Source organism: Cohnella sp. GCM10012308 (assembly GCF_042649185.1).
GTDB lineage: Bacteria > Bacillota > Bacilli > Paenibacillales > Paenibacillaceae > Cohnella.
In genome coordinates, this window is sequence record NZ_JBHRYU010000039.1 from 1 (window position 1) to 57,671 (window position 57,671).

Consider the following 57,671-nt stretch of genomic DNA (forward strand, 5'->3'; position numbering starts at 1 on the left):
TGCTTCCTTAACAATTCTAAGCCGTGTTTCTTCCTTTAACCTTTTTCCCATCCCGCTCATCTCCCTTATCCCTAGTTTAAAACATTGTAGGGAGGGACTCCAATTTGATTAGGGGGCCTAGGAGAATATGCAGGCAAATGCAAAGCGGAAGCCGAAAATCAGGGGGATGGAGGAAATTACCTGCACATTCGCAGGTATTTTGTGCTGAAGGGGCGACATTGGCGTAAAAAGATGTATATTTGCAGGTAATGCGTTGAAAGGAAGAACATAGGCGATCGGCCACCCTTTTGAGCGGCTATCGGATGGGGGATCTTCCATGTTTAGGACGCATCAGCCGTTTTAACGACGGGTTCGTCCACTTCGCCGCGCAGCAGCGCGATCTCGTGCTTGTAAGGCGGGTTGACGTACTTTTTTGCCCCGATCGACGGCGTCTCGAGCAGCATGGGGAGGCCCTGGAGCTGGGGATGATGGACGACATAGCGGAGGGCATCGATCCCTATGAATCCATGTCCGATATTCTCATGCCTGTCCTTGCGCGAGCCGCGCTCATGCTTGGAATCGTTGATATGCAGCACTTGAAGCCGATCCAGCCCGACGATGCGGTCGAATGCATCCAAGACGCCGTCAAAGTCGGCAGCGACATCATAGCCGGCGTCATGGATATGGCAAGTGTCGAGGCAGACGGACAAGCGCTCGTTGTGCGCGACGCCATCGATGATCCGGGCCAGCTCCTCGAAGCTTCTGCCGCACTCGGTACCTTTGCCGGCCATCGTCTCGAGCGACACGTGGACGTCGCGTTCTTCGGACAACACTTCATTAAGACCTTCGACGATACGGGCGATGCCCGCTTCCGCGCCGGCGCCGACGTGCGAGCCGGGGTGCAGGACAAGCTGGCGGCTGCCGAGCGCTTCGGTACGCACTAATTCTTCGTGCAGCAGCTCGATGCCGAATTCGAACGTTCGCGGCGAGATCGTGTTGGCCAGATTGATGATAAACGGTGCGTGAACGACGATGTTCGAGATGCCGTGCTCCCGCATATGGGCCTTGCCGAGCTCGATATTCAGCGCTTCGATCGGCTTGCGCCGGGAGTTATGGGGAGCGCCAGTATAGATCAAGAACGTATTCGCGCCGTACGAGGCCGCTTCCTCGCTGGCTTGCAGCAGCATGCGGCTGCCGGACATCGATACGTGCGAGCCAAGTAATAAGGACATGCCTGCGATACGCCTCCTTGGAAGTACGAATACTAAAAATAAGTTATGTTAACCTTTATCATAAAACGCCGGGACCTCCCGGTCCAATGTCAAATCATTCAAAAACGCAGCCCTCCTTGAAAAGGAGGGCTGCGCGTCGGTCAAGCATAGATTTAGCTGCAAGCGCAATTGAGCACCGGCTTGCGGGCGGCGGTCGTCTCGTCAAGACGGCGAACGACGGTGTTGTAGGGCGCGTTCAGAACGAGCTCCGGGTTTGTGCGGGCTTCCTCGGCGATTCGGATCATCGTATCGATAAAGCCGTCGAGCGTCTCCTTGCTCTCGGTCTCGGTCGGCTCGATCATGATGCATTCCTCGACATTAAGCGGGAAGTAGATCGTCGGCGGATGGTAGCCGAAGTCGAGCAGGCGTTTGGCGACGTCGAGCGTGCGTACGCCGAATGGCTTCAAGCCACGGCCCGACATGACGAACTCGTGCTTGCACACGCCCGGATACGGAATCTCGTAGTGCGGCGCTAGTCGTGCCATCATGTAGTTGGCGTTGAGAACGGCGCACTCGGAGACGCGGCGCAAGCCTTCCGGTCCATAGGTCCGGATATACGTGTATGCGCGAACGAGGATGCCGAAGTTGCCGTAATACGCTTTGACGCGACCAATCGATTCGGGGAGATCGTAGTCAAAGTAGTACGTGCCGTCTTTGCGGCGGGCGACGATCGGCTTCGGCAGGAAGGGGATGAGCCTGCTCTTCACCCCTACGGGGCCTGCGCCAGGTCCGCCGCCTCCGTGCGGCGTGCTCATCGTCTTATGCAGGTTCAGGTGCACGACATCAAAGCCCATGTCGCCCGGGCGGGTGATGCCCATAATCGCGTTGGAGTTCGCGCCGTCGTAATAGAGCAGGCCGCCCGCCTCATGTATGATCGCGGCGATCTCGACGATCTGCTCTTCGAACAAGCCGAGCGTGCTTGGGTTGGTCAGCATAAGCGCCGCGGTGTCGCTGCCGACCGCCGCGCGCAGCGCCGCCAGGTCGACCATGCCGCGCTCGTCGGACTTGATCGTGACCGTCTCGAACCCGGCGACCGTCGCGCTCGCCGGGTTCGTGCCGTGCGAGGAATCGGGCACGATAACCTTGGTGCGACGCTCGCCGCGGCTCTCGTGATAGGCGCGGATCATCATCAGGCCGGTCCATTCCCCGTGTGCGCCGGCGGCCGGCTGGAGCGTCACTTGGTCCATGCCGGTGAGGACGGCGAGGTCGTTTTGCAGCGTGTATAGCAGCTCCAGCGCGCCCTGGATGCTTTCCTCCGGCTGGTAGGGGTGGATCTTCGCAAAGCCTGCGAGGCGAGCCGTATCTTCGTTGATTTTAGGATTATACTTCATCGTGCAGGAGCCGAGCGGGTAAAAGCCGTTGTCGACGCCGAAGTTACGGCGGGACAGCTCCGTATAGTGGCGGATCACGTCGACTTCGTACACTTCGGGCAGCGCGGCCGGCGTCTCGCGCAGCATGGAGGCCGGTATCAGCTCGGCAGCCGGAACCTCGGGCACGTCGCAAGGCGGCAGCGAATAAGCGACGCGTCCGGCTTTGCTCAGCTCAAAGATCAATGCTTTTTCCGTTGGCACTTTATCTGGTCCTGCATTCATCGATGCGGTCATATGGCCACCTCCTCCAGTTTGCTCACGAAGCCCTCGATTTCTTGACGCGTGCGTTTTTCGGTAACGGCGACCAGCATGTGGCCTGCCAGCTCCGGATACGCAACGCCCAGGTCGTAACCGCCGAGAAAGCCTGCTTCCAGCAGTCTCAGATTCGTCTCTTTAACCGAAACGCCAGCCGGCAGCTTCACGACAAATTCATTGAAGAACGGGCTGCCGAACGGCAGCGTAAAACCGCGCTTCGTCAGCTCGCCGGCCGCATAATGCGCCTTCTGCAGGTTCAGATGCGCAGCGTCCAGCAGTCCTTGCTTGCCCATCGTCGACAGATAAATGGAAGCGCACAGGGCGAGCAGCGCCTGGTTGGAGCAGATGTTGGACGTCGCCTTCTCGCGGCGGATATGCTGCTCGCGGGCTTGCAGCGTCAGCACGAAGCCGCGCTTGCCGTCGATGTCGGTCGTCTGGCCGACGATGCGGCCCGGCATCCGGCGCATGAGCGGCTCGGCGACGGCGAAGAAGCCGCAGGTCGGACCGCCGAGCGATTGCGAGATGCCGAGCGGCTGCGCGTCGCCGACGCAGATATCGGCGCCGAGCTTGCCCGGCGTCTCGAGCAGGCCGAGCGCCAGCGGATTGGCGCTCACGACGAACAGTCCCTTGACGCCGTGGGCGATCGGCTCGATCGCGGCCAGATCCTCGATCGCGCCAAAGAAGTTCGGCGACTGGACGAGCACGGCGGCCGTGTCGGCCGTGACGGCTAGGCGCAGCGCGTCCAGATCGGTGACGCCGTCCGCGCAGCCGACTTCGGCAATGTCCAGATTGAGCCCACGGGCCATCGTACGGAGCGCTTCGCGCGCTTCGGGATGCACGGCGCGGGAGACGATCAATTGCTTGCGCTTGGTGGCGCCGGCGGCGAGCGCGCCCGCTTCGGAGAGGGCGGTAACGCCGTCGTACATGCTCGCATTGGCGACCTTCATGCCGGTCAGCTCGCAAATGTAAGATTGAAATTCGAAGATGGCTTGCAGCTCGCCTTGGCTGATTTCCGGCTGATAGGGGGTATAAGCGGTATAAAATTCGGATCGGGAGATCATGTGATTAATAACGACGGGGAGATGATGGTCGTAAATGCCGGCGCCGAGAAAGCTCTTGTAACGGTCGGTATCGGCATTGCGCCCGGCCAGTTCCTTCATATGCTCCAGCAGCGAGAACTCGTCGAGCGCGCCGGACATCGGCAGCGTGCCGCGGTAACGGACGGCCTCCGGAATGTCGCGGAAGAGCCCCTCTATGGAGGGGACGCCTATCGTCTCCAGCATATCGGCCTGGTCCTGCTCGGTCATCGGGATGTATCGATGGAGATTAGGCATGCGGTTCATCGCTCCTTAGGCATTCTCTTGTAAAAAGGGGTTTTAATCACTTCGGCTTTCAGCCGTTTGCAGCGAATCTCGACTTCGACCTCGGTGCCGATCGCGGCGTAAGCAGCGTCGACCAAGGCAAGGCCCAGGCTGCGCTTCAGCGTCGGAGACTGCGTCCCCGTCGTTACTTCCCCGATCCGTTCGTCTCCCGCGAATACGGGGTAGTGAGAGCGGGGGATGCCTCTGTCGATCAGCTCGATGCCGACCAACTTGCGAGGCAAGCCTTTTTCCTTCTGTCTAACCAGCGCGTCCTTGCCGATAAAGTCTTCCTTGTCCAGCTTGACGAAGAAGCCGACGCCCGCCTCCAGCGGGGTGATCGTGTCGGACAGCTCTTGCCCGTACAGCGGCAGGCGCGCTTCGAAGCGGAGCGTGTCGCGGGCGCCGAGACCGGCAGGCAACAGTCCGAGCGGTTCACCCGCCGCCATCAGCGCATGCCAGACGTCGCCTGCGTGCGCGGCAGGGACGTAGATCTCGAATCCGTCCTCGCCGGTATACCCCGTACGGGAGATCAGGGCGCTTGCGCCGGCGAGCGGCGTATCCTTTTTAAAGTGGAAGGAAGAGAGCGCCAAAACGTCCGGCGTCGCACCGGCAATCTGGAGAATATCGGCTGCGCGAGGGCCCTGAAGGGCGAGGAGGGCATAGCGGTCCGAAGCGTCTTCGAGCGACGCGTCCCCCGGCAGATGAGCTTGCATCCACGAAAAATCCTTGTCGATGTTGGAGGCGTTGACGACGGCCATGTAGCGGTCCGCCGAGATCCGGTAGACGAGCAGGTCGTCCACGACGCCGCCGTCCGGGTCGCACATCAGCGTGTACTGCGCCTGACCGTCCGTCAGCTTCGAGACATCGTTGGTCGTCACTCGCTGCAGGAAACGCTCCGCGCCGTCGCCCGTCACGATGAACTCTCCCATATGGGAGACATCGAACAGACCGGCGTGCAGGCGTACCGCGTCATGCTCCTTTTGAATGCCCGAGAACTGCACGGGAAGGTCCCAGCCGCCAAAATCGATGCAACGGACGCCGGGAAGCCCGGCATAGATCGGGTAGAGCGGGGTTCTTTTCAATTCGGACATGGTTGTTTCTCGCCTCCTTGATTGAAGCCATGGTCGGTATTTTAAAGCCTCAGTCGGTAACGCCGGACGCAAAAAAGGACAGCCGCAAAAAGAAAGCGCGCCCCCAGCCGAAGCTGCCTGCGTCCTCTTTTCGCTCTGTCCTTTGTACCTGAGAGTTACCTTAGGTCCGTTCTCGGAACCAAGTTTCCCCGTGGGTGATCCCGCGTCATGCTGCGGAATGCTCTCCAGAGTCGCGTCCGGCAAAGGTCCTTTTGCCTGAGAGATTCTCCTCGCTGAGAGGGTTACTCCTTCGGCGCCGCCTCCGAGTTCACGATGGGCGATCTCTCCCGTTGCCTTCATCCGCATTATGCTTTTGTCGTTACAGTCTATTCATACATGAGTCTGGGAGGAAGTGTCAACGGTAAAATGCATGTTATACTGAGGAAATCGAAAAATTCAGGGAGGGTCTCGACATGAACGGCAGCATGACTTTGGCGGATGCATTTAAAAACAGCAAGTATCCGGTCGTCGGCCACGGCAAACGGAACGTCCAGGTGTTGCTGGAGGCATTCGAAGGAACGGACGGGAACGCGAGCAGCGATATGTACGGAAAAGGAGAAACGATCGAGCGCTTTCAGACGAAAATGGCCGCTTATCTGGGCAAGCCCGAGTCGGTGTTTTTCCCTAGCGGAACGATGGCGCAGCAGATTGCGCTGCGGATTCACTGCGACGAAACGGGGAAGCGGAAGGTCGCCTATCATCCGCTCAGTCATCTGGAGCTTCACGAAGAGGACGGCTTGAAGGAGCTGCATCGGATCGAGACCGTGCTGTTGGCCGATCACGATCGGCTTATTCGTCCGGCGGACGTCCGACAGCTCGCAGACGACGTCGCATGCCTGTTGCTCGAACTGCCTCAGCGGGAGATCGGCGGCCAGCTGCCTCCTTATGCGGAGCTTGAGGAAATTTCCGCCTACTGCCGCAGCCGCGGCATCCGAATGCATCTGGACGGCGCGCGCCTGTTCGAAATATTGCCTTACTACGGGAAGTCTGCTGCCGAGCTCTGCACGTTGTTCGACAGCGTCTACGTATCTTTTTACAAAGGGCTTGGAGGCATTGCCGGTGCGATCTTGGCAGGAAATGCGGCGCTCGCCGAACGATCGAAGATATGGAAGCGGCGGCACGGCGGCGATCTGATCAGCTTGTATCCATACATTATCAGCTCGGATTATTACTTTGACCTGCGAATCGGCAAAATGGAACAGTATTACAAGGAAGCGATGGCGCTGGCCGAATTGTACAACGATTGCGGGGATGCGATACGTACCGTACCGTCGGTGCCGGTGTCCAATATGTTCCACGTCCATGCGGATCTGCCGAAGGAAGCGCTGGAATCGGTTCTGAGCAGCGTTTGCGAGACGACCGGCGTCGGTTTGTCCACTTGGGTCAAGGGGCTGGATGACGGCGGCAGCGCTTATGAGGTCAGCATCGGCGACCGCTACGCCGACATCCCGGCGGAGCGATTGCGCGAAGCGTTCGCGCTGCTGCGGGAAAAGCTTCAGGAGGGTGGGTATCGGGCTCAATGACAACGCGCATCCTAACCTCAGGAATGCGTTCGTCTCAAGAGCGGAGGAGACCGATATGCGCGACAATGAATCCGAAGCGCTTCAAGCTTTGGAGCGCCATGCGACGCCGTTTCCCGGAGCCGCATATGCGGAAGCGCTCGTGGACCGGGCCGGCGAAGCCAAATTCGTATTGATCGGCGAAGCTTCGCACGGTACGTCCGAGTTCTATGCCGAGCGGGCGGAGCTGTCCAAGCGCCTGATCGTGGAAAAAGGCTTTAAGTTCATTGCAGTCGAGGGCGATTGGCCTTCCTGTTATGTGCTGAACCGTTACGTAAAAGGCGACGACGCAGCCGGCACGATCGCTGCCGAAGCGCTGCGGGATTTCGCGCGTTGGCCGACCTGGATGTGGGCGAATCGCGAGATCGCGGCGTTTGCCGACTGGCTTCGCGTCTACAACGACGGCAAGGCCGAAGAGGACAAGGTGGGTTTTTACGGCATTGATCTATACAGCTTATGGGAGTCGATGGACGAGATTCTCAAGTACCTCGGGGAAAAGGACGACGCGGACCTGGAGGCGGCCAAGCGCGCCTTTGAATGCTTCGAGCCCCACGGTCGGGAGGAGCAGCAGTATGGCATCGCGGCTAACTTTTATGGCGAGGGCTGTGAGGCGGAAGTCGTCGCGCTGCTGCGCAAACTGCAGGACGGATGGCGCGAGGCGCGCGCGGGAGACCGCGAGGATGCGCTTGCAGCGGAGCTTAATGCTTTGGCCATGAAAGGCGCGGAGGACTATTACCGGACGATGATTCGCCATGACGCGGAATCCTGGAACGTGCGCGACCGGCACATGGTCGCGGCTCTCGAGCGGCTGATGGCTTTTTACGGGCCGGCGGCGCGGTCCATCGTCTGGGCGCACAATACGCATATCGGCGACGCGCGCGCGACCGACATAGCCGAGGAAGGCATGGTGAACGTCGGGCAACTGCTGCGCGAGTCTTATGGCGCAGAGGTCTATGCTGTCGGCTTCGGTACTTATGAAGGCACCGTGATCGCGGGGCGCGGATGGGGGCGGCCATTCGAGGCGATGAAGGTTCCGCCCGCGCAGCCCGGAAGCCTCGAGGAGCTGCTTCACCGCATCGAGCCTGCCGACAAGCTGCTCATGCTCGACGATGCCGAGCGGATCCTGCTCGAGCGGCCGCTTGATCACCGTGCGATCGGCGTCGTTTATCATCCGGAACACGAGCGCGGCAATTACGTGCCTACGATGCTGGCGGAACGATACGACGCGTTCATATTCATGGACCGGACTTCCGCGCTGGCGCCGCTTGCCGTCGAACCGGCCTTTTCCTAATTCCGCAAGGCGAGCTGCCTGGCGGAGGGGGATAGGCGAAACGAGAAGGAACTGCATGTGCCGAACCGGCTGGCTGCGGGAGCTATTAGCGAGAAAGCGCGGTTCAAATATCGGGACTATTGCTGCAGGACCTGGGCGGCGGACATTTGTGGACGGGTAAGCGCGCTTTCGGCATGGCGTGGCGTGGCGAAGATTTATCGGATGTGTTGCGCCCCAAAACTGCATTTATGCAGGTATTTTTTGCCGACCATCGGTGCCAGATAAAATACCTGCGGATATGCAGGTAAATGCAACGCACAAGCCGGAAATCGCGCTGATGGAGATAAAAAGATGCATATTCGCATCTTTTATACTCAAAAGGTTCTACATGGACGAAAAAGGATGTATATTTGCAGGCATTATGTTATGAACGTTGCGGCTGATGAGCGGCCTTCCATCGGGATGGATCGCCGGATGAGCCGGCAAGCGGAATAGCCGGTCGGCGATAGGCGTTCCGCGCGAATTGATTTTCCGGATGTCCGCCAAAATCAAAAAGAACCGTCAGGGACTAACTCACCTGGCGGTTTGTTTACGTGCAAGAAAGTGACTCTGTCACTAACGTCAATGAACGGGTTCGACCATCACTTCCATGCCCGCTTCGGTCATCTCCCGCAGGTGCTGCCCGGTTATCCGGCTGTCGGTGATCACCAGATCGATCTCGCCGGGCTCCGCGAATTGGACAAACGAATTTTTGCCGATCTTGGCGCTGTCGCACAGCAGCACGACCTGCGTCGCGATTCGGATCATCGTTCGTTTGACCTCGGCTTGGTTCATGTCCGGCGTCGTGCAGCCTTTGCGGACGCTGAAGGCATTGGTGCCGAGGAACACCTTGTCCACGTTCAGCTCGGAGAGCAGCTTGACCGCAAACGGACCGACCGTGCAGTGGAAATGGCGGCGCAGCATGCCGCCGATGACGACGACGGACACGTTGTCGAGACGTTCCAGCATCGAGGCGATCTCGATATCGTTGACGATGACTGTCAAATTCTTTTTATCCTGCAAATGATTGCACATCTCTCTGGTCGTCAGACCTGCATCCAAAATGATAATATCGCCGTCCTCCACCAGCTCGGCGGCCTTTCTGGCGATCGCTTCCTTGAGGCTCAAGTCTTTGACCGTCTTGCCCTTGTTGTCCAGCTCGAAGCCGACCGGCGCGGCATCGCTTGGAATCGCGCCGCCATGCGTGCGCTTGATCAAGCCTCTCGCTTCGAGATCCCGCAGATCTCCCCGGATCGTAGCCGGCGACATTTTAAAGAAGGCGACAAGGTCGGGCACGAGCACCTTCCCGCGCTCCTGAACCATTCTGACAATGGCCGCCTGCCGCTCCTCGGCGAACATGACGTCCGAATTTCCCTCGCTCATGGCCATCTTCCTTTAAGGTTGAATGAATATCGCAAATTAAATCATCCGATCGCAAAAATGATCAATCTAGCACATGCTTCAAGTGAATTATACTATATAACAGCAAATGATTGTTGTTTGTTGGCGAAATAAGAAAAAGTGAAATAAAACGAAAGAAACATCTAATTATTAAAAGCGGGTGAAAAAGGCTCATGCAGCAAAGAGAGATCGGCGTATGCATCATTGGAGCGGGCAGAGCGGGCATGATTCACGCCGCCAACTTCCGGAAAAACGTGCCGTTGGCAAGACTCGTCGCCGTCGTCGACCCGAACCAGGAAACGGCCGCATCGGCTGCGAAGGAGCTTGGAATCGACCGGTACTATACGGACTACAAGCAAGCGCTCGAGGACGCGGAGATCGACGCCGTCGTCGTCGTGACGCCGACGATCTATCACCGCGATATCGTCGTGGCGTCCGCGCTGGCAGGCAAGCATGTGTTGTGCGAAAAGCCAATGGCGATCAATGAGCGCGAATGCGACGAAATGATCGCGGCTTGCGAGGCGGCCGGCGTCACGCTGCAGGTCGCGTTCATGAGACGCTTCGACGAGAGCTTCGTCGAGGCCAAGCGCGCGATCGACGAAGGCGCGATCGGCGAAGTCGTGCTCGTCAAGTCGCTGACGCGCGGACCGAGCCAGCCGATGCCCTGGATGTACGATCTGGCCAAGAGCAACGGCCCGCTCGCCGAGGTCAACAGTCACGACATCGACACGATCCGTTGGTTCTCGGGCTCGGAGGTGTCCGAGGTGTATGCGATCGGAGGCAACTACCGCAACCGGCATGTCTCGGCCGACTTCCCGGACTTTTACGACAATGTCTCGCTCACCGCCCGCTTCGCGAACGGCGCGCAGGCCAGCATCGACGGCGCGGTCGCCGTCCGCTACGGATACGACAGCCGGGTGGAGATTCTCGGCACCGAAGGCGTCATCTTTCTTGGCCAGACGCATGAGAAGACGACGATCATAGCGGGTCCGGACCGGCTGCTCCGCCGGCCGTTCATGAACAGCTGGCGATCGCTTTTCAAGGAAGCCTATCTCGCCGAGGATACCGACTTCATCGCCGCGATATTGGAAGGCAGGCCGCCGCGCGTGACGGGACATGACGGCAAGATGGCCGTGCGCGTCGTCGAGGCCGGCAACGCGTCGATCAAGACCGGCGCGCCGGTCAAGCTCTAGGGAGGAGAAGCGAATATGTTAGCGGCCAGATTGTACGGACCCGGAGATATCCGGCTGGACGAGGTGCCAATGCCGGACATCTCCGAACGGGAAATTCTCGTCAAGGTGAGAAGCGCGGGCATCTGCGGCACGGATATGCGGATGATCAAAAACGGCTTTGCGGGCATTACGGCGGAATCGCCGCGGACGCTCGGCCACGAGCTGAGCGGCGAGATCGTCGAGGTAGGCTCGCATACGACCGGCTACCAGGTCGGAATGCGCGTCGGCATTGCGCCCAACATGGGCTGCGGCATTTGCGCGGAATGCATCCGCGGCAACCAGCATTTGTGCGCAAGCTACGAGGCGCTTGGCGTCCAGATGGACGGCGGCTTCGCCGAGTACGTGCGCGTGCCGGAGCAGGCGCTCCGCTTCGGCAACGTCGTCGAGCTGCCGGCGCAGGTGACGTTCGACCATGCGGCCGTCAACGAGCCGTTGTCGTGCGTTTACAACGGGATCGAGCAGTGCCCGATCCGCGCCGGAGACGACGTGCTGATCATCGGCGCCGGTCCGATCGGCATCATGTATGCGCAGCTGGCCAAAATGTCGGGCGCAGGCAGGGTTTTCCTGAGCAACCGATCGACGGGCCGGCTGGAGCTGGCGCGCCGGATCGATCCTTCTTTCATCGCGCTGCCGGCGGACGGATTGAAGGAAAGCTTGCTTGCGCAGACCGGCGGCCGGGGCGCGGACGTCATCGTGACGGCCAATCCGTCGCCCGAAGCGCAGCAGCTCGCGGTCGAGCTGGCGGCGATGGGCGGCCGGATCAACTTTTTCGGCGGCCTGCCCAAGGATAGCGTGCCCGTCGCGCTGGACACGAACGTCATCCATTACAAGCAGCTGCTGGTAACGGGCAGCACGAAGGCGAACAACGCGCATTTCCGCAAGACGCTGCAGTTTATCGCGAGCGGCATTCTGGATGTCGGCAAGCTCGTATCCGCGCGCTATGCGATCGGCCGCTTCGACGAGGCGCTCCGCCACGCCGGCAGCTCGCAGGGCATCAAGACGGTCATCGCGTTTGATTAGAGGGGAGACGGAGTTAAATGCCATCCGACAATAGCCGCTCGAACTGCGCGATCGCCGTGGACCTGGGCACGCAGGGGACCAAAGCCGCGCTCGTCGCGGCAGACGGCCAGATTCTTGGCAGCGCGTTCGTGCCCTCGAACCTGATTCGTCCCGCGCCCGGGCAGGTCGAGCAGGACCCGGACGAGATGTTCGGCTCGGTCGTCACCGCCATCCGTTCGACGATGGATCGAACGGGCGTCTCGCCGACGCGCGTGGCGGCAGTCGGCATCGGCGGCCAGATGGCGGGCATGCTCGGCATCGACGATGACTGGCATGCCGTGACGCCCTACGACTCCTGGCTCGACAGCCGCTGCGAAGCCGCGATGCCGCTCATCCGGGACTGGGGCGAGGAAGCTTTTATCGGCATCACGGGCAGTCCTGTTACTTATGCGCACGGACCCAAGATATTGTGGTGGAGACGGAAGCGGCCGGAGGTTTACCGGGACATCGCCAAGTTCCTCGTGCCAAGCGCCTACGTCGCCGGCAGGCTCGCGGGCTTGCGCGCGCACGAGGCCTTTATCGACCATACGCATCTTCACTTCACCGGCTTCGCCGACGTACAGCGGATGGCCTGGTCGGATGAACTGCTGTCGGCGTTCGGCATCGACGGCGACAAGATGCCCGCCATCGTCCGGCCGTGGGACATCGTCGGCGGCCTGACCGAATCGCATGCTGCCGCGGCGGGGCTGCTGCCGGGCACGCCGATCGCGGCGGGCCTTGGCGATACCGCCGCGGCGACGCTCGGCGCGGGCATCGCGCGGCCGGGCCTGCTGTTCGACGTGGCGGGCACCGCGTCGGTGCTGTCCTGCTGCACGGCCGAGTACCGGCCGGATACCGCGGGCAAGACGCTGATCTATGCCCGCTCGGCGCTGCCCGATCTGTGGACGCCGCTTGCTTATATCAATGGCGGCGGTCAATGCCTTGCCTGGTTCAAGCGTATGACCGGCTTGGACTACGACGAACTGAATGCGCTGGCCGAGTCGGTGGAGCCGGGCTGCGGCGGCCTGACGTTTGTTCCGCATTTCGGCGGACGCGTCTGCCCCAACACGCCCGCGCTTCGCGGCAGCTGGACCGGCCTGGCCTGGTCTCACGAGCAAGGCGCGTTGTTCCGGGCGATCCTCGAGTCGGTCGCCTACGAGTATAAGCATTATCTCGGGACGCTCGAGCGTCTCGTCGGCCAAGCGGCGTATGAAGCCGTCCATGTCGCCGGCGGCGGCGCGCGCAGCGCGCTTTTCAACCGGATCAAGGCGGATACGCTCGGCATTCCGTACCGCCCGCTGCAGGCGGAGGACACGGCGCTGATCGGCGCGGCGCTCGTCGCGGGTCACGGCGTCGGGCTGTTCCCGGATCTGGCTGCGGCGGCCGAGCGCTTCGCGGCGCCGGGAGCGGCGATCGAGCCGGCTGCGGGCAAGCATCGCCTGTACGCCGTTGCTGCAGGCCGGTATCGGCGGACGGCGGACGGCATGCAGGCGTTGTACGCGAGCCTGGAAGCAGCCGAGTGATCGGGTAATTTCCAGATAGAGCTTTACGATAGATCTTATAAAACAAACATGCCTGCTGACACCCCGGACCGCGATGTCCGGGGGTCAAGGAGAGGAGCGCGAAGCCATGAAGCTGCCGCCAAGCGCGGCGTCGCCGACGATGTACTTTGTCGGCGTGACGACCGGACAATCGTCCATTATGAAGCTGTTCCCGCTGTGGGCCGAGGCGCTCGGTCTCGGCGGACCGAAGATCGTCGGCATCGACATAGCCATTCACGCGGAGCCCGAGGTTTACCGGGACTGCGTACGTTTTATCAAGGAGGATCCGCTCTCCCTGGGCGCGCTCGTCACGACGCATAAGATCGATCTGTTTAATGCCGCGCGCGATTTGTTCGACATGTTGGATCCGTACGCTACGACCTTCGAGGAGATCTCGTCGATCTCCAAGGCTGGCGGCCGGCTCGCCGGCCACGCCAAGGACCCGATCTCGAGCGGGCTGTCGCTGGCGGCGTTCGTGCCGCCGGGGCACTGGAAGCGCACGGGCGGCCAGGCGATGATAATGGGCGCGGGCGGCAGCGCGCTCGCGATCTGCAGCTACCTGACGGCGCCGGAGCGCGGCGACGACGTGCCGGACACGATCGTGATCACGAACCGCAGTCCGGAGCGGCTTGAATCGGCGCGCCAGCTGCTCGGCCGCATCGAGACGCCTGTGCGGTTCGAATTCAGGCTCTGTCCGGCGCCGGCGGACAATGACGCGGTGCTGGCGGGCTTGCCGGCCGGATCGCTCGTCGTCAACGCGACGGGACTCGGCAAGGACCGTCCGGGCTCTCCGCTTACGGACGACGCCGCGTTCCCCGAGGGCGGACTCGTCTGGGAGCTGAACTACCGCGGCGCGCTCGACTTTATGCATCAGGCGATCCGTCAGCAGGCGCAAAAATCGCTGCACGTGGAAGACGGCTGGATCTATTTTATCCATGGCTGGACGCAGGTGATCTCCGAGGTATTCCATGTGCCCATCGAGGGCGAGACGTTCGACCGCCTGGAGAAAATCGCGATGGAGCTGCGAGACGGCAGCGCGACGAAAGGAGCCGCAAAGGCATGACGCATACGCACCCGCCCGGTACGAAGCTGGAAAATCCGTTAACCCCGTTTACGCTTTATTTCAGCCTAAATAACGGTCTGTCCGACGCTGCGCCTTCGCTGAAGCGCCATCTGTCGAAAATGAAAGGGATGTACGCGGACGACGAGGCGTATCGCAGCTTGCTCGCGGATGGCGCGGACCCGCTCGTCTATGAATTCCACGAGCTCGGCATTCCAGAGTCCGACGGCAATCTGGCGTTCGGCACGAGCATCGTCTATCCGGGCAAGGTCGGCGACGAGTATTACATGACCAAGGGACACTTCCATACGGTCCTCGACACGGCCGAAGTCTACTACTGCATCGGCGGCAAAGGGTTGATGCTCATGGAAAATCCGGAAGGCGACTGGGACGTGCAGGAATTCGCGCCGGGCAAGGCGGTCTACGTGCCGGGCCGATACGCGCACCGCAGCATCAACACCGGGCATGAACCGCTTATTACGTTCTACGTCTTCCGCGCGGACGCCGGTCACGACTACGGCACGATCGAGACGAAGGGCTATCGCAAGGTCGTCGTCGAACGCGACGGGCAGCCGGCCGTGCTCAACAATCCGAAGTGGAAGTGAGCGGGGCGCCGCGCAAAGGAGGAATGCCGCCATGGCACCGAAGCTGAAAATCGTCGTGACGCCCCGTTCGTTCGGCAAATCGGACCCGGCGCCGATCGAGCTGCTCGCGTCGCGAGGGTACGACGTCGTATACAACCCGTATGGACGTATTTTGACGAAGGAAGAGATGAAGGGACTGCTCGCGGACGCGGACGGCATCATTGTCGGCGTGGACCCGCTCGACCGCGAAGTGCTGACAGAAGCGCCAGGGCTCAAGATCATCTCCAAGTATGGCGTAGGTACGGACAACATCGATCTGAAGTACGCCGAGGAGCGGGGGATCAAGGTTACGCTGGCGGCGGGCTCCAACACGGAAGCCGTCGCGGACTATGCCTTTGCGCTGATGATGGCCGTCGCCAGAAGGGTGAACGTCATCGACCGGGCCTGCCGGGACGGCGTATGGAAGGCGGAGGCGGCGATCGACATTCACGGCAAGACGCTCGGCCTGCTCGGCCTCGGCGCGATCGGCAAGGCGGTCGCCCGCAGAGCCTCGGGGTTCGGGATGAAGGTGCTCGCGTACGATCTATTCCGCGACGAGGCGACCGCGGCCGCTTACGGCATCTCTTATCGCGATTCGATCGAAGGGATCGTGCGCGAGGCGGACTTCATTAGCCTGCATCTGCCGCTAGACGACAAGACGGCGGGCATCATCGGCCGCGAGCAATTCGAGATGATGAAGCCTACCGCCGTGCTCGTGAATACGGCGCGGGGGGGCTTGATCGACGAGTCGGCGCTGCTCGAGGCGCTGCGGGCGGGACGGATCTGGGGTGCCGGCATCGACGTCTTCGAGAAGGAGCCGCCGGACAATCCGGCGCTGCTCGCCTTGGGCAACCTGATCGCGGGCTCGCACTGCGCGGCGTCCACGCAAGGAGCCGTGACCAATATGGGCATGATCGCCACGAACAATCTGATCAAGCATCTGGAGGTGTCCGTATCATGAAGCTCGGCATTCACGCCTACGCCTGGTGCTCCCAGTGGAGCAACGAGACGCTCGGCCTCATCGACCGCGTCAAGGGACTCGGTCTGGACTTCATCGAGATTCCGCTCATGACGCTGGACACGTTCGACGCCGCCGCCGTGAAGCGCAGGCTCGAAGACGCCGGACTTGACGCCGTAACGTCCACCGTGCTGCTGCGAGGCACAGACATAACGAGCGTCGATCCCGCCGTTCGCGCTGCCGGGATTGCGTACTTGAAGGACTGCGTGCGCGCGACGGCCGCCATCGGCAAGACGAATCTGTCCGGCGTCGTCTATTCGCAGCACGTGAAGGAAACGAATGCCCGTCCGACCGAGCAGGAATGGACTTGGGCGGCGGAGGGGCTGCGCGAGGCGGCCGTCTATGCGCAAGCTTACGGCGTGCAAATCGGTCTTGAGCCCGTCAATCGCTACGAATCGAACCTGGTGAATACTTGCGGACAGGCGCTGGCGCTGAAAGAAATGATCGGCGAGCCGAATATCAAAATCCATCTCGATACGTATCACATGAACATCGAGGAGAAGAGCTATTACGAGGCCACGAAGGCTGCCGGCTCCGATCTGATTCACTATCATATTTGCGAAAACGACCGGGGCATCCCGGGGACCGGACTCGTCGATTGGGATGCGATTTTCCGGGCGTTGTCCGAGATCGGGTATACCGGGTATGCCGCGCTGGAGTCGTTCGTCGACGTGACGGACAACATGAACACCTGGGTATGGCGGCAACTCGCCCCGAGCGGCGACGCGCTTGTCGAGGAAGGCGTGCGGTTCATACGCGGTAAAATGGCGGAATACGGCTTATGAAAATACAAGCGTCAGAGCGGCGCATATAAGCATAGGAGCGAAGCATATGGCGGAGTTGGCACATCGCTACGAGAGCGGCTTTCCGAAGATCGGAATCCGACCGATCATCGATCGCCGCAAGCTCGTGAAGGCGGCCACCAAGGATATGACGATTGAACTGGCGCATGAGGCCGCAAGATTGCTGTCGGCGAATTTGCGGTATCCGGACGGCACGCCGGTCGAATGCGTCGTGAACGACGTTTGCATCTCCGGCCTAAAGGAAGCGGCGGCGTGCGCGGACAGGTTCGCGAAGGAGAACGTCGGCGTGCTGCTGACCGTCGCCTCGGGCTGGTGCTATCCGCTAGAGACGATGGAGACGAACGCGCGGCTGCCGCATGCGGTATGGGGCTTCAACGGCACGGAGCGTCCCGGCGCGGTCTATATGGGCGCGTTGCACGCGGCGCACAATCAGAAGGGACTGCCGGTGTTCAAGATTTACGGCCGGCACATCCAGGATATCGGCGAGCGGACCATTCCGGTGGACGCGGCCGACAAGCTGCTGCGCTTCGCGCGCGCGGGTCTTGCTGCAGCGCTGCTGCGCGGCAAGTCGTACTTGTCGATCGGCTCGGTGTCGATGGGTATCGCGGGCTGTATCGTCGACGACGATTTTTATCAGCGCTACCTCGGAATGAAAAACGCCTACGTGGACATGACGGAGGTGAGCCGCCGCATCGAGCGCGGCATCTACGACGAGGAAGAGTTCGGCCGAGCGCTCGCTTGGGTCAAGGAGAAGTGCGTCATCGGTTCCGATCCGAACCCCGAGGCGCTGATCATTCCCGATGCCCAGAAAGCGCATAACTGGGAGACGGTCGTCAAAATGGCGCTGATCGTCCGCGATCTGATGATCGGCAACCCAAGGCTTGCAGCGCGGGGCTACGAGGAAGAGGCGTATGGTTACAACGCGATCGCATCCGGCTTCCAGGGGCAGCGGGAGTGGACCGATCACCTGCCGAGCGCGGACTTTCTCGAGGCGGTGCTGAACAGCTCGTTCGATTGGAACGGCACGCGCGAGCCATATATCGTTGCGACGGAAAACGATAACTTGAATGCGGTGACGATGCTGTTCCAGCATTACTTGACGAACACGGCGCAAATCTTCGCCGACGTGCGCGCTTATTGGAGTCCGGAGGCTGTGGCTCGCGTGACCGGCCATCGGCTCGAAGGCCGCGCGGCCGGCGGCGTGCTGCACCTGATCAATTCGGGGCCTGCGGCGCTCGACGGCACGGGCGAGATGACGCGGGACGGGCAGCCCGCGATGAAGCCGCACTGGGAGATCACGGACGAGGAGGTCGACCGTTGTCTTGCGGCTACGTCTTGGCGGCCGACATATATGGATCAGTTCGCGGGCGGCGGCCATTCGACCGACTTCCTGACGAGAGGCGGCATGCCGGTCACGATGGCCAGAGTTAATCTCGTAGAAGGCGTCGGCCCCGTACTGCAGCTGGCCGAGGGCTATACGGTCGAGCTGCCGGAAGACGTACATGCCGCGCTTGACGAGCGGACGACGCCGACCTGGCCGACGACCTGGTTCGTGCCGAACTTGGTGCCGGGCGACCCGGTCTTCGACGACGCCTATACGGTCATGGAGCATTGGGGCTCCAACCACTGCGTCGTCAGCTACGGTCATATCGGAGAGGACCTCGTCACGCTGGCAAGCATCCTGCGGATCCCCGTGAACATGCATAATTTGGACGCGAAGCGGCTGCTGCGCCCAAGCGCCTGGAGCGCGTTCGGCACGAAAGATCCGGAAGGCGCGGATTATCGGGCATGCGCGGCGTACGGTCCATTGTATAAATAAGGCGTAAAGCTGCTGAGGAGCTGGCTCCATGTCATTACGTTGACACGGGGGCAGCTTTTTTTTGTTATTGTCGCGCCAGACACCAGACAGGAAAGCAAAGTCGCCACTCCGCGGCCAGCGCTGCCCCTAGATGCACCAGAATTGTGCTCCGGGCAGCCAATCTCGCCACCACGCGTCTAACGCTGCTCCTAGATGCACAAAAATTATGCATCAAGCAGGCAAAGTCGCCACCCTGCGGCCAGCGCTGCCCCTAGATGCACAAAAATTATGCATCCGGCAGGCAAAGTCGCCACCCTGCGACTGGCACTGCGCCTAGATGCACAAGATTTATGCATCAAGCAGGCAAAGTCGCCACCCCGCGGCCAGTGCTGCCCCTAGATGCACAAGATTTATGCATCAAGCAGGCAAAGTCGCCACCCCGCGGCCAGTGCTGCCCCTAGATGCACAATATTTATGCATCAAGCAGGCAAAGTCGCCACCCTGCGGCCAGCGCTGCCCCTAGATGCACAAAAATTATGCATCCGGCAGGCAAAGTCGCCACCCCGCGGCCAGCGCTGCCCCTAGATGCACAAAAATTATGCATCCGGCAGGCAAAGTCGCCACCCCGCGACTGGCACTGTCCCTAGATGCACCAGATTTTTGTGATCCGGGCAGCCAATCTCGCCACCCCGCGAGAATTTTGTCACGCCATGCTGACTCCATCGCCAGTTGCCGCATCAGCGCCCTGCGCGTTTACACAACTCGCGATTAATGTCGTTAAATTTACGAAATCGTTCATCTCCGCTGACAAAGAGGAAACAACACACTTGTATACTAGTCAGGGAATTATGTATACAACGTACTGTGGAGGAGTTATTGACGATGAGAAACGTAAAAAAGCTTTCGACCGCGATATTATCGCTATCCATCTTGCTGGGCGCGATCGCGGCGCCGGCGACGGGCTTCGCGGCGACCGCGCAAGCAACCGCTGCGCAAGTCAAGAAAAGCGGCGACTTCACGCAAGCTATCGTCGAGCGCAACGCGACGGGCCAACTCGTCATCCACTGGAAAACGAATGCGGATCTCGGGCCGGCCAAGGTGTATTGGAGCACCTCGCCGGACAATATCGAAAAGAACGGCAAACTGCTTGCAGCTACCTATACGCGCTACGGCGGACACGTCGCTGCGGATCCGAAGCCGGGCGGCCGCATCTATTTCCTCGTGAAAGGCGGCAACGGCGCAACGATCTCCGCATCCGAGAGGCATGTCGACCTGGAGGGAGCGGCCAACTTCCGCGACTTGGGCGGTTATGCGACGACGGACGGCCGTACGGTCAAATGGGGCAAGCTGTTCCGTGCCGATGCGATCGGCAAGCTGACGGATGCGGATCAGAAAAAGCTGCAAAATATGGGCCTGACGACGGACGTCGATTATCGCACGGACGCCGAAGTGAAATCGCTGCCCGATCCGGTCATTAAGGGCATTAATTATGTGCGAACAGACGAAGGCAATCCCGGCAGCAATACCGACTTCGGCACGATTCTCGCTTCCGGATTGATGAAGGACAAGGAAAGTGCCGTGCAAATGATGGTTCAAGGCAACAAATCGATGGTCGACAATCCCAAATTTTACGTCCAGCTAATGGAGCTGCTGAACGATCCCAAGAACATGGCGCTTGTGCAGCACTGCACCGCCGGCAAAGACCGTACGGGTCTTGGCTCCGCGATCATCCTGCTGACGCTCGGCGTCGACGAGAAGACGGCCATGGAAGACTACCTGTTGTCCAACGTCTACAATGCGGCCAATAACCAAAAGTCGATCGAAGCGCTGAAAACTCAGATTCAGGATACGAACGTCATTGAAGCCGTCACCGCGCTGATGGGCGTGCAAAAAGAATTTCTCCAAGCGTCGCTTGACGAGATGAAGGCGAAGTACGGCTCGATCGACAAGTTCATCGAAGACGGCCTCGGCGTTACGAAGCAGGAACGCGCCAAGCTGAAGGCGATGTATACGGAATAGAGACCCTGCCCGCGATAACCCTATTCAAACCACGCAAAAAGCGAGACGGAACCGAATTACGGTTGTTCCGTCTCGCTTTTATGGATGCTGACGCTTGCGGTCGGCTTTTTTTATTTTCAAGGTCAAAAAAATACCGTTCGAAAGTCAAAACAGTCCTCTATGTTTTTTGCGGCCGCGCTTCAATAATGAGTACAACTGCGAAGGGTCTAAGGTTAGACCAAATAAATGAAAGAGAAAGGTGTGAAAGAATGAAAAGGCTCTTAAACTTGTTCATGGTCATTGCGCTTTGCCTGGGGTATTTGCCGTCATTTGCGACGCCCGCATCTGCCGCGAATGCGGGATTGATTAACGGCGGCTTCGAGAGCGGCCTATCCGGGTGGACGCAGGCAGTCGGCACGACCGGCGTTACTGCTAGCACGGAGCAGAAGCTTTCCGGCAGCGGCAGTCTGAAAATCGTGGACGCCAGCGCGGGAACGACGATCGCGGTGGAGAGCGACAAGCAAGTTGCAGCCGCAGGGCACTACTACTCGGTGACGGGCGCCGTCTATTTGGCTTCGGGCGCGACGAACGTCCAACTGCGTTTTTACGACGAAACGAACGCGCTCGTCGGGACGCCGCCCTCAGCCTACGTATTCACGCCGCTGAATGCCTGGACGAGCTTCAACGTATCCGCCGAAGCGCCGGCAAATGCCGCCAAATGGAGCTTATACTTGACCACGGGGAACTCGAACACCGGTACGAGCTATTACGACGATCTTCAGGTTACTGAAAGCGCATTCTCCGCGCTGCCGATCGAAGACACCTTCGATAGCGATCCGACCGGATCGACGCCCGACGCCTACGCGGTCGGCGGACTTGGATTTGCCACCGTTACGGATACGCCCGGGAGCGGCAACAAGAGCTTGACGCTGCGAGACCAGCAAGCGTCGACCGCCGGCGTCTCCGCGGTTCGGCCGATTCAACCGCTTACGAGCGGCAGGTACGAGCTGGAGACGCGGTTTCTGTACGCGCCCGACGCGACGGGAGCGGGCAATCAGCTTGCCTTTAATTTGAATCTGCTCGGGAAAAACGCGAGCGGGGCGCTGCTGCCCGGCGCGCAGATCAAAATCTTGAACAATGGCGGCGCCAAGATCATTAGCGGCGCAGGCAACGCCGACCTGCCGAACGGCAACGGCTCGCTGGCGACGAATGAGTGGTATACGGTTCGGATCGCGATTAATATGGACGACAAGAAGTACGACGTCTATATGACCAGCGACGCGATCGAACCCGGCACTTATATCAAGCCGCCGGCCGTTCGCGTCGACGATCATACCGCCGTTTTGAAGGATCGTCCGTTCGTGACGACCGGGCTCCTCAGCTTGAATCAAATCCAGCTGGAAACGCTGGATAAAACGGGATCGGTTCACTTCGACCGAATGAGCCTCGTTCGGCAGCACGGCGTGAGCGGCACGGTGCGGGACGCGAACGGCGAAGGACTGGCGGGCACAACCGTCAAAGTGTACGCCGCGGGCGACACCGGCTTTATTTACGCGCTCGACACCGCCACTTCGGGTGCGGACGGCGCCTATACGTTCGCCAAGGCGGTCAATGACGGCACGTATGTACTCCGAGCCTCGTTGCCAGGGTATGCGACCGTCTCTCAGACGCTGACCGCGTCGGAAGCCGGGGTGGCCGGCACGGAGCTGGTCCTGGAAGAAGCCGAAACGGCGATGCACGCAGTCGGCGGCAAGGCGGTCGCGGCAGGCACCGGTCAACCGGTCGCAGGCGCGACGGTTCGGCTGTACGATGAGGCATTCGTCACGCTGTACGGCACCTCCACGACCGCGGCCGACGGTTCGTTTACAATCGATGCCCAAGTATACGACGGCCGGTACCGGCTGAAAGCCGAACAAGCCGGCTACGTGACGACGACCTGGCCGGTCGCGGTGTACAAAGCGGACATGACGGACGAGACGATCGCGATGCCGCCGAAAGCGACCGCGGTTACCGCCGAGACGGTCGTCAAACCACCGCAGGGCGTACACCCTCGCCTGTATGTCAGGGAAGACGATATTCCTCAGCTGCAGGCCAAGCTATCCGACCCGACGATGCAAACGGTGTGGAATGCCGTTCTTGTGAGCAGTGGAAACGCCTCGTTTACGACGAGCAGCGGCACGACGCTCGATCTCGAAACGTATCCGCTTCCAGACCCGAAGCAGGCGAGATATGTCCGGATCGTCGGCAAAGGAAATAACGGCGGTTCCTCGGCTCCATGGAACTCCATTACCGAAGCTAGCGTATACGGCGCGCCGCAGGGCAGCGGATATGCCAATCTGCCCGTACAGTCGACGACCTGGAGCGCTGCGCAGGACAGCGACCACGACGGAACGAAAACGCTGGACGGGGACTTCAATACGTACTGGACGGCCGAAGGCGCGGGGCAATGGATTAAGTTCGATCTGGGCTCCGTACAGGAAGTGCACGCAGTAGCGCTGGCATTTTTCAAAGGCAATGTCCGCAATTCATTCTTCGACGTGGACGTATCGACGGACGGACAAACCTGGACGCGTCTCGATCTGGAGACGGGAGACCGTCCCGAAGGCTGGCTGCCGCCGATCAAGGGCGACGCGAAGACGAACTACATCGCCGGCGTGCGCCAGGCGATCGAAGCGGCGGCGCTGCGATATCTCGTGCAAGGCGACGAGGCGCAGGGCGAACAGGCCGTATCGATGATTAAAAACTTCCTTGGCACCGTCGACTTTACGCCGGCCGAGCAGTACCACCAAGTCGGCGATACGCTCAACGCGGCAGCCATCGTCTACGACTGGTGCTATGATCTGATGGACGACGATGATCGGTCGTTTATTATCGCCAAGATGAAGTCGCTCGCCACCGATCTGGAAATGGGCTATCCGCCGCAAGCGAGCGTGCCCGCGGTCGAGAGCCACTACAGCGAGGATCAGCTGCTCAAAAACCTGCTCGCGGCCGGCGTCGCCGTCTACGACGAGGACCCGGCCCACGAGATTTACAACAACGCCGCCGTTCTGCTCATGAATCAATACGTGCCCGTACGCAACTTCTGGTACGAGTCGGGCATGCATCACCAGGGCGATTCCTACGGGATGCAGGGGCGCTACGAGCCCGAGCTTTGGGCGCAGCTCATCATGCGGAAGATGGGCGCCGGCGATATATTCTCGGAAAAGCAAGGCGACGTCCTGATGCGCGCGATTTATACCCGCAGACCGGACGGCCAGCTCATCCGCGACGGCGATTCCTATCAGGATATTTACACGCCCGACGACAAGACCTGGAAGTATGAGAAGGAGGCCATGCTCGCTTCTTACTTGTACGATAACCCATACGTTCACGATATGTTCGAGGGCGAATACGTGCCGGGGACGATCGATCCGGTGGCGGAAATGCTGTTCGTCCAGCCGGACCAAGCGACCAGCCCGGTGAGCGAGCTGCCGTTGACCAAGTACTTCGGCTCGCCGATGGGATCGATGGTGGCGCGCACCGGCTGGGACGATCCGACGGCCATCGACAAAAATTCCCCCTCCGTCGTCGCGGAGATGAAAATCGGCGGCTACTGGTTCGGCAACCATCAGCATCTGGATATGGGCAGCTTCCAGCTGTATTATCAAGGCTCGCTCGCGCTGGACAGCGGCATGTACGAAGGCTTGCCGGCGGCAGGCGGGAAGTCCGAATCCTATATGAGCGCCTACGACCGCAACTTCTACAAACGCACGATCGCGCACAATTCCATGCTCGTCTACGATCCGGCGGAGACGCCCGTCTATCGCGGACAATCGCTGGTTAACGACGGCGGACAGCTATGGGCGAACGACTCAGGCGCTTACGCCGAAGCATGGTCGCTCGAGGATCTGGCGGGCAAAGACTACGCACGCGCCAAAGTGACCGGGCAGGCGTACGGCGGGGGCTCGGATCCGCTCGCCCCCGATTACAGCTATATTAAGGGCGACCTGACGCAGGCCTATTCGGATAAGGTCAGTCAGTTCGATCGTTCGATGATGTTCCTGAACCTGAAGGACGCCGATCATCCCGCCGCGATGATCGTCTTCGACAAGGTCGTCTCTTCGAATCCGAACTTCAAGAAGAGCTGGCTGCTGCATACCGAGGAGGAGCCGACCGTGGACGGCTCGGTCACGACCGTGACGAGAAGCGGGAACGGGTACTCCGGCAAGCTCGTAAATGAGACGCTGCTGCCGCTCGCGGACAATGTGAACATTAAAAAGGTAGGCGGGCCGGGACACGAATTCGAAACGAACGGAACGAATTATCCGCGAATTCCTTCTACGCCGGCCCACTTGAACACGATCGAAGCGGGTGCTTGGCGCGTGGAAGTATCGCCAAAAGCGCCTTCGGAGACCGACTATTTCCTGAACGTCATGCAAGTGATGGACAACGGGGAAACGACGGTTCTGCCGAGCCGGAGGCTCGACGCCGATCTGATGACGGGCGCGCAAATCGCGGACCGCGCGGTCTGGTTCAGCAAGAGCGGCCAGCGTCTGAACGAATCGGTCACGCTGTCCGTGTACGGTTCGCAGCCGGACATGTCGGTGACCGTAGCCGATATGTCCGCGGGGAAATGGAAAATTTCGATGCCCGGCCAACCCGATCGAACGGGTCTCGTGAGCGAAGAGGGCGGCGTGCTGGCATTCTCGGCGCCTGAAGGGACGTACACGCTGACACCAGTCGGCGACGAGCAGCCGGTTCCGGATTCATCGGGCGCATCGGGCGCTCCGGGCAAGCCGGTCCTGTCGAGCGACAACGGCTACGATACGGGTCTTCTGGACGGCAGCTATAAGATTACGATGAATATGTGGTACGGATTCAACGGCTCGACCTATAAATTGTACGAGAACGGCAAGTTAATCGACACAAGAACGCTTGCCGCCCTTTCGCCTTCGGCTCAACTGGCCGAAACGGCGATCGGCGGCAAAACGAACGGTTCGTATACGTATACATGCGAGCTGATCAACGCCTACGGTACGACTCCTTGTTCGCCGCTAAGCGTCACTGTTAAAGACGCCGCGCCGGGCAAGCCGACGCTGTCCAACGACAATTGGGACGGGAACGGCGACTATAAGGTGACGATGAACCTATGGTGGGGGACGAACGCCACGACTTACAAGCTTTACGAGAACGGCGTTCTGATCGATGCCCAGACCCTTTCGGCCCACACGCCGAGCGCGCAAACGGCTGCGACAAGCATTAAAGGACGCGCGAAGGGCACTTACGAATATCGCGCCTTGCTCAGCAATGATGCAGGCGATTCGGAAAGCGAAGTCATGAAGGTAACGGTTAGCTAACGGGAAACGGCGGGTAGAATTCGAGAATCTCGAATTCTGCCCGCCGTTCATGCGATACGGATAAAAATGCCGTAACGACCGTCGAAGTCAAAAAAGTACCGACGACATGTCAAAGCGCTCGTCTATGAATGCGAGAAGCCATGCCGGATAATAAACGTAGGCAAGCGCAAGATTAAATCGTCGGAAGGTGATGCATTTGAAAAAGTCATTGCTCGTCGTATTATCGGGGGCGACCTTGCTGGCTACGGCCTGCTCGAACAATGGGAAAGAGACAAACGGGGCGGCTTCGAGCCAGCCCGCGACAAGCGCAAGCCCGGCGTCGGCATCGGCGACCGCGTCCGAAGCGGCCAAGCCGGAGAAAATCAGCTTGCGCTTCATGGTCCCGGTCGGCACGGAATTCGCCAACGCTACGCTTCCTTCGGCAGACAAAGACTTCGTCAAGCAGGCGATCGAAGAGAAGTTTAACGTGGATCTGAAGCTCGACTACATGGTCGGCGGCGAAGATTACAAGAGCAAGATGAACGTCCAACTGGCCGGGGGCGATATTCCCGACGTGTTCGTCGCGGACGGCGCCGCGTCCCAGAAGTACGCGACCGACGGCCTGCTGGCCGACCTGACGCCGTACCTGAACAAGGAAAAGATGCCGAATTACTACAACTGGGTCAAACAGGAAGAGCTCGATTCGTACCAGCTGGTAGGCGGCGGCTTCAACCGCGGTATCCTTCCTTTCATGCGCAACCAATATCCCGCCTGGTACGTGCGAAAGGATTGGCTCGACAAGCTGAAGCTCGAGATGCCGAAGTCGTACGACGAGATGCTCGAGGTCATGCGCAAATTCACCAACGAGGACCCGGACGGCAACGGCAAAAAGGATACGTACGGCTTCTCGACGTCGGGAAATGGCGCAAGCGTGCCGCTCGAGTTCCCGCAATGGCTGGCGAACGGTTTCGTGGCCGACTTCCAAATCGCGAACAACGCATTCGTGGACAACCGGACGGACCTTGGCGTACAGAAGGTCATACAGGGCATTATCGATATGACGAACGAAGGCATCGTCGACCCGGACTGGTTCCTCAGCAAATATCCGGGGCATCTGGACAAGGCGGCGCAAAATAAGATCGGCATCATCTTTAGCGGCGAAAAGAACGCGGCGCTCGAAGGCGATGCGAACAGCTTGCAGTCCCGCACGAAAGCGATCGATCCGAACGCGGACTGGCAGCCGTTCAATCCGTTCCCGGACCTGCCGGCGATCTGGAAAAACGGCGTGCCGGAAACCTCGGTCATGGTCGGAAAAGCGGTCGCCGAGAAAGATCCGGAGAAAATTGCGCGAGCGTTCGAAGTGCTGAACTGGCTGGCCGGCGAAGAAGGCTTCCTGCTGACTCACTATGGTCAGGAAGGCAAGCATTATACGAAAGAAGGCAATAAAATAACGCTCAATCCCGAAGCGTACAATGCGGACATCGCGAACGCAGGCAATTGGCTCGGCATTTACCGCTTCTTCACGCCGGAGGAGCCTGCCGTTCTCGGCCTCGAGGTGGGCGATCCGCGCATCTCGCCGCGCGACCAGGCAATCTTGACGACGGTCGCTTCGTATCCGAAGCACGACGCGCTCCCGCCGGTCTCGCTGCTGCCGCCTGAAGGCACCAACATCGGCGACTTCCGCAAAGAAATGCACCGCCTGCACATCAAGATGATCTTCGAGGATAAGAGCGCCGCCAAGTGGCCCGAGTACCGCGAAGAGCTGATGACGAAGTATACCGGCAGAACGATCTTCCAGGGCTATACCGACCAGATCAATGCCGTGCTGAAGGACAAAAAGCTTGACGCCTTTAAGTAAGACAAACGATATCCCGTTAGAAGCTCGATATCCGGCAAGGTGAAGAAACGGAAGGCAGCCCCTGACGGGGTCGGGGCTGCCTTCTTCCTTTCCCGCAACTCCAGCACAAAGGGGCAGTGGCAATGAACCAAACCCTAGCACAATCGAAGCACAAGGCGGCTTCCCCCAAAAGCTCCGCTAGGCGCAAGTCGTTCGCAAGCTTGTATCGCGGCAGATGGATGATTCTGATGATGATTCCCGGTTTGCTCTATTATTTATTGTTTCACTATTTGCCCATGGCGGGCATTTTGATCGCCTTTCAGGACTACAACCTGATGAAGGGCATATGGAAAAGCCCTTGGGTCGGCTTCGAACATTTTCGGACCATGTTCCAATCCCCCGATTTTCCCCAAATCATGAAAAATACGCTGCTCATCAGCATCTATCGCATGATCTTTAATATGATCCCCGATATGCTGCTTGCGCTGCTGTTGAACGAGATTCGCTCCAAGTGGTTCAAAAAGGTCGTCCAGTCGATCACGTACGGACCGCACTTCCTGTCCTGGATTATCGTGTACGGCATCGTCTTTTCCTTTTTCGCGCCCGGCGCCGGCCTGGTCACGACGCTGTTTCGCGACTGGGGATGGGGCGAACTGAACCTGCTGACCGATCCGGATTATTTCCGTCCGCTGCTCGTCGTCTCCGATCTGTGGAAAAACGTAGGCTTCGGGGCGATTATTTATTTGGCCGCGCTCGGGTCGATCAATCCGGAGCTGTACGAGGCGGCGGCGGTGGACGGCGCAGGCAGATGGCGGAAAATGTGGAATATCACGCTGCCCGGCATCCGTTCGGTGTTCGTGCTGCTGCTGATCTTGCGGATGGGCAGCATTCTCGATGCCGGCTTCGATCAAGTATACATCTTCCTCAATGCCAGGGTATTCGGCGTCGGGGATATCATCGACACCTGGGTATTCCGTCAGGGGCTCGAGCAGCTGAACTTCAGCATCGCCGCGGCCACCGGCGTGTTCAAATCCTTGATCGGTCTGATCTTCATTCTGGGCGCGAATAAAATAGCCAAAAAAGTCGGAGGTTCGGGCATATGGTAACGAAAACGGACCGTATCGTCGACGGCGCGCTCTATATCTTTCTCGGATTGTTCGCGTTGTCGACGCTGTTCCCGCTGTACTTCGTGGTCGTCATGTCCATCACGCCGTATACCGAGGTGCTTCGCAACGGCGGCTTCGTCATCTGGCCGAGCGCCGTGACGCTCGAGGCCTACGAACAGATTCTGGCGAGCGCTCGGATCCCCGATGCGCTGCGGATTACCTTAATCGTCACGATCGTCGCCACCGCGATTAATTTGATCGTCACGACGCTGCTTGCTTACCCGTTGTCCAAAAAATCGACGCCGGGGCGCAACGGGATTTTGCTCGCGATCATATTCACCATGTTGTTCAACGGGGGACTTATACCGACCTACATGGTTATTCGCGAGCTGGGACTCTACAACACCATCTGGGCGATGATCATCCCAGGCACGGTATCCACGTTCAACTTCTTGATCATGAAAACATATTTCGAAGGGCTGCCGCAGGAGATCGAAGAGGCGGCGCGGATCGACGGCTGCGGCGAGATCGCGACGCTCTGGCGGATCGTGCTGCCGCTGTCGGCGCCGATTCTGGCCACCATCGGACTCTTTTACGGCGTCGGGCACTGGAACGAATACTTTAAAGGCATCATGTACGTCTCGGATAAGGATCTGGCGCCGATCCAGGTGGTTCTGCGCAATATGATTCAGACGCCGAGCGTAAGCCAGGAACTGTCGCTGAATGCATCCAAGGTGGCGCAGCTGCCGCCGGAGACGATCAAGATGGCCACGGTAACGGTCGCGATCATGCCGATCGTGCTCGTGTATCCTTTCCTGCAGAAGTACTTCACTAAAGGGGTCATGATCGGCGCTATCAAAGGATAGGAAAATTAAGGGGCTCGGCATCCGGGATTTTTCCGGATCGCCGAAGCCCTTGGGCTATTCTATGGTAATATAATTTCATCCATTTGTTCCCTTCAGGCCGGAGGTGCGCCAGCCGAATATGATCCCCATCTTACCGAGACTTGCGAACGCTTTCCGCAGCTCCGTGCAGCTGCGGCTCACCAGCTATTTTCTAATCATTCTCCTGCCGCTTGTTGCGGTCAGCATATTCGCAAGTTTGCGCTCCGAGCGGATCCTGGAGCGCAAGGTCAACGAGCAGACGGTCGTCGCGCTGTCCTCCGCGATGGAAGCCATCGACTTGACGATGGACAATCTCGAGAATATGTCCATGGCGCTGGCGACGGATACGAACCTGATCGAGCTTCTCAACCTGACGGACCCGCAGCTGACCGGCGAGATGACCCTGGATTTTCAGAAGGTGCTCGTACAGCTTACCAATATGAAATCCGCCAACAGTTATCTCACCCAATTATCGATTTATCATGCCTATTCGCATACGATTCTGTCTTCGAAATTCGGAGGCAGAAGAGTGGACGAGATTCCGGGACAGGATTGGTATGCCGAACTGATGCAGTCGCACGGCAAAAGCCGTCTCCTCGTGCCTAAGCGGGACGAGTTCAATTCGTATCAGCAGCTGGACCAGACCTTTCAGCCGGGTTACGTCAGCTTGCTTCGTACGATGGATCCGTTCAAGCAGGGGGATCGCAAAAGCGTGCTGATGATCACCCTTGACGCCGCGCATCTGCGCAAGCATCTCGATACGCTCATCGACGGGACGGACGAAAGCGTCTATCTGACGACGGCCGACGACCGGCTGATCGTGGGGGCGGGCTCGGTCGACGAGACGATGCCGGCCTGGGAATCCGAGGGCGACATCGTGACCGTTATGCCGTCGGCCAAAAGCGGAAAAAGCGAAATGCTCGTACGGTATCAGTCCCCGTCCTCCGGCTGGACCGTCATCCTCGTCAAACCGGCCGCGGCTATGTACGCGGAGACGGATCAGCTGCGGACGTTCATGTACGCGATCATCGCCATCAGCGTGCTGCTCACCATCGTCATCTCCTGGATCGTCTACCGCGGCATCGCCTCGCCCCTCGGCGCGCTGGCCTACGGGATGAAGCAGGTGCGGATGGGGCGCCTCGATACGAATCTTCCGAACAAGCGGGAGGACGAATTCGGCTATCTGATGAGCGCCTTCAACGACATGGCCCTCGAGCAGAAAAACCTGATCGAAAACATCTATGAGCAGCAGCTGCTCCGGCTGAAGGCCGAGCTGCGCGTCCTGCAGTCGCAGATCAATCCGCATTTTTTGTACAACACGCTCGATTCGATCTACAGCATGGCGGAAAATTACGAGGCCGAGGAAATATCGGAGATGGCGCTCAATTTGTCGAAGTTTTTCCGGCTGAGCCTGAGCAAAGGACAGGACGAGTTCACGGTCGAAGAAACGATCGAGCATCTGCGCTATTACTTGCGCGTGCAGGAGCTGCGGTTCATCGACAAGCTGTCCGTCGACATCCGGATCGAAGAGGCGTGCAAGCCGTATCCCGTCCTGAAGCTGCTGCTGCAGCCGATCGTGGAGAACGCGATTCTGCATGGTCTGGAGCAGAAAAAGAAGAACGGCGTCGTGCGGATCGACGGCCGGATGGAGGCCGGAAGGCTCCGTCTCGCGGTGTCTGACAATGGAAAAGGGATTCCCCCTGACAGGCTGCGCTATATCAGAGACGAGCTGGATCGCCTGTACGCGCATGCCGGCCAGGCCTGGGATCAGGAGCTGAAACGCAACGACCTGTACGGCCTATGGAACGTAAAAGCGAGACTCAAGCTGTACTACGGCGATTCTGCGGAACTGACCGTCGACAGCATCGAAAACGAGGGAACCACCGTCGTGCTGTGGATCCCGATCGGAGGCGCCCGTGAATCTGATGATCGTAGAAGACGAGCTTCGGCTTCTTAACAACATTGCCCGCAACATTTCCTGGGAGGAGCATGAGATCGAAGTGGTGGCCACGGCGGACAACGGCATCGACGCGATCAAGCTGTTCGATCAGGCGAAGCCGAACATCGTGCTGCTGGACATCCGGATGCCCGACCTGGACGGTCTGTCCGTCGCGCGGCATATCGTGGAGGCGGATCCGCTGGCGAAGATCATCTTCCTGAGCGGACATGACGACTTCAAGTACGCCCAGACCGCGATCGAGCTTCAGGTCGCCAAGTACCTGCTCAAGCCCGCCGGCAACGACGAGGTGCTGCAGGCGGTGCTCGAGGCGCGCGAGCGCATTCGCGAGGAGCTGGCCGCCAAGTACAATCAGGAGCTGATGCGCAAAAAGTGGGCGGAGCACCTGCCCAGGCTGCAGGACCTTTTTTTCCAAAACTGGGTGTCGGGAAAATATGCCGAATGGGAAATCGGACAGCGCAGCCGGGAGCTTATGATCGACTTGCCGGACGATGCGAACTGGGCCGTCACCGTCGCGGACCCGGATCCGCTCACCGCGCCGAATCCCCGTTTTACGGCCGAGGATATCACGCTGCTGAAAATTTCGATGCTCGGCATCGCCAAGGAGTTTCTGGCGAACGTGCCGTGCCACATTTTTTCCGACGGCGAAGGCGCGACCGTCATCGTATTCAGCGACGTGCCGGGCGAGCGGGAGAAACGGCGATCCGCCGGCGACTTCACGGCGGAAGTCCACCGGCATACGACGAGGTTGTTATCCGTCTTTAAGGAATATATGAAGACTTCCGCGAGTGCCGGCATCGGCCGCGCCGTAGACAAAAGGCCCGGCGTCAGCCGCTCGTATCTGGACGCAAGCCAGGCGCTGACGGAACGCGTCGTGCACGGTCACGACATCGTCGTGCCCTACCGCGACGAGTCGGCGCATACCCATTCGGTCGTTGCCGACGTTCAGCTGGAGAAGGTGCTCGCGCACGCGCTGGAGTCCGGTCAGCGCGATGCTGCGATCGCCTTGATCGACGAGTGGCTCGAGACGCATGTCGAGCGCGCGAAAACGAGCGAGGAAGTGTACGTAAACGTGCTGCTGCTCGCCTCGCTTCTCGTCCGTGTCGTCCATTTCCAGGGATGGCCGCTGCAAGAGGCGCTGGGGCGCCATCTGGCGTTTTTTCAGCAGCTTCGGGCCTTATCAACCAAGGAACAGACGCGCCAATGGCTTTACGGCACCGTCGACCACATCTGCGCCTATGTCAACGGCACGAAAAGCAAAAGCCGCCACGAGCTGATCGAGAAGATGATCGGCATGGTCGAAGCCGAGATCGGCGAAGATATCGGGCTGCATGAAGTCGCGAGCAAGCTGTATATCAACGCTTCGTATTTGTCCCGCCTGTTCAAGCAGCAAATAGGACAGTCGTTCACCGCATACATCGTGGAAAGAAAAATGAAGCTTGCGATGCAGTGGCTGTCGGACGGCATGAAGGTATCGGAGACGGCGAACATGCTGGGCTACCGGGACTTCAGTTATTTTGCCAAGGTGTTCCGCAAAACGTGGGGCGTGACGCCAGCCGAAGTGAAGAACAAAAAGGCGATGACGTAGTTCCGCAACAGAGATCTTTTGCAATAAGGATGATAACCGGCAGTTTTTAGGCTTGTTTTAAATAATTCAAAGCCGCAGCTGCAAGCATGGCAGCCCCGACAGGAAGGGCATTCTCGTCCAGATCGAACATCGGATGGTGCAGCGGGTAGGACGTCCGCTCCGTACCGTCCCCGACGCCAAGCCAGAACAGGGCGGAGGGCACCTCCCGCGCGACGAATGCGAAGTCTTCACCGCCCATAGTCGGCCGTTCGACGAACCATCCGCTTGTCCCAAGCGTATCGTCGGCTGTGCGGCGGATGAGATCCACCATGCCTTCATCGTTGATGACCATGGGATAGCTGAACTTGTAATCGAGCTCGTATGTAGCGCCGAACGATTCAGTGACGCCCCGGATGATCCGCTCGATTCTGGCCGGCATCGCTTCCTGCAGCGCGGGGTTCAAGGTGCGGACCGTTCCGTTCAATTCAACCTCCGGGGCGATAACGTTGGAAGCGAATCCCCCTTGAATCTGCCCGATCGTCACGACCACCGAATCCAGCGGATCCGTCTGACGGCTCGCGATCGTCTGCAGGGCCGTGATTACCTGAGCGGCGATCGGAATGGAATCGATCGTCTGGTGCGGCGCCGCAGCATGCCCGCCGCGGCCGATGATCCGGATACGGATGCGATCCGCCGCGGCGTAAAACGTGCCGGAGCCAAGGCCGATCCTGCCAGAGGCTATCGTCGGCTTCACGTGCAGGGCAATGGCGGCATCTACGCGCGGATGATCGAGGACGCCGTCGTCGATCATGGCTTTGGCGCCGGCCAAGCCTTCTTCGGCGGGCTGAAACATGAATTTGACGTGGCCTTTACGCGGCGCACCGTGCGCGGCGAGCAGATGCGCGGCTGTCATGAGCATGGCCGTATGGCCGTCATGACCGCACAAGTGGGCTTTCCCTTTAATCGTAGATGCATAATCCGCCGTCTTGCCGTCAGGTATCGGCAGGGCATCCATATCGGCTCTGAGCAGCACCGTCGGGCCGGGCTCCGTCCCCCGCAGCAGGCCGACGACGCCGGTTCTGCCGACGCCCGTACGCACCTCGAGGCCGAGCCGGGTCAGATGATCCGCCACGATGCCTGCCGTTCTCGTCTCTTCATAACCGAGTTCGGGGTTCCGGTGAAAGTCGCGTCTCCAGGCGGACAACTGCGAGCTCATGTCCAGGGCGGCTTGGTAGAAGGGATGTCGTTCGGTCACGTCTTGATCCTCTCCTTATCAGATAACGTAAATTTTATGGGAATCGTCTGTTGCTGTCATATAGAGCATAGTCGATATGCGCTCGCAAATAGCCGGGTCTACCTTGTATTTTATAGGGGATTCTTATGTTTATATTTACATCCCGTTAAAGAACGCTTCATTCGCCGATTAGGATCGAGCCTTATATTGAAGGTAAGAGCCTGCGCTTCGCGCCTGCTGCGCAAAGCGTATCGGAGGGGGAACGGCGATGGAGCAACGGGCATGGAAAATACTGATCGTATACGCCAGGTTCGGGGACGGACATTACCAGGTATCCAAGGCGTTGGAGCAGCAATTCTCCGCGCATCCGGAGGCGCGGTTCGAGGTGCATCTCGTCGACCTGTTCGGTGAAGCGCATCCCGCAATGGACGCGATCGTGCGCTGCGCATATGCCAAGAGCATGACCTGGTTTCCCAAAACGTACGGCTGGAGCTATCGCGTCACCAACGGGATGAAGCACGACGGACCGCTAGGCAGATGGCTGCATGCTTTTGGCCGAAGCAAGATGGCCGCGCTCCTCCAATCGATCAAGCCCGACGCGGTCATCCACACGTTTCCTTTCCTCGCGACGTATCCGGCCATGGCGTCCTCGGGCATCGCGATCCCGACCTACACCGTTATTACGGATTACGAGCTGCATACCCGCTGGATTCATCCGCATACGGACGGTTACTTCGTGGCGACGGAGGAAATGAAGGCGCAGATCGCGCGCATGGGCATCCGGGAGGACCGGATCCACGTCACAGGGATTCCGATCCGCGGACAGTTCCGTGCCGAACGCCGATCCAGGCAGGAGATTTGCGGCGAAAAAGGGCTGGATCCAGAGCAGGCTTACGTACTCGTCATGGTCGGCGCTTTGGCGGAGCCCGAACGGCTGGTCGATGCTTTATTGAAGCCCGAACCGTCCGCTACGCTGCTGCTTATTGCGGGCCGCAATGCCAAGCTCTGCCGCAAGCTTAAAAAACGCTACGCGCGCCGAGCTCGCGTACGGGTCGTCGGCTACGCGGAAAACATCGAAGCGTATATGTCCGTCGCGTCTTGCATCGTGACCAAGGCGGGGGCCGTGACGCTTACCGAGGCGATCGCGATGGGCGTGCCCGTCGTCGTGTACAAACCGCTGCCGGGACAAGAGCGTGGCAATGCGGAATACTGGGATCGGCGACGCGCTGTGCGGATGGCTGCGGACGCGCCAGCCGTCAGGGCGGCCGTAGAGATCGCGATCCGCAGCCGATCCCGCCCGCACGCGTGCCAGCTTGGCGGCGCCGACGCTTCGCGCGTTATCGTAGCCGAGGTGCTGCGAGGCGGCGTTGCGGGCCGGATGGCGCGATGGCCTTCGGAAACGGCGTCATCGGCCGGTTGGCCCACGTTCGACTCGCGTCTTGTCAAATCCGAACCGTAAAGGAAAAACGGGGCCGGCGGCGAATCCTACAATAATGAGCAAAACCTATCGATAGAAACATCGACAGAAACATCGATAGAAAAATCGACAGCAACGGGAGGCCGGCCCATGACGCAGCTTGAGCGGATCATACCGATCCTGCGCATTTTCGACGAAGCCAAAGCAAAGACGTTTTATATCGACTTTCTGGGATTTTCGCTGGACTGGGAGCATCGGTTCGAACCGGATATGCCGCTGTATATGCAAGTTTCCAAAGACGGCATTCAAATTCATCTGAGCGAGCATCACGGAGACTGCAGTCCCGGCGCGGCGATCCGCGTCCATACGAGCGGCGTTAGGGAGCTCCAAAAAGAGCTGATCGGCAAAAAGTACGCTTACGCCAGGCCGGGCCTGGAGAAAACGCCGTGGAATTCCGAGGAATGCACCGTTACGGATCCCTTTGGCAACCGCCTGGTGTTTTGCGAGTATCTGACATAAATTCGGTCCGTTCATATAAAAGGCATCTCCCTTTGAGGGAGATGCCTTTTATATGAACGTCAGGTTCGTCAAGTTACTTTATTAAACACTTCGTTGTCGGGCGTGTTTTTAAGCCGATTCAAGAGCGTCCCCACATTTTCTTCGCCATATTCCTTGACTAAATACTGCGCGTGCGTCTCTCCCCAATCGCTCATCACCCGAATGACGGGCAACAGACTTCTTCCATGCTGCGTAAACGAGTACTCTACTTTGGGAGGAATTTGGTTATACACCTTCCGGTGTATGATTTTGTGGTACTCCAGTTCCTTGAGCTGCAACGTGAGCATTCTTTTGTTAATGCCAGGTATCGCTCTTAAGAGTTCGTTGTATCTCATGGTTTCGTTGGTCATGAGTTGAAAGATAATCATGAATTTCCATTTTCCGACCAGAATGTCAAGAGAAGTCGTAAAGTTGCATCCAACGAATTCGTCGAATTCCGCGATATTTTCGTCCGGCATTTGCCTTAACCCCCGTCATATCAAATGGTTTACTTTTTTAGACTATGCCTAATTAAAGTGCCTAGTTTAAAGAATGGATCATATGTATTATTCTAAACCCAGTCCAATGCATTTTACAATGTAATGAAAGCCGAAGGGGGCTGGCACATGTTATCTCCGGTATTCTTGGCGCACGGTTCGCCTTTCACCATTTTCGAAAACTCCGAATTCACTCGGTTTCTGAATCGTTTCGGACAAGCGCACCGTCCTAGAGCCATCGTCATCTTTTCCGCGCATTTCGAAAACGAGGTCACGACGATCGCAGCCACGGACGCGGTTCATGAGTTGGAGTATGACTATTACGGATTTCCGCCCGAGTATTATCAAGTTCAATATCCCGCAAGGGGATCGACGATCGTCGCTTCTATCGTCGAAGAACGATTGCGCAGACACGGTATTCCCGTTCAACAAAAATATAGAGGCATCGATCATGGCGTGTTTCCGATTATGAGGCATGCTTACCCGGAAGCCGATATTCCTATCGTGCCCGTTTCAGTTAACCCCTTTTTAACGGCCAATGAGCAGCTCGCGATCGGTGAAGCGCTGCGCGGTCTTGAGCAAGAAGGCATACTCGTGATCGGCAGCGGGTTTCTATCTCATAATCTATATGAGTTTGACAGGGATCCGGAGTCGCCGCCGCGCGCGTGGGCGGCGGAATTTATCGATTGGATTCGCGAGAAAGTGCTGGCGAGGGACATCGCGTCGCTGGTCGGCTACGAAACAATAGCCCCGCACGCCAAGAGAGCCGTGCCTCGCGCGGAGCACTTCGTACCTTTGCTGATCGCCTTAGGAAGCGGAAGCCCGGATAAAAAGCCTCGGGTATTGCACGATGAGGCAATCAAGCATGGCTCGATGAGCAATCTCAGCTTCCAGTTTTGATACGTAAAGATACGGCGAATTCAGCTTGAGGTGCCGGACTTTCAATTAAAACGCGCACGAATAGCGCAAGATAACACAGGATTAACCGGAAAACCCATTAAAGGAGTCCTTCACATGCAGGTTACGCAGCATTTCGATCCTCAGGTTCTCGCCCATTTGCAAGGCAAAGTTAAATTAATCAAAACCGAAAAAGGCGCCATCTATTTGGTCGGCCCCATTAAGCTTCCCGTCAATCTGCTTGGAGAGACCGTCGAGTTCAAGTGGTATTGCTGGCTGAACTGCGATGAAGTGACCGAGGACTTCGAGCGGATCATCGCGAAGCTGTCGTCGGCCAACCTGGCGGAACTGCAGCAGTCGAGCGTGCTCGTCCATGGCGATTTTGCGAATGCGGAGCATGCGCTCATCCGGTTTCACTCCATTTGCCATACAGGCGATATATTCGGCAGCAAGCGCTGCGACTGCGGCTACCAGCTGAAGCAATCGATGAAGCATGTCGCCGACAACGGCAGCGGCGCCATTTTTTACTTGGCCAACCACGAGGGGCGCGGGATCGGCCTGTTCAGCAAGGCGCTCGCTTATATTTTGCAGGAAAACGGGTACGACACGGTCGATGCCAATCTCCAGCTCGGCTTCGTAGACGATTCGCGCGATTACGGCGATGCGATCAAGGTGTTGAAGGAGCTTCGCGATAAGCCCGTCACCCTCATCACGAACAATCCCAAGAAGCTGGAGGCCTTGCGTCAAGCCGGCCTTGACGTGGAGGACCGCGTTCAGCTGTGGGGCGACGTGTCCGAATATAATGAGAAATATCTGAAAACGAAGATCGAGCGAGCAGGTCATTTAAATGAAGACGAACATTGCTGCAACAATGACTAACCACGAATTTTACATGCGGCTTGCCCTGCAAAACGCGATGGCGATGAAAGGCCAGACGGATCCGAACCCGCTCGTCGGATCGGTCATCGTGAACGACAACCGCATCGTCGGCGTCGGGGCGCATATGAAGGCCGGCGAGCCCCATGCCGAGATTCACGCGATACGCATGGCCGGCGAGCATACGCGCGGAGCTACGATCTATGTCACGCTTGAGCCCTGCTCCCATCATGGCAGGACGGGGCCTTGCGCGGTCGCGATCGTCGAAGCGGGCATTCGGCGGGTGGTTATCGCTGCGCTTGACCCGAATCCGCTCGTATCGGGAAGAGGCGTCGCTATTTTGAGGGATGCGGGTATCGAGGTCATCGTCGGCGTCTGCGAGAATGAATCACGTAAAATGAACGAAGTATTCAATACATTTATCGTTCGCAAAACGCCCTTCGTAACTTTGAAGTCCGCCGTGACGATGGACGGGAAGACCGCGACCTACGCCTCCGACAGCAAATGGATCACCTCGGAGGCTGCGCGCGAGGACGTCCACCTGCTCCGCAACCAGAACGCCGCGATCCTCGTTGGCGTCACCACGATTATCAAGGACGATTCCAAGTTGACGACAAGGCTGCCGAACGGGAGAAATCCGGTTCGCGTCATCCTGGATTCCACGCTGCGGCTCCCCTTGGATGCGAAGGTCGTAACGGACGGGGAAGCGCCGACCTGGGTTTTTACGACGCCGTCCTATGACCGTGCCAAGAAAACGGCGCTTGAAGAGGCCGGGGTCCATGTGTTCTTAACCGGGCAAGCCGGGCAAGCGGGCCGGGTCGATCCTTCCGAGGTCGTGCGAACCTTAGGCGAGAAGTCGATTTCCTCGCTGTTGATCGAAGGGGGCAGCGAGATCAACGCTTCCTTCTTCGAAGCCCGGCTCGTCGACAAACTCGTCATCTACATGGCACCCAAGCTGATCGGCGGCCGCGGCGCGCCCACTTTTTTGGAAGGAACCGGCATGGAGAAAATGATGGATGCCGTAGACGTAAGCGAGATGAGCGTTGAAGCGGTAGGGAACGATTTTAAATTTACCGGTTATCCCGCATATAAAGAGCAGTAAATCTGGAGGGACAGAGAACGATGGGAGAGGAACATCTCGCGGAGACGGGCATGGAGATCGGATTATATACGCTTGCGGATATCGTGCCGGATCCGTTTACGAATCAGACCATTAGCGCCAGGCAAAGGATCAAAGAGATTATAGAAGCCGCGATGCTAGCTGACGAAGCGGGGCTGGATCTGTTCGGCGTCGGGGAGCATCATCGACTCGATTACGCCACTTCGGCGCCGGCCGTCGTATTGGCCGCTATCGCCCAGCGCACGAAACGAATCAAACTGACGAGCGCGACCACCGTCCTAAGCACCGTGGACCCGGTTCGCTTGTTCGAGGACTTTGCGACGCTGGATCTCGTCTCGGACGGACGCGCGGAAGTAATCGCCGGCAGGGGCGCGTTTGTAGAATCGTTTCCCCTCTTTGGGTACGACACCAACGATTACGACGCGCTGTTCGAGGAGAATCTGCAGCTGTTTCTGAAGCTCAATGAAGCGGAAAAGGTCACATGGGACGGACAGTATCGCCCCTCGCTGCGCAATGCGGAGATCGCCCCTCGTCCGCTCCAGCAGCAGCTGCCGATCTGGGTGGGCGTGGGAGGAACGCTTGAGAGCGCGGCCAGGGCCGGCAGACATGGCGTGGGCATGGCGATTGCGATGCTTGGCGGCGATCCGGCACGATTTCTGCCGCTGGCGGATGCTTACCGGGAAGCCGGCAAACAGGCGGGATTCGATGCGGAACGGCTCAAGATCGGAATTACGGGACACGGTTATTTCGCGAAAACAACGCAGCAGGCCAAGGACGAATACTTTCCTTATTATTCGAATTACTGGTCGTACGTGAACCGGCAGCGCGGGATGACGCTTCGGATGGACCGGCCCGACTTTGAACGGATGGCCGCTCCGGAGACCGCATTATTCGTGGGCAGCCCGGAGCAGATCGTGGAGAAAATTCTGCGTCAATACGAGTTGTTCGGACACCGGCGATTCCTCGCCCAGATCGACATCGGCGGACAGCCGTTCCGCAAAGTGGCCGAGAGTATCGAGCTTTTCGCGACAAAGATCGTGCCTGCCGTACGGAAAGCGACGGGCCAAGCGCAAAGCGTTCTGCAATTAGGATGATGCAATTAGGATGATGCAATTAGGATGATGCAATTAGGATGAATCCTCCGTCTAAGTTAATATAAATATAGGCTTGGACAACCCGATGGAGGAAGGATGATCGATATGGAATATGTGAAACTGGGGAACACCGGACTGGACGTGTCCAGGCTTTGTCTGGGCTGCATGAGCTTCGGCGATGTGAGCAAGTGGACGCATCCGTGGATTCTCGACGAGGAAAACAGCCGTCCGATCATCAAAAAAGCGCTGGATCTCGGTATCAATTTTTTCGATACGGCCAACATTTATTCGATAGGCGCAAGCGAGGAGATCGTCGGCCGGGCCTTGAAGGACTATGCGAACCGGGATGAAGTCGTCATCGCGACAAAAGTGTTTTTTCGCATGGAGCAAGGACCTAACGGCGCCGGGCTTTCCCGCAAGTCTATCTTGAGCCAGATCGACAAGAGCTTGAAGCGGCTCGGAACCGATTATGTGGACCTGTACCAGATTCACCGCTGGGACTACGACACGCCGATCGAAGAGACGATGGAAGCTTTGCATGAGGTAGTCAAAGCAGGCAAAGCAAGATATATAGGCGCTTCCGCGATGTTCGCCTGGCAGTTCCTCAAGGCGCAGCATGTCGCGGGGAAGAACGGCTGGACGCGGTTCGTCTCCATGCAAAACCACTACAACCTGCAATATCGCGAGGAGGAGCGGGAGATGCTGCCGCTCTGCCAGGAAGAGAAAATCGGTGTGATTCCGTACAGTCCGCTCGCGGCAGGCAGGCTGCTGCGCGATCCGGGCGAGACGACGTCCCGCTCCGAAACCGATCAGGCGCAAAGGACCAAATACGATGCGATGCAAACGGCCGACCTGCCGATCGCGCAGCGGGTTGCGGCGATCGCAGCCGAGCGCGGCATTCCGCGCGTACAGGTCGCACTGGCCTGGATGCTGCAAAAAGAGGTCATCACCTCGCCTATTATCGGCGTGACGTCTATTTCCCAGCTGGAAGAAGCGATACCGGCGCTGAACGTCAGGTTGACGGCGGAGGAAATCGCATCGCTGGAGGAACCGTACGTCCCGCATCCGGTCGTCGGCGCGCTCTCCAGATAACCCATATAGGATCCCCTTATCGCTAACGAGAACGAACGTTATCGGTAAGGGGTTTTTTCATTTGATCTCGACCCTTGCAGGCGTCGCATATTTTGGGTCGCCGGTCGGGAAAATATAGCCATCGCGGTTTTTTTTCCGGGGAGGGCATCTCATTTGAAACGACTGAGGAAATGGATGCGACGGAAACCGGTTTCTCCCGCCGCATTGGAGGCAAGTCATGCGGCTGGCGTGGGGAGCGAGGCGCTTGCCGCGCAGCTGGAACGGAACGAGGCGACATTCCGGCGCATTTTTAAGGATTGCTCCGATATGGTCTTTCGCAGCGTTCAAATTGGCGGTCAACTACGGCTGATGCTCGTCTATATTTCAAGCCTTGTGGATGAGCAGATCATTGACGATCATCTTTTAAAACCGCTCTTGTCGCTTGATGAGGTCCATGCAGTAGGTATCAACCGGCCGAATGCCGAAGTGCTGATGGAGCGGCTTATTACCTCAGGCTCCGCGAGACTGTCGTCCGATGTCAACGAGATCGTGCGGCAAGTATTAAATGGGCAAGCTGCTGTGCTAACGGATGCCGACAGTAGCGCTATGCTGGTGAAGGCGGACGGCACAAAGCAGCGGAGCCTCGAGGAACCGTCCTCCGAGCCCGTCATCCGCGGACCGCGGGACGGCTTTAACGAGCACATCTCCACGAATACCGCGCCAGAGTGGAACGCATCGAGATCGACGGCGTCATGGATTCCGGTTATATCGAGGAGTTCATCGAGGACTTGCCGTATTCCCCGTTCCCGCAGACGCACAGCACGGAGCGGCCCGACGTCGTCGCCGCCGAGCTGCTGGAGGGGAAAATCGCGATTCTGGTCGACAACACGCCGTTCGCGCTTATCGTACCCATGACGTTCTGGACCGGCCTGCAGGCGAGCGAGGATTATTATGTCCGCTGGCCGATCGCCACCTTCGTACGATGGATCCGTTTCCTGTTTATTTTTATCGCCATCTTCGCGCCTTCCTTGTACGTGGCGGTCACGACCTTTCATCAAGAGATGATCCCGACCAATCTGGTGCTCAGCATCGCTTCCGCCAGAGAAGCTGTGCCGTTTCCGGCTTTTTTCGAAGCGCTGCTCATGGAGATCGTATTCGAGGCGCTGCGGGAGGCCGGCATTCGGCTGCCCAAACAAATCGGGCAAGCGATCAGCATCGCAGGCGCATTGGTCATCGGCCAGGCAGCCGTACAGGCGGGCATCATTTCAGCGCCGGTCGTCATTATCGTATCGATCACGGGCATCGCCACCTTTACGATCCCTCGCTACAGCTTTGCGAGCGGGGTCCGTTTGCTGCGCTTTCCGATCCTGGTCCTGGCAGGCACGCTTGGGCTGTACGGCATCGTGCTCGGCTTTTTGAGCATCGTGCTGCATTTGGCCTCGTTGCGTTCGTTCGGCGTGCCGTACTTGTCGCCGCTCGCGCCGATACAGCCGTCGAGCTTGAAGGATATTCTGATCCGCGCGCCGATCTGGGCGAAAAGGCAGCGCCCGCAGGCATCGGGAACGGCGAATCGGGTCCGCGAGCCGGCGGGGCAGCAGCCAGGCCCATATCGGGGGAAGCGTCCATGAAGCGATCGCTGCGAGCATGTCTCCTTCTGTCCGCCTGGCTGCTGAGCGGCTGTTGGGACCGGACGGAGATCAACGATCTCGCCTTCATCACGGGCTCTGCGTTCGATCTGGCCGATAACGGGGAATACCTGCTGTCGCTGCAGATCGCGGTTCCTTCTTCTTCGTCAGGCGGAAGTGGCGGCGGCAGCCCGCAGCAGAAGTTTTTCGTCCTGTCGGCCACCGGAAAAAACGCGAACGAAGCCTTTGAAAGGCTGCAGAAGAAAAGCTCCCGCAAGCTGTTCACCGCCCATCGCAGCGTGATCTTCGTCGGCAAGGCGCTGGGAAGGCAGGGAATAAACGGCGTGCTCGACGTGTTCGCCCATGACCCGCGTCAACGGTTGCGAACCTACATCATGGTCGTGAAGGGCGGCGAGGCGCGGAAGGTGCTGCAGTCCAAATATCCCTTCGACCAGGTGCCGATGGAGGCGGTCAAGGAGATGGAAGGCCAGCAAAGCGAGGTCGCGGCCAACCTGCGCGATTTCTTCATGTCGGCATCGAGCCTTGGCATCGATCCGATCATGGGGGCCATCGCGGTCGAGCCGGAAGACAAGGATCCTGGCAAGACAGGCTTATTTAAGCTCGCGGGATCCGCCGTATTCAAGGAGACGAAAATGGTCGGGCTGCTGGACGGCGATGAAACGGACGGCCTTAATTGGGCGACCAACCATATGAAGAACGGGAGAATCAACGCGGAGCTGCCCCAGGAGCAAGGGAACGTGGGGATATTAGTGACGCATGCCGAGCGGGAGATTACAGCCGACATCCAGGGGGATCGGATCCGGTTCACGCTGTTGCTGCAAGGGAAGGGCATGTTGTTCGAAAACAATACCAAGCTGGATATCACGCGGCCGAATAACATCGCGCTCGTGGAGCGCGCACTGGAAGCAACAGCCGAGAAACAGGTGCAGGACGTCCTGCGCAAGGTCCAGAAACAGTTCGACGCGGATCCCGTAGGCTTTGGTTTGTTTCTCCATCAAAATAAGCCGAAGCAATGGAAAACGCTGCAAAAGCAATGGGGACGAAGCTTTGCCGCAGCAGAAATCAAGGTCGTCGTGAAGCTGACCATCGGCGGCGCCGGTATGGCAGGTCCGCCATTACAATGGAACAAGAAGGAGATTCGAGAATGATTTTGTACTGCGCTGCGTATGTCATTTTGGGCGTATTATGGACGATTTCTCGCATGCGGTCGCTTATGGCCGTACAAAAAAGGAAGGAAGCGGCCGTATATGGCGGGACGATGGGCATATCTCTCGTCATCGGTGCTTTGCTGCTTGACGAGACGAAGCTGCCGAGCTTCATACGGCCGGTTCAGCGGCTTCTCGAGCCCATCGGGCAATTTTTATTGCAATAAAGAAGGCGCCGTCTTTCTTCTTGCGGCATCCACCGTCAGAAGCGCCAACGGGATAACCGTTTGATTGACGAAAGCCAGCACCGGGAAGGTGAATACGAGATAGTTGAGCAACGCGGCGGCATTCGGAAAAATCCAGACCGACCCGACGAGGGAAAGAAGCGCAAGCGGAAATACGAGGTCCCGGTAATCCCTTATTCCGAAAAGCCGGCTCACGCACAAACTGAATATGAACACGGACACCGCTATTTTTATAAAACAACCGATCACCCATGTGGCGACCGCGATCGCTTCGAGACGCTCGAAGGAGCCTTCGATCCCGATGTATTGAACGACGCTCAGGAACGAATAAGTCAATTTCCCCGTCAACGGACCGAGAATCATAAGGGTAAGCAAGACCAAACTGACGGACATCAAGGTCACGCCGGTCAAGGCGAAAATCGAAGCTCTGCGCGCCTTGCCTGACGATTGAAAATAAGGAAGGAGCCACCCCAATATGAACACCTGGTTCATGAATCCGCCGGCGGGATTGACCGCGCCCTGGAGCACCGGTACGAGGCCATTTTCCATAACGGGCTTCAGCAGATGCGCATCCGCTTCCGTGACCGTCAGAATCAGGAGAGGAATAAACAAGAAAAGCAGAAGCAGGGTCAGAAACTCGTTGGATCTCGCGATGACTTCGATGCCCATATAGGCCGCAGCTCCGCTTAAGACCAGCAAAGTTAGACTGATCACGAGAAAGGGACTCTCCGGGAGCAAAAGCGTGTTGACGAACCCCGTGTGCTGCGTCGTAATGGTCGAGATCGAGATAAACCAGTAATAGGCGTAATTAGCCGCCGCCAGCTTCCCCAGCCATTTCCCCAAAATGCGCGAGCTGTATTGTTCGATGGTGAGACCGGGATACCGCCTCGCCAGCTCGCACATGACCCAGATGCTGACGAAGCCGGTAACGGAGGAGATCAGCTCCGAGATCCAGGCATCCTGCATGGCAAACATGACGGTAAAAGAAGGCACCGTCAACAAGTTCGTCGAGATGATGAAGGTAAAGATCAATAAGCCCAGCTGCGTGCTGCTAATCTTCTCTGTGGCTTGCATGCGGCTCTCCATTTCCTGGCAAAGGTGTTCCAAGTATTCGCCAGACGGCCGGCGATTATACGCATAATAGAAGTAAGGCAGGAGTCATCGTTTAACAGGGGGAGCGGGCCGCAGTCGCCGGAGCTTCTTCGAAAGCATAGAGTTGCGATGCCGGAGTAACACTTCCGCCCCGCCTTCAATATGATGGCCTAGACATGTAAAGAGGTGAGCCAATGGCAGTCGTAAAAGCGAGACAACAGGATATCGATATGTTGGCCAGATTGCTTCGCGCTGAAGCCGAGACCGAGGGCGAGATGGGAATGCTCCTCGTCGGCAATGTCGGCATTAACCGGATAAGGGCGAATTGCTCGGATTTTAAAGGCATCCGCACCATCCCGCAAATGATCAACCAGCCGCATGCGTTCGAAGCGCTGCAGCATGGAATGTACTATCAGAGCGCACGGGACAGGGAACGGCGTCTCGCCCAACGGGCCGTAAACGGAGAGCGGAATTGGCCTGCCGAATTTTCTCTGTGGTATTTCCGTCCGGGATCGTTCGAAAATCCCGGACCGTGTCCGGACACCTGGTATGACCAGCCGTTGGTTGGACGATGGAAGAAGCACTGTTTTTATCAACCGACGGTAGAAGAATGTGAAAATGTATACAACACGTTCTAAACGTTCTACAAGTTCTATATCTGCATAAAACGTTCCAACGAAAAGGGGACGGTGCCTCCCGGCACCGTCCCTTTTCGTGCAATCTCTGTAACTCCTTGTTTAATCAGTGCGACATCATGGAAGCCGCCGGCGCTTTTTCCGACTTGACGCGCGCCTTGCTCCAGTCCAGCTTCACGTACCGCAAGCCATTGGCCAGCGCAGCCAGCACCATGTTGCTGCATAGCGCGATCCAGGCGCCGACCTGGCCGTAATCCAGCACGACCGTCAGCAGCAGCGTGACGGGGATGAATACGATCCAGTTAAGGACAAACGCCACGCGCGACAGATACGTCGTATCCCCGATGCCGCGCAGTCCGCCGCCGAATATGATGCCCGACGTATTGAAGAGCTGGATGAACGCCGCCAGATGAATGAGCGGGATAACGGCCATGTAAACCGCCCGCTCCGGCGTATACAGCTTCGCGATCGGGAGGGCGAAGACGAACATCAGGATGGAGATCAGCACCATGAGCAGGACGCCGAGCACGACTGTCATCATTCCGAAACGCTTGGCCTCCGCATGCCTCCCTTTCCCGATTTCTTGACCGGTGCCGATCGTCGCCGCCGCCCCGAAGCCGTTCGAAGGCATGAACCCGAAAGACAGTATGTTTAAGGCGATCTCGTTCGCAGCGATGGCGACGGTTCCGAGGCGTGAGATGCACATCGTAAACACAAGCATCCCTAGGCTGTTGGACATTTCCATCATGCTGAGCTTCGCGCTCTCGAACACCATCAGTTTAACCTGCTTCCGGTCGAAACGCTCGCGGGTACGGGTCAGCAGCGTGGCGTTCAGGTAGCCGTAATAGACCCACAGACACATGCCGAGCTGAACGACTTCCGCAAGCAGAATGCTCCACGCGGCGCCTTGCAGCCCCATGTCGGGAAAGCCGTACTTGCCGTAAGCCAGCACGTAGGTCAGCACGACCACCAGACCGCTGTTGATGAGCGCGATCGTCATGGGCGTCTTCGTATCGCCGATGGCTCGAAGGTAAGCGAAGAAGGCGCCGCTGAAGATGCCGAGGATGAGCGCGAACATCCGGATCATGACGTAATCGGTGCCCAGCGCGACGATCTCGTCGTTAAGCCCCATTGCCCTCAGGATGAGCTCAGGCGCGAGCAGACTGCCTGCGAGTAGAACGACCGCAAGCACGCCGGTCAACACGAGCGCGATTTGCATTCGCTGGTTGGCGAGGCGCATTTCGCCGGAGCCATAGTTCTGGGCGACCAGATAGTTGATCGCATTCTGGATCCCTGCACACAACGCCCACATGTTGTAGATCAAAATATTCGTTACTCCGACGACCGCAATCGCGGCTGCGCCAAGCTTCCCTACAATCATCAAAACGAGCAAGCCCGTAAACGTCATCGATGAGAACGTAGCGATGGATGGTAAAGCGAGTTGTAAAATTCTTTTTGCCAGCTGCACTTCCTTATGCCTCCTGCCCATGGTGGTCGCGTTGAACGTTTGTCGAATTCAGGCGATATCAGCCCTATTATAAACGGGTGTTCACATCTTTTCATAGCGGGATTTTCATCCGATTGTGAACGGCGCGTGAAGTGATAGAATACATATCATTCATTATGTAAACAAATAATAGAATTTAATTGTGACTGTCCGAGTTTGCAAAACTGTCTCACAGCGAACCAGCGCCGTGAGACAGTGGATTATGGCACTTTTTAGGCAGACAGAGGGTAACGAGGCGTGACGCAGAGCTCGCCGGTGATATTCGGCGTAACGGCTGCGCCCGCGCCGACGACCAGTTGAATCGTATCAAATCCGGTTTTGGTGAAGGCAAGCGCCGTTCCGGCCGTGATGGTATCCGTTTCAATGATCGTGCCTGTAGGTCCGCCAAGCAGGAAGTTGACGGTCAGCGTTCTGCCTGCAGGCGCTGCGCCGATCAAGAGCGTCCCGGAGACAAAGAGGCTCAGGGGGTTGACGTTTAATCGATATAGGTTCGTCGTGATCTCAGTGGCTACGGGGGTAATATTAATATTGAAGCACACCTGGTCTTGAACAAAGGTCGCCGGAGTACAGCACGAAAAATTGCTTTCGGCGACCATCGGGCTTCTTGAAGAACCGCCTCGACACATATGTCAATCCCTCCCATTGTATATGGCTACCCTTCTAAGGTACTTTGACTATCCCGTTTTTGTATAAGCTATTGCACCAGTCATTCTGCCCAAATACAGCCAGAGAGGGGGCTGAGGCCCGATTTGTGTTATTGTCCCGGTCCGTTTTGGTCATTTGTCTGTATTATGGAGAGTAGCCTGAAATGGGTATCCGGGGACGGGCAGGTGAACTCGCGTGAGGAATACGATACAAGTGAACAAACAAACGACAATCGTAGTCGTGGGAGCCGCCGCTCCTCGGCGAAAAAAAGCGCGTAGCCGCCGCCCGATCCGACGCCGAGGCAGGCGCCGCCGCTTCGATCCGGGGAGGCGCGCTTATTATGAAGAGATCTGCGGTACCATTTTTCAGAAATGCGATTCGCAGCCCCAAGTCTATTTTAGAGCGATTGAAATGCAGCCATCTGCAACAGTAAAGCTTCAGAACGATACGAACTGCGTTATGGAAGCTATTATTAAATTGGGCACAAAGGAAGTCGTGCAGTTGGTCGGGCAGTCTCAGCAAATTTCCCTTGTTCTCCCGTCCATATCGAGTCTAACGATACGATGCAGCGGAGAAGACTCTACGCAGTGCAGGGGCTGCTATATCATCAGGTTTCGCCGAGCATGACGCCTCAGTTGTTTAGACCAGGCGAATAATGGTGACAGCCGCACCGGCTCCGCCCGAGATCAGCGTCGCAGTTGCGACCAGACCGTACAGCTGCAAAATAATCGTGGAGCCCGCCGTCAACGTCACCACGATAACATTATTGAACATCGTAGTGGATAGTCCCGTAGAGATATTGGAAGCTACGTTTGCTGTGCCGTTGATGATCAGTCTGGCGCTGATCAGCAGCGCGGATGCCAGGTTGATCTGATAGGAAATATAGTAGGTGCCGCTTGAAGCGACTGTAAAAATCGTATTTGCACCATTGATGCTAATCCCCGCGCCGATATTTTGGGAGCTTGGCAGAGGCACACTGGTTCCGCCTAGCAAGACTAAGACGCCGGTTCCCGTCGTATTGGCCGCAAACGCATAGTTGCTCGTCACGCTGGTGCCGGTTTCGCCGGTGGTCCCCGTTATTCCGGTCGCACCGGTGACGCCAGTGGCGCCGGTTACACCAGTTGCACCTGTCAAGCCGGTGGCTCCCGTTGCGCCGGTTGCGCCAGTAGAGCCGGTAGAGCCAGTCGCACCAGTGCTACCAGTCGCTCCTGTACCGCCAGTCGCACCAGTGGTTCCATTAGCTCCCGATACGCCGGTAGAGCCAGTAGCGCCAGTGGAGCCAGTGGAGCCGGTAGAGCCGGTAGAGCCGGTCGTGCCAGTTACTCCTGTACCGCCAGAAGCGCCTGTGGCACCTGTGTTGCCAGTCACTCCCGTTACGCCGGTTTCGCCAGTCGGACCGGTAGAACCAGTCGCTCCAGTGACACCGGTACCGCCACTCGAGCCAGTAGAACCCGTCGCACCAGTGACGCCGGTTGAGCCCGTCGCGCCAGTGACTCCTGTTGATCCAGTCGCACCCGTTACACCCGTTACGCCGGTTTCGCCAGTAGGGCCGGTTGAGCCCGTCGCCCCGGTCGCTCCCGTTTCTCCAGTCGCACCAGTCGTTCCAGTCGCTCCCGTAACCCCCTCATGGTGACAACAAGCAAAGTGTGATTCGCTTACATATATTCTGCGTGTCATCCATATCATCCCCTTCGTCAATATAGGGCGATGACAGCCGATCAACTGTCGCGAATGTACAATCGTACGATCAACCGCCGGTCCAGCATCCTCAGAATACTTATACACTTATAGGATGCAGGACAGGGTGATTAGGGACATGCGATTGCACATGGGAATTCGCGTATTTTGAAGCCTATATTAAAGCCCATGATCCGAACAAAGGAGCACTAGGGACGGCAAACAAATAGGGGGGGGCGGCCAAAATAAGAATATGCCGTGATTCGGTGGATCGTTTCGATTTCTAATTGAATTGCAAATCACTAATGAAAACAATTAATGGGGATGTTCATGGCGGGCTTGTAGATGAAATTTTCTGAAAATGGATGGAAATACACATTTTGATCGTGGATGAGCCTTATCGAAAATCGGTTATGGAAAGAAACTTCTTTTGGCAGCCGAACAATTGGCAAAAGATAAAAAATGTGATTTTATAAAGCTGGACCGATCGATTTTTATAAGGAACAAGGCTACGAAGTAATTCGGCACGATACAAAATGCCGGCGGCCACACACATTATTATTTGGAAAAATCAAAGAACTAAATCAAAGAACTAAATCAAAGAACTAAATCAAAGAACTAAATCAAAGAACTAAATCAAAGAACTAAATCAAAGAACTAAAAATTCTAATTAAAACTAAATTTAAAGAACAAGAACATAATTCTTTTTCACAAAACCCGTATTTTGTACATATGTATTATTGAATCGCTATATAGTCTTGCCAACGCTCAATCCAAATTAATCTGTCTCATATATGGTGTAATATAAAAACAGTTTTCGGGTTCTTCTTCCTCTAAAGACCAATACAAAATCGTATTTCTGTGCAAAACCAAATCACGAGCTAAGTGGTTTTTTATTCTATCCCAAGTTCCATCATGGTCTTTAGCTTCTCTAAGGGCGTCATCAAAAGATGAGATAATCAAATTCATCAGAGCGAATTTCTCATCTTGATCTAGCACAGCCGTTTCATAAAATGAGATAAATTCGTTCACTCTATTTGAATCGGCAACTTCATATTCCCAGTCCTGTGAATTCTGATCTACTTTAGGTAGCCGCAGCTTTTCATTTAGGCTTTCAATAGCTTGCCTTGTAATAAAATTCAAATGAATTCCTCCAAACAACCATTCATGTAAGACAGCAACTGAAGATTGTGAACTGCTGAACTATCGTCCTCAGTTAGCTTGATCAAAGTTGGATTAAGCGCCCTTCCATTTATTGCTATATATTCTGGATTCTCTCCAAGATTAATTGTATGAATTGAAATAATAGAGGCTCTCTCCATATGATTTGCCCCTTTCGCAAAACAAAACTTTAGAATGAGTATTCGCGAATTTGCTACGCAATCCTGCCCGATCGCTTAACGAGGCTTTACAAATCACTGGGACACTTTAGACATGGAACCCGTTAAACCCGCAGTCGGTGAAGTTAGAGGTTGTGCTTCATTATTTTTGGGTTTGCTCTTAGACCAAGTGGCATATAATTAACCGGTTATCGGAACATCAAGATATTCTGTAAACTGAATATAGGTATGTCAATTAATATCCTTTGTTAGTTGTGGCAACACAACATGATCATGTCCCTCTCCGGAAGACCGTACAACTTCTTGTCTTTTGGAAAAGAAAAGAAATTGTACGGTTAAAATAAAAAACCGCGATACGCGCGGTTTAATTAAGATATATGTTTTTGGCTACTTACAATCCACCATATCCACCATTACCTTATACTGCGATGACCATCTCGAATCACTAGAAGCAGACCATCTCTCCCGAAAAGACAATCGCCATCCGCGTTCCATCGTTGTAGGTCAGGTAGCGATTCGAAGAATCGAATTTTAAGAATGCATGTTTTGTTTATAGATGCTCAAAGAGCCCGAATTAGGTTGGCTCACTACCGTTCCGGTTTGTCCGTGCAATGGGACAAACGTGCAACAGCACGTACAGGAACAGAAGGAGCAAAAACTCTCCCCTTCTATACCTGCATGTCCTCAGGTTGCCAAACTTAGTTGTACGTTCTCTCTTCGATCTGGAGATCTATTTTCCCATTGGAGAGACAGCTTCTTTTTTACACGGCTGTAAGCACGACGTCGTCGATGAAATCGGTGTTGTCTCCAGTTGTCGTACCGACGAAGCTAATCGTATGGGTGCCTGCCGTTGCCGTAAAATTGCTCGTCGTAAGGGCCGCGAAGGTACCCGTCGAAGGCGTATAAGTGCCGATCAAGGTCGAATCGAACATGACATTGAAGGTTTGCGTACCGCCGTAACTCATTCGTTTAGCCGCCTTAAAGCTGACCTTGTACGTACCCGCCGTCAAACTGACGAGTTGGGACATCGTTCCGCTATTCTGTACGAAAGCGGTCTGAACCCCCAGCGGAGTTGCCGAAGCTCCGAAGTCGCCGCCGTTGCGCTGAATGCCCGCATCGCCCGTAAACGTCCAAGTTGCGCCTAAAGGCCTGTAAGCGAAGTTCGAGGTGGTCGGCGATTCAAAGCTTCCGTTAGACACTACGCCGGGGCTGGGGGGTTGCTCAGTCAGTTTAATGCCGATAACCGATTCGTACGGCGTCCAGAAGGAGAGGGTCGCGTTCCCGCTCGCGTTCGTCGTGAACGAGGTCGTGAAGCTTACCGCCGTTCCGTTCTGCCACAAGCTCGCCTCGTAAGCCGCGGCCACATATGACGTGTTCGCTTTTAATCCGTTGAAATTAAAGTTCAGGTTATCCCCGACCGAGGTGGACGTATTGACGACCCAAGCGACCGGATTCCCGCTCGAGTTGGTCGCGCCGCCCGCCACGATCGACGCTGCTCCGTTGACCCAAGAGCTGCCTCTCAAGGTGAAAGCTCCGGCCCCGAGTCCCAATTGTTTGGCCAATACGCGATAGGTGTTCATCTTCGGCGTCAGGCTTCCGTTCGAATAGATCGAATAGAAATCCGGATGCGTCGTTTGCTTGTTAAAGGCGAAGTAGCCGGTTCCCGCGACGTTGTTCCATATCATATCGTTCAATCTTTGGGCGACGTAAGGAATGGCGTGCGTGGAATCGTTATTCATCGAAGAACCGATATATTGCCAATCCCAATTCCATTCGGTGATATAAATCGGCATATTGGAGACGCCGTTCGAAGAGGCTACGTTCCTTAAAGCCTGAATGTTCGGCTCGCCGTTAGGGACCATCTGATAATGGTGATAGGACAGAAAGTTTACGTTCGGCTTAATGTTCGCGTCCTGAAGCAAGGCATTCGCCCAGCTCGTGTCCGTCGTCGACAACGAGGGCCCTCCGATCGGGATCGTGGCGTTGACGCTGCGGATCGCGTTGGCCGCATGCGTATAGATCGCCTTGTAAGCCGCCAAGCTGTTGGCGTAACCGCTATTCGAAATGTCGAGAAATTGGGCAAGATCCGGCTCGTTCCAAACCTCGATGAAATCGATCTTCCCTTGGAATCGCTGCGTGATTTTCTTAATGATGTCCTCGTAGACGGTCCAGTTCTTCGGAACGCCGTTATTCGCGTTGTTAGAAGACAACCAACCCACGTTATAGGACAAGATGATCATGGTCTTGAGCCCTTTGTTATGATAGGTGTCCACCCACCCGTACTGGCTCCAATCCCAATTATTCGGGTCGTCCACGCCGCCCGAGACGGACATGTCTGCCAAGTATTGCGCAACGGTCGTATTCGGCAGGATTTGGGATAAATAGACGTCGCGGCGGGCGAAGCTAATGCCTACCGAGCGCAGGGAATCCACGTCGGATGCGCCGTCCAGCTGGTTGATCGCGCCTCCGAAGACGTTCGGGCTGCGTTGGCCCAGGTTCTGATTGAATTGAATCGTCGCGGACGTTGCCGCGAAGCCGACTTGCGGAAAGGATAAGAGAATCGTCATGGCCAAAATCGCAATTAGAGCCAGCGAGATCCGCTTATTCCAACTCCCATCCTTGAACCCCATGATCTTCCCTTGAGCCTGATTCATTGAAATCACTCCTTTGTTTTTAAAAGCGCTTTCAAGACATGGCGGCTTGCTCGATTATCGTCACCTCCTTTCCTATAATTGGCTTACTGACTAGCTGACCAGCTCGCTCGATAATTGCCGGACCCCAGAACGATACGGTTGTCCTCCGTTTCGTAATCGACGCCTTCGAACAGGGGCTGCCCGCTTTCGAAGATCGAGATCGGCTTCCGCAAGCGATCCGGCAGCTCAATTACGATCGACCCGTTTACCGGCACGGCGGCTTCCAGCACCAATAAATCTCCGTCTCGCTTCCAACCGGCCGCATACGTTCCTCTGATCGTCGCGATCTCCGCCTTGGCGTAAGCGAGCTTCGAAGTAACCGGCGGCTTCACGACCATTTGCGCGAAAGCGACGGATTCGTCGCACATGCGCAAGCCTGCCAAATGCTCGAACATCCAGGCGCTAATGCTCCCGAACATTGGATGGTTACGGGATTCCAGCCCGTCCCATCTCTCCCAGAGGGTCGTTGCGCCGTTCTTGATCATGCAGCCGTAGCCGGGATAAGCGTCTCTGACGGCCAATGCGATCGCGGTATCCGTCTCGCCCCAATCGGCCAGCGTGTCGAATAGCAGACCAGTTCCGAAAATGCCGGTATCCAAGCTGCCCCCGAGCGCCTCCGAGTATTGCATCAGCAGCCGGGTTCGGATGGCCGGTTCCCGTTCGGGCGGAACGCAGCCGAGTGCGTATGCGAAAATATCCGCTCCCTGCCTGCCGATCGAATAGCGATTCCGCTCCGGGTCCAGAAATCGCTCATTAAACGCCAAGCAAATGTCGGTGTATCGTACCTCATAGCGTCGCTTATCGTCTCCTCTGCCCAGCACCTGCGCTATGCGTCCGAGCAATTTCGTAACGTAAGCGTGAAAATAAGTGTTTACGACTCGTTCGGGCAGTTCGATGGAACCCGGGATGCACCAATCGCCCAGGCACCAGCTCCCCGGCTCCTCTCGCTCGACGATGCATCCGTCATCCGTGCAGCCTTTCAAATAGTCGACCCATCTCTTCATGCCCTCATAGTGATCTCGAAGCAGGCTCAAATCGCCGTAAGCCCGGTATACGAGCCAAGGCACGATGACATAGGCGCTTCCCCAACCCGGTCCGCCTCCGCCTCCGTTAAAGGGAGCGGTATGGGGAACGAAGCCGGTCTGAACGTTCTGCGCGTCGCCGATGTCTTGAACCCATTTCCGATAAAAGGAGGCCATTCCGAAGTTATAGATGGCGGCTTTGGCCGTAATGTGGCCGTCTCCGGTGTATCCTAATCTCTCGCGATGCGGGCAATCGCTCGGAACGCCGCCGTGCAGGTTGCTCAGTTGGGACCAACGGTACATGCGCTGAATGCGGTTAAGCGTCTCGTCCGAGCATTCGAATGAACCGACGGAATCCACCGAAGCGTGGACGATAACTCCGATTGCGGCGTCATCCGCCGGCTCGCCGGGAACCCCCGATATTTCAACGTAACGAAAACCGTGCCATGCGAATCTTGGCTCGTATTCTTCAATTTTGTCTCCTCTGGAAATATAGACGTCATGCTGAATTTGGTCCGTTCCGCCCGTGCTTGTAAAGTCGAGCGTGCCGTCCGGGTTTAACTCTTCCGCATACCTGAGGGTAAAGCGTGAGCCGCTTGTCGACGCTCTCACCCGCAATCTGACCCATCCCGAGAAGTTTTGACCCATGTCGTAAACGTAACACCCGTCTTCAAGCTGCGTTCGGCTTATCGGCCGAATCGTGCCCATGACTTTATCCGCCGGAGACTGCTGCGCCCTTAACGCACCGCTAGGCGCCGTCATGATTCGGACCGGTTGCCAATCCGATTCGTCGAAGTCCGATTCGCTCCATCCTTCGATCTCGCGCCTGGCGTCATATACCTCGCCCACAAAAACGTTATCGAACAGGATCGGCCCGCACTCGCAGCGCCAGCTGCCGTCGCTTACGATGCGCTCCGCGCTGCCATCCGCGTATTTAATATTCAATTGGAGCAGGAAACGGGGATTCCCGTAAGACATTCGGCCTTCGACCGTACGCGCGGTTTGATTGTAAAATCCGTTGCCTAACATCGTGCCGAAACTATGTTTTCCTACGGTCAAAAAGGCAGTGATGTCGCAGGCAACGTAATAGACCGATTTATTTCCATTATCGTTATAAGGATAAAGCAATCCCTCGATCGTTCGATCGTCGTAGTCGCTCCAGTTGGGATCGAGAACATGATCGCCGACTTTGCTGCCGTCCAAGTAAAGCTCCCCGTATCCCAGGCAAGCGAAGTAAACGACGGCGCGCTCGCACGGCTTGCCGACCGGGAACGTTCCGCGGAATAGCGGAGAGCCCGCGATATCCGGTGCGCCGATCCATTGTCCGGACCAATCCTCTTTATGCAGAAGCCCGGTATGGAAGGAGGCCGTTTCGCTGGGCTCCCCCTCGCGATCCGTTTCGTCCCAAGCGACGATGCGCCAGTAATATCGGGTGTCGCTCTCCAACCGAGCTCCCTCGTATACGACGTGAAAACTGTTCTTCGAAATGACTTTGCCAGAATCCCAGTGCAAATCGCGCTCCGCGTTAAGCTTCCCCGGATCGTCGGCAACCGTAACCCGGTACGCAGTTTGCGACCGATTGCGCCCTTCGGCGCTTAATTGCCAGCTGAAGCAAGGTGCTTCCTTTTGAATCGCTACGGGGTTCGGCAAGTATTCGCAAAGCAGTTGGACCGAAAGAATTTTAATCGCCTCCTCCTCGCAATGATCATCCGATCTTTCCTGCTATCCTTTGACGCCCGAGAACGCCACGCCTTTCTCGATATACTTCTGGGCGAAGACAAAAATCACGAGCAAAGGAATCATCGAAATAAACGAGCTGGCCATAATCATATTCTGTTGGGCGTTGCTCTGATTCTGCAGATCGTTCAG

At 57.4% G+C, this 57,671-nt stretch carries 43 protein-coding genes, 1 pseudogene and 2 riboswitches (1 of these 46 running past the window's edge); of the genes and pseudogenes, 29 read left to right on the plus strand and 15 right to left on the minus strand.

Going from position 1 to position 57,671, the window contains the following annotated elements:
• Positions 1-320: 320 nt before the first annotated feature.
• The 4 genes from ACFOTD_RS29420 to gcvT form a co-directional block, all read right to left on the minus strand.
• A complete protein-coding gene (locus tag ACFOTD_RS29420; protein WP_378123529.1) occupies positions 321-1,211 on the minus strand; it encodes a deoxyribonuclease IV in 891 nt (296 codons plus the stop codon).
• Between the two features lie 152 nt (positions 1,212-1,363).
• Positions 1,364-2,854, minus strand: coding sequence for an aminomethyl-transferring glycine dehydrogenase subunit GcvPB (gene gcvPB, locus ACFOTD_RS29425; protein ID WP_378123530.1), 1,491 nt, complete (start codon positions 2,852-2,854; stop codon positions 1,364-1,366).
• The gene (gcvPA, locus tag ACFOTD_RS29430; RefSeq protein WP_378123531.1) at positions 2,851-4,209 is read right to left on the minus strand and encodes an aminomethyl-transferring glycine dehydrogenase subunit GcvPA; all 1,359 of its coding nucleotides are present in this window, start codon (positions 4,207-4,209) and stop codon (positions 2,851-2,853) included. The genes gcvPB and gcvPA overlap by 4 nt, the downstream gene beginning before the upstream one ends.
• A 5-nt stretch (positions 4,210-4,214) precedes the next feature.
• Positions 4,215-5,327, minus strand: coding sequence for a glycine cleavage system aminomethyltransferase GcvT (gene gcvT / locus ACFOTD_RS29435; protein ID WP_378123532.1), 1,113 nt, complete (start codon positions 5,325-5,327; stop codon positions 4,215-4,217).
• Positions 5,328-5,460: 133 nt separating this feature from the next.
• A riboswitch (glycine riboswitch) is annotated at positions 5,461-5,557 on the minus strand.
• 3 nt (positions 5,558-5,560) lie between these two features.
• A riboswitch (glycine riboswitch) is annotated at positions 5,561-5,666 on the minus strand.
• 113 nt (positions 5,667-5,779) lie between these two features.
• Here gcvT and ACFOTD_RS29440 point away from each other — a divergent pair.
• Complete coding sequence (locus tag ACFOTD_RS29440; RefSeq protein WP_378123533.1) at positions 5,780-6,889, plus strand: threonine aldolase family protein; 1,110 nt, start codon at positions 5,780-5,782, stop codon at positions 6,887-6,889.
• A gap of 55 nt (positions 6,890-6,944) precedes the next feature.
• Positions 6,945-8,216: an erythromycin esterase family protein gene (locus ACFOTD_RS29445; protein ID WP_378123534.1), complete on the plus strand. Its 1,272-nt coding sequence runs from the start codon at positions 6,945-6,947 to the stop codon at positions 8,214-8,216.
• 600 nt (positions 8,217-8,816) lie between these two features.
• On the opposite strand, the gene ACFOTD_RS29450 is transcribed toward ACFOTD_RS29445, so the two are convergent.
• Positions 8,817-9,617 (minus strand): DeoR/GlpR family DNA-binding transcription regulator, encoded by an 801-nt coding sequence (locus ACFOTD_RS29450; protein ID WP_378123535.1) that lies wholly within the window; start codon positions 9,615-9,617, stop codon positions 8,817-8,819.
• A 191-nt stretch (positions 9,618-9,808) separates the two neighbouring features.
• Between ACFOTD_RS29450 and ACFOTD_RS29455 the strand changes: the two genes are divergently transcribed.
• From ACFOTD_RS29455 to ACFOTD_RS29525, 15 genes are all read left to right on the plus strand, one after another.
• Positions 9,809-10,828, plus strand: a complete 1,020-nt coding sequence (locus ACFOTD_RS29455) for a Gfo/Idh/MocA family oxidoreductase (protein WP_378123536.1) — start codon at positions 9,809-9,811, stop codon at positions 10,826-10,828.
• A 15-nt stretch (positions 10,829-10,843) separates the two neighbouring features.
• On the plus strand, positions 10,844-11,887 hold the full coding sequence (locus ACFOTD_RS29460; protein ID WP_378123537.1) for an alcohol dehydrogenase catalytic domain-containing protein: 1,044 nt from the start codon (positions 10,844-10,846) through the stop codon (positions 11,885-11,887).
• Between the two features lie 17 nt (positions 11,888-11,904).
• Positions 11,905-13,428, plus strand: coding sequence for a xylulokinase (locus ACFOTD_RS29465; protein ID WP_378123538.1), 1,524 nt, complete (start codon positions 11,905-11,907; stop codon positions 13,426-13,428).
• Positions 13,429-13,534: 106 nt separating this feature from the next.
• Positions 13,535-14,509: a shikimate dehydrogenase family protein gene (locus ACFOTD_RS29470; RefSeq protein ID WP_378123539.1), complete on the plus strand. Its 975-nt coding sequence runs from the start codon at positions 13,535-13,537 to the stop codon at positions 14,507-14,509.
• Positions 14,506-15,111: a glucose-6-phosphate isomerase gene (locus ACFOTD_RS29475; protein ID WP_378123540.1), complete on the plus strand. Its 606-nt coding sequence runs from the start codon at positions 14,506-14,508 to the stop codon at positions 15,109-15,111. Before ACFOTD_RS29470 ends, ACFOTD_RS29475 begins: the two co-directional genes overlap by 4 nt.
• Positions 15,112-15,142: 31 nt before the next feature.
• A complete protein-coding gene (locus ACFOTD_RS29480; protein ID WP_378123541.1) occupies positions 15,143-16,090 on the plus strand; it encodes a phosphoglycerate dehydrogenase in 948 nt (315 codons plus the stop codon).
• A complete protein-coding gene (locus ACFOTD_RS29485; RefSeq protein ID WP_378123542.1) occupies positions 16,087-16,932 on the plus strand; it encodes a sugar phosphate isomerase/epimerase family protein in 846 nt (281 codons plus the stop codon). The genes ACFOTD_RS29480 and ACFOTD_RS29485 overlap by 4 nt, the downstream gene beginning before the upstream one ends.
• A 46-nt stretch (positions 16,933-16,978) precedes the next feature.
• Positions 16,979-18,769, plus strand: a complete 1,791-nt coding sequence (locus tag ACFOTD_RS29490; RefSeq protein ID WP_378123543.1) for an L-fucose isomerase — start codon at positions 16,979-16,981, stop codon at positions 18,767-18,769.
• 861 nt (positions 18,770-19,630) lie between these two features.
• Positions 19,631-20,767, plus strand: coding sequence for a tyrosine-protein phosphatase (locus tag ACFOTD_RS29495; RefSeq protein WP_378123544.1), 1,137 nt, complete (start codon positions 19,631-19,633; stop codon positions 20,765-20,767).
• A 248-nt stretch (positions 20,768-21,015) separates the two neighbouring features.
• On the plus strand, positions 21,016-26,082 hold the full coding sequence (gene hepB, locus ACFOTD_RS29500; RefSeq protein ID WP_378123545.1) for a heparin/heparin-sulfate lyase HepB: 5,067 nt from the start codon (positions 21,016-21,018) through the stop codon (positions 26,080-26,082).
• Between the two features lie 196 nt (positions 26,083-26,278).
• On the plus strand, positions 26,279-27,919 hold the full coding sequence (locus ACFOTD_RS29505; protein WP_378123546.1) for an extracellular solute-binding protein: 1,641 nt from the start codon (positions 26,279-26,281) through the stop codon (positions 27,917-27,919).
• Positions 27,920-28,041: 122 nt separating this feature from the next.
• Complete coding sequence (locus ACFOTD_RS29510) at positions 28,042-29,004, plus strand: ABC transporter permease (RefSeq protein WP_378123547.1); 963 nt, start codon at positions 28,042-28,044, stop codon at positions 29,002-29,004.
• Positions 28,998-29,870 (plus strand): carbohydrate ABC transporter permease, encoded by an 873-nt coding sequence (locus tag ACFOTD_RS29515; protein WP_378123548.1) that lies wholly within the window; start codon positions 28,998-29,000, stop codon positions 29,868-29,870. Before ACFOTD_RS29510 ends, ACFOTD_RS29515 begins: the two co-directional genes overlap by 7 nt.
• Positions 29,871-29,988: 118 nt before the next feature.
• Complete coding sequence (locus ACFOTD_RS29520) at positions 29,989-31,845, plus strand: cache domain-containing sensor histidine kinase (RefSeq protein WP_378123549.1); 1,857 nt, start codon at positions 29,989-29,991, stop codon at positions 31,843-31,845.
• Positions 31,814-33,433 (plus strand): response regulator, encoded by a 1,620-nt coding sequence (locus tag ACFOTD_RS29525; RefSeq protein WP_378123584.1) that lies wholly within the window; start codon positions 31,814-31,816, stop codon positions 33,431-33,433. Before ACFOTD_RS29520 ends, ACFOTD_RS29525 begins: the two co-directional genes overlap by 32 nt.
• 46 nt (positions 33,434-33,479) lie before the next feature.
• Here the strand turns inward: ACFOTD_RS29525 and ACFOTD_RS29530 are convergent, their stop codons facing one another.
• On the minus strand, positions 33,480-34,667 hold the full coding sequence (locus tag ACFOTD_RS29530; RefSeq protein WP_378123550.1) for a M20 metallopeptidase family protein: 1,188 nt from the start codon (positions 34,665-34,667) through the stop codon (positions 33,480-33,482).
• Positions 34,668-34,914: 247 nt separating this feature from the next.
• On the opposite strand from ACFOTD_RS29530, the gene ACFOTD_RS29535 reads away from it, so the two are divergent.
• Together ACFOTD_RS29535 and ACFOTD_RS29540 are read left to right on the plus strand one after the other, a co-directional pair.
• A complete protein-coding gene (locus tag ACFOTD_RS29535) occupies positions 34,915-36,105 on the plus strand; it encodes an MGDG synthase family glycosyltransferase (protein WP_378123551.1) in 1,191 nt (396 codons plus the stop codon).
• Between the two features lie 108 nt (positions 36,106-36,213).
• Positions 36,214-36,582, plus strand: a complete 369-nt coding sequence (locus ACFOTD_RS29540; RefSeq protein ID WP_378123552.1) for a glyoxalase superfamily protein — start codon at positions 36,214-36,216, stop codon at positions 36,580-36,582.
• A gap of 68 nt (positions 36,583-36,650) precedes the next feature.
• Here the strand turns inward: ACFOTD_RS29540 and ACFOTD_RS29545 are convergent, their stop codons facing one another.
• Positions 36,651-37,079, minus strand: a complete 429-nt coding sequence (locus tag ACFOTD_RS29545) for a winged helix-turn-helix transcriptional regulator (RefSeq protein ID WP_378123553.1) — start codon at positions 37,077-37,079, stop codon at positions 36,651-36,653.
• 147 nt (positions 37,080-37,226) lie between these two features.
• Here ACFOTD_RS29545 and ACFOTD_RS29550 point away from each other — a divergent pair, with 147 nt between their 5' ends.
• The 8 genes and pseudogenes from ACFOTD_RS29550 (at position 37,227) to ACFOTD_RS29585 (ending at position 45,173) form a co-directional block, all read left to right on the plus strand.
• Positions 37,227-37,997 carry a DODA-type extradiol aromatic ring-opening family dioxygenase gene (locus ACFOTD_RS29550; RefSeq protein ID WP_378123585.1) on the plus strand — a complete coding sequence of 257 codons (771 nt, stop codon included), beginning with the start codon at positions 37,227-37,229 and terminating at the stop codon, positions 37,995-37,997.
• 114 nt (positions 37,998-38,111) lie between these two features.
• The gene (locus ACFOTD_RS29555; RefSeq protein WP_378123554.1) at positions 38,112-38,873 is read left to right on the plus strand and encodes a GTP cyclohydrolase II; all 762 of its coding nucleotides are present in this window, start codon (positions 38,112-38,114) and stop codon (positions 38,871-38,873) included.
• Positions 38,866-39,972: a bifunctional diaminohydroxyphosphoribosylaminopyrimidine deaminase/5-amino-6-(5-phosphoribosylamino)uracil reductase RibD gene (ribD, locus tag ACFOTD_RS29560; RefSeq protein WP_378123586.1), complete on the plus strand. Its 1,107-nt coding sequence runs from the start codon at positions 38,866-38,868 to the stop codon at positions 39,970-39,972. Before ACFOTD_RS29555 ends, ribD begins: the two co-directional genes overlap by 8 nt.
• A 20-nt stretch (positions 39,973-39,992) precedes the next feature.
• Entirely contained in the window at positions 39,993-41,084 is a 1,092-nt protein-coding gene (locus tag ACFOTD_RS29565; RefSeq protein WP_378123555.1) for an LLM class flavin-dependent oxidoreductase, read from the plus strand.
• 105 nt (positions 41,085-41,189) lie between these two features.
• Positions 41,190-42,176 carry an aldo/keto reductase gene (locus ACFOTD_RS29570; RefSeq protein ID WP_378123556.1) on the plus strand — a complete coding sequence of 329 codons (987 nt, stop codon included), beginning with the start codon at positions 41,190-41,192 and terminating at the stop codon, positions 42,174-42,176.
• Between the two features lie 306 nt (positions 42,177-42,482).
• Positions 42,483-43,783 (plus strand): annotated as a pseudogene (locus tag ACFOTD_RS29575) (spore germination protein).
• Positions 43,780-44,949 carry a Ger(x)C family spore germination protein gene (locus tag ACFOTD_RS29580; RefSeq protein ID WP_378123557.1) on the plus strand — a complete coding sequence of 390 codons (1,170 nt, stop codon included), beginning with the start codon at positions 43,780-43,782 and terminating at the stop codon, positions 44,947-44,949. Before ACFOTD_RS29575 ends, ACFOTD_RS29580 begins: the two are co-directional and overlap by 4 nt.
• Complete coding sequence (locus tag ACFOTD_RS29585; protein ID WP_378123558.1) at positions 44,946-45,173, plus strand: hypothetical protein; 228 nt, start codon at positions 44,946-44,948, stop codon at positions 45,171-45,173. The genes ACFOTD_RS29580 and ACFOTD_RS29585 overlap by 4 nt, the downstream gene beginning before the upstream one ends.
• Here ACFOTD_RS29585 and ACFOTD_RS29590 read toward each other — a convergent pair.
• A complete protein-coding gene (locus ACFOTD_RS29590; protein WP_378123559.1) occupies positions 45,162-46,265 on the minus strand; it encodes a GerAB/ArcD/ProY family transporter in 1,104 nt (367 codons plus the stop codon). The genes ACFOTD_RS29585 and ACFOTD_RS29590 overlap by 12 nt on opposite strands.
• 212 nt (positions 46,266-46,477) lie before the next feature.
• Here ACFOTD_RS29590 and ACFOTD_RS29595 point away from each other — a divergent pair, with 212 nt between their 5' ends.
• Positions 46,478-46,921, plus strand: coding sequence for a cell wall hydrolase (locus ACFOTD_RS29595; RefSeq protein WP_378123560.1), 444 nt, complete (start codon positions 46,478-46,480; stop codon positions 46,919-46,921).
• A gap of 103 nt (positions 46,922-47,024) precedes the next feature.
• On the opposite strand, the gene ACFOTD_RS29600 is transcribed toward ACFOTD_RS29595, so the two are convergent.
• Entirely contained in the window at positions 47,025-48,386 is a 1,362-nt protein-coding gene (locus tag ACFOTD_RS29600; RefSeq protein WP_378123561.1) for an MATE family efflux transporter, read from the minus strand.
• Between the two features lie 251 nt (positions 48,387-48,637).
• Positions 48,638-49,051, minus strand: coding sequence for a DUF3992 domain-containing protein (locus ACFOTD_RS29605; RefSeq protein ID WP_378123562.1), 414 nt, complete (start codon positions 49,049-49,051; stop codon positions 48,638-48,640).
• 259 nt (positions 49,052-49,310) lie between these two features.
• Here ACFOTD_RS29605 and ACFOTD_RS29610 point away from each other — a divergent pair, with 259 nt between their 5' ends.
• Complete coding sequence (locus ACFOTD_RS29610; protein WP_378123587.1) at positions 49,311-49,697, plus strand: S-Ena type endospore appendage; 387 nt, start codon at positions 49,311-49,313, stop codon at positions 49,695-49,697.
• Positions 49,698-49,709: 12 nt separating this feature from the next.
• Here ACFOTD_RS29610 and ACFOTD_RS29615 read toward each other — a convergent pair whose 3' ends face one another.
• The 5 genes from ACFOTD_RS29615 to ACFOTD_RS29635 form a co-directional block, all read right to left on the minus strand.
• Positions 49,710-50,747 carry a BclA C-terminal domain-containing protein gene (locus ACFOTD_RS29615; protein WP_378123563.1) on the minus strand — a complete coding sequence of 346 codons (1,038 nt, stop codon included), beginning with the start codon at positions 50,745-50,747 and terminating at the stop codon, positions 49,710-49,712.
• Positions 50,748-51,515: 768 nt separating this feature from the next.
• Positions 51,516-51,890, minus strand: coding sequence for a hypothetical protein (locus ACFOTD_RS29620; RefSeq protein WP_378123564.1), 375 nt, complete (start codon positions 51,888-51,890; stop codon positions 51,516-51,518).
• Between the two features lie 958 nt (positions 51,891-52,848).
• Complete coding sequence (locus tag ACFOTD_RS29625) at positions 52,849-54,741, minus strand: GH39 family glycosyl hydrolase (protein WP_378123565.1); 1,893 nt, start codon at positions 54,739-54,741, stop codon at positions 52,849-52,851.
• An 83-nt stretch (positions 54,742-54,824) separates the two neighbouring features.
• Positions 54,825-57,488: a family 78 glycoside hydrolase catalytic domain gene (locus tag ACFOTD_RS29630; RefSeq protein ID WP_483862641.1), complete on the minus strand. Its 2,664-nt coding sequence runs from the start codon at positions 57,486-57,488 to the stop codon at positions 54,825-54,827.
• A gap of 36 nt (positions 57,489-57,524) precedes the next feature.
• Positions 57,525-57,671, minus strand: partial view of a carbohydrate ABC transporter permease gene (locus ACFOTD_RS29635; RefSeq protein WP_378123567.1) — the end only. 1,167 nt of this gene lie beyond the right edge of the window; 147 of the gene's 1,314 nt are visible here — the last part of the coding sequence; its start codon lies off the right edge, out of view; the stop codon is at positions 57,525-57,527.

Bases quoted from the DNA above. Each gene is read 5' to 3' on its own strand.
- ACFOTD_RS29550 (WP_378123585.1), top strand. From the start codon at position 37,227: ATGTTATCTCCGGTATTCTTGGCGCACGGTTCGCCTTTCACCATTTTC.
- ACFOTD_RS29555 (WP_378123554.1), top strand. From the start codon at position 38,112: ATGCAGGTTACGCAGCATTTCGATCCTCAGGTTCTCGCCCATTTGCAA.
- ACFOTD_RS29490 (WP_378123543.1), top strand. From the start codon at position 16,979: ATGGCGGAGTTGGCACATCGCTACGAGAGCGGCTTTCCGAAGATCGGA.
- ACFOTD_RS29515 (WP_378123548.1), top strand. From the start codon at position 28,998: ATGGTAACGAAAACGGACCGTATCGTCGACGGCGCGCTCTATATCTTT.
- ACFOTD_RS29585 (WP_378123558.1), top strand. From the start codon at position 44,946: ATGATTTTGTACTGCGCTGCGTATGTCATTTTGGGCGTATTATGGACG.
- ACFOTD_RS29450 (WP_378123535.1), bottom strand. From the start codon at position 9,617: ATGAGCGAGGGAAATTCGGACGTCATGTTCGCCGAGGAGCGGCAGGCG.
- gcvPB (WP_378123530.1), bottom strand. From the start codon at position 2,854: ATGACCGCATCGATGAATGCAGGACCAGATAAAGTGCCAACGGAAAAA.
- ACFOTD_RS29545 (WP_378123553.1), bottom strand. From the start codon at position 37,079: ATGCCGGACGAAAATATCGCGGAATTCGACGAATTCGTTGGATGCAAC.
- ACFOTD_RS29615 (WP_378123563.1), bottom strand. From the start codon at position 50,747: ATGACACGCAGAATATATGTAAGCGAATCACACTTTGCTTGTTGTCAC.
- ACFOTD_RS29460 (WP_378123537.1), top strand. From the start codon at position 10,844: ATGTTAGCGGCCAGATTGTACGGACCCGGAGATATCCGGCTGGACGAG.
- ACFOTD_RS29565 (WP_378123555.1), top strand. From the start codon at position 39,993: ATGGGAGAGGAACATCTCGCGGAGACGGGCATGGAGATCGGATTATAT.
- ACFOTD_RS29445 (WP_378123534.1), top strand. From the start codon at position 6,945: ATGCGCGACAATGAATCCGAAGCGCTTCAAGCTTTGGAGCGCCATGCG.
- ACFOTD_RS29495 (WP_378123544.1), top strand. From the start codon at position 19,631: ATGAGAAACGTAAAAAAGCTTTCGACCGCGATATTATCGCTATCCATC.
- ACFOTD_RS29580 (WP_378123557.1), top strand. From the start codon at position 43,780: ATGAAGCGATCGCTGCGAGCATGTCTCCTTCTGTCCGCCTGGCTGCTG.
- ACFOTD_RS29520 (WP_378123549.1), top strand. From the start codon at position 29,989: ATGATCCCCATCTTACCGAGACTTGCGAACGCTTTCCGCAGCTCCGTG.
- ACFOTD_RS29570 (WP_378123556.1), top strand. From the start codon at position 41,190: ATGGAATATGTGAAACTGGGGAACACCGGACTGGACGTGTCCAGGCTT.
- ACFOTD_RS29510 (WP_378123547.1), top strand. From the start codon at position 28,042: ATGAACCAAACCCTAGCACAATCGAAGCACAAGGCGGCTTCCCCCAAA.
- ACFOTD_RS29420 (WP_378123529.1), bottom strand. From the start codon at position 1,211: ATGTCCTTATTACTTGGCTCGCACGTATCGATGTCCGGCAGCCGCATG.
- gcvT (WP_378123532.1), bottom strand. From the start codon at position 5,327: ATGTCCGAATTGAAAAGAACCCCGCTCTACCCGATCTATGCCGGGCTT.
- ACFOTD_RS29480 (WP_378123541.1), top strand. From the start codon at position 15,143: ATGGCACCGAAGCTGAAAATCGTCGTGACGCCCCGTTCGTTCGGCAAA.
- ACFOTD_RS29595 (WP_378123560.1), top strand. From the start codon at position 46,478: ATGGCAGTCGTAAAAGCGAGACAACAGGATATCGATATGTTGGCCAGA.
- ACFOTD_RS29475 (WP_378123540.1), top strand. From the start codon at position 14,506: ATGACGCATACGCACCCGCCCGGTACGAAGCTGGAAAATCCGTTAACC.
- ACFOTD_RS29525 (WP_378123584.1), top strand. From the start codon at position 31,814: ATGATCGTAGAAGACGAGCTTCGGCTTCTTAACAACATTGCCCGCAAC.
- ACFOTD_RS29605 (WP_378123562.1), bottom strand. From the start codon at position 49,051: ATGTGTCGAGGCGGTTCTTCAAGAAGCCCGATGGTCGCCGAAAGCAAT.
- ribD (WP_378123586.1), top strand. From the start codon at position 38,866: ATGACTAACCACGAATTTTACATGCGGCTTGCCCTGCAAAACGCGATG.
- ACFOTD_RS29440 (WP_378123533.1), top strand. From the start codon at position 5,780: ATGAACGGCAGCATGACTTTGGCGGATGCATTTAAAAACAGCAAGTAT.
- ACFOTD_RS29465 (WP_378123538.1), top strand. From the start codon at position 11,905: ATGCCATCCGACAATAGCCGCTCGAACTGCGCGATCGCCGTGGACCTG.
- ACFOTD_RS29455 (WP_378123536.1), top strand. From the start codon at position 9,809: ATGCAGCAAAGAGAGATCGGCGTATGCATCATTGGAGCGGGCAGAGCG.
- hepB (WP_378123545.1), top strand. From the start codon at position 21,016: ATGAAAAGGCTCTTAAACTTGTTCATGGTCATTGCGCTTTGCCTGGGG.
- ACFOTD_RS29590 (WP_378123559.1), bottom strand. From the start codon at position 46,265: ATGCAAGCCACAGAGAAGATTAGCAGCACGCAGCTGGGCTTATTGATC.
- ACFOTD_RS29540 (WP_378123552.1), top strand. From the start codon at position 36,214: ATGACGCAGCTTGAGCGGATCATACCGATCCTGCGCATTTTCGACGAA.
- ACFOTD_RS29485 (WP_378123542.1), top strand. From the start codon at position 16,087: ATGAAGCTCGGCATTCACGCCTACGCCTGGTGCTCCCAGTGGAGCAAC.
- ACFOTD_RS29535 (WP_378123551.1), top strand. From the start codon at position 34,915: ATGGAGCAACGGGCATGGAAAATACTGATCGTATACGCCAGGTTCGGG.
- ACFOTD_RS29625 (WP_378123565.1), bottom strand. From the start codon at position 54,741: ATGAATCAGGCTCAAGGGAAGATCATGGGGTTCAAGGATGGGAGTTGG.
- ACFOTD_RS29470 (WP_378123539.1), top strand. From the start codon at position 13,535: ATGAAGCTGCCGCCAAGCGCGGCGTCGCCGACGATGTACTTTGTCGGC.
- gcvPA (WP_378123531.1), bottom strand. From the start codon at position 4,209: ATGCCTAATCTCCATCGATACATCCCGATGACCGAGCAGGACCAGGCC.